This window comes from Thiohalomonas denitrificans (assembly GCF_900102855.1).
In the GTDB taxonomy this organism is placed as follows: domain Bacteria; phylum Pseudomonadota; class Gammaproteobacteria; order Thiohalomonadales; family Thiohalomonadaceae; genus Thiohalomonas; species Thiohalomonas denitrificans.
The window spans coordinates 1-54,417 of sequence record NZ_FMWD01000008.1; the positions used below are offsets into that span (position 1 = coordinate 1).

The 54,417-nt window shown below is 61.3% G+C and carries 60 protein-coding genes, 1 tRNA gene and 1 pseudogene (1 of these 62 only partly in view); 35 read left to right on the plus strand and 27 right to left on the minus strand.

From position 1 onward, the window contains the following. Positions 1-181: 181 nt before the first annotated feature. On the minus strand, positions 182-838 hold the full coding sequence (locus tag BLP65_RS12625; protein WP_092997824.1) for a DsbA family protein: 657 nt from the start codon (positions 836-838) through the stop codon (positions 182-184). Beyond that, positions 835-1,284: a disulfide bond formation protein B gene (locus tag BLP65_RS12630; protein ID WP_092997827.1), complete on the minus strand. Its 450-nt coding sequence runs from the start codon at positions 1,282-1,284 to the stop codon at positions 835-837. Before BLP65_RS12630 ends, BLP65_RS12625 begins: the two co-directional genes overlap by 4 nt. A gap of 261 nt (positions 1,285-1,545) precedes the next feature. Here BLP65_RS12630 and BLP65_RS17305 point away from each other — a divergent pair, with 261 nt between their 5' ends. Next, positions 1,546-1,674: a hypothetical protein gene (locus BLP65_RS17305; RefSeq protein ID WP_281180222.1), complete on the plus strand. Its 129-nt coding sequence runs from the start codon at positions 1,546-1,548 to the stop codon at positions 1,672-1,674. A gap of 144 nt (positions 1,675-1,818) precedes the next feature. Here the strand turns inward: BLP65_RS17305 and BLP65_RS12635 are convergent, their stop codons facing one another. Further along, positions 1,819-2,523 (minus strand): DUF72 domain-containing protein, encoded by a 705-nt coding sequence (locus BLP65_RS12635; protein WP_092997830.1) that lies wholly within the window; start codon positions 2,521-2,523, stop codon positions 1,819-1,821. A 141-nt stretch (positions 2,524-2,664) separates the two neighbouring features. Continuing rightward, positions 2,665-3,531: a peptidylprolyl isomerase gene (locus BLP65_RS12640; protein ID WP_092997833.1), complete on the minus strand. Its 867-nt coding sequence runs from the start codon at positions 3,529-3,531 to the stop codon at positions 2,665-2,667. Positions 3,532-4,180: 649 nt separating this feature from the next. Between BLP65_RS12640 and BLP65_RS12645 the strand changes: the two genes are divergently transcribed. After that, the gene (locus BLP65_RS12645; RefSeq protein WP_092997836.1) at positions 4,181-4,573 is read left to right on the plus strand and encodes an antitoxin Xre/MbcA/ParS toxin-binding domain-containing protein; all 393 of its coding nucleotides are present in this window, start codon (positions 4,181-4,183) and stop codon (positions 4,571-4,573) included. Positions 4,574-4,598: 25 nt separating this feature from the next. Here the strand turns inward: BLP65_RS12645 and BLP65_RS12650 are convergent, their stop codons facing one another. After that, positions 4,599-4,955, minus strand: coding sequence for a hypothetical protein (locus tag BLP65_RS12650; RefSeq protein WP_092997839.1), 357 nt, complete (start codon positions 4,953-4,955; stop codon positions 4,599-4,601). A gap of 126 nt (positions 4,956-5,081) precedes the next feature. Here BLP65_RS12650 and BLP65_RS12655 point away from each other — a divergent pair, with 126 nt between their 5' ends. Together BLP65_RS12655 and BLP65_RS12660 are read left to right on the plus strand one after the other, a co-directional pair. Next, a complete protein-coding gene (locus tag BLP65_RS12655) occupies positions 5,082-5,342 on the plus strand; it encodes a DUF5062 family protein (RefSeq protein ID WP_092997842.1) in 261 nt (86 codons plus the stop codon). Positions 5,343-5,374: 32 nt separating this feature from the next. Beyond that, the gene (locus BLP65_RS12660; RefSeq protein ID WP_092997845.1) at positions 5,375-6,193 is read left to right on the plus strand and encodes an LEA/WHy family protein; all 819 of its coding nucleotides are present in this window, start codon (positions 5,375-5,377) and stop codon (positions 6,191-6,193) included. A gap of 12 nt (positions 6,194-6,205) precedes the next feature. Here the strand turns inward: BLP65_RS12660 and BLP65_RS12665 are convergent, their stop codons facing one another. The 4 genes from BLP65_RS12665 to BLP65_RS12680 form a co-directional block, all read right to left on the minus strand. Then, positions 6,206-7,648 carry a sensor domain-containing diguanylate cyclase gene (locus BLP65_RS12665; protein WP_092997848.1) on the minus strand — a complete coding sequence of 481 codons (1,443 nt, stop codon included), beginning with the start codon at positions 7,646-7,648 and terminating at the stop codon, positions 6,206-6,208. 285 nt (positions 7,649-7,933) lie between these two features. Continuing rightward, positions 7,934-8,149 carry a hypothetical protein gene (locus BLP65_RS12670; RefSeq protein WP_092997851.1) on the minus strand — a complete coding sequence of 72 codons (216 nt, stop codon included), beginning with the start codon at positions 8,147-8,149 and terminating at the stop codon, positions 7,934-7,936. A 420-nt stretch (positions 8,150-8,569) separates the two neighbouring features. After that, the gene (locus tag BLP65_RS12675; RefSeq protein ID WP_092997852.1) at positions 8,570-8,827 is read right to left on the minus strand and encodes a hypothetical protein; all 258 of its coding nucleotides are present in this window, start codon (positions 8,825-8,827) and stop codon (positions 8,570-8,572) included. Between the two features lie 125 nt (positions 8,828-8,952). Beyond that, complete coding sequence (locus BLP65_RS12680) at positions 8,953-9,921, minus strand: phosphatase domain-containing protein (protein WP_092997855.1); 969 nt, start codon at positions 9,919-9,921, stop codon at positions 8,953-8,955. Between the two features lie 122 nt (positions 9,922-10,043). Between BLP65_RS12680 and BLP65_RS12685 the strand changes: the two genes are divergently transcribed. Continuing rightward, complete coding sequence (locus tag BLP65_RS12685; RefSeq protein ID WP_092997858.1) at positions 10,044-10,451, plus strand: DUF2267 domain-containing protein; 408 nt, start codon at positions 10,044-10,046, stop codon at positions 10,449-10,451. Positions 10,452-10,462: 11 nt separating this feature from the next. Here the strand turns inward: BLP65_RS12685 and BLP65_RS12690 are convergent, their stop codons facing one another. Further along, positions 10,463-10,753 (minus strand): hypothetical protein, encoded by a 291-nt coding sequence (locus tag BLP65_RS12690; RefSeq protein ID WP_092997861.1) that lies wholly within the window; start codon positions 10,751-10,753, stop codon positions 10,463-10,465. A gap of 403 nt (positions 10,754-11,156) precedes the next feature. Here BLP65_RS12690 and BLP65_RS12695 point away from each other — a divergent pair, with 403 nt between their 5' ends. The 3 genes from BLP65_RS12695 to BLP65_RS12705 all read left to right on the plus strand — a co-directional run bounded on the left by BLP65_RS12695 (position 11,157) and on the right by BLP65_RS12705 (position 14,229). Further along, on the plus strand, positions 11,157-12,188 hold the full coding sequence (locus BLP65_RS12695) for a DNA polymerase IV (RefSeq protein ID WP_092997864.1): 1,032 nt from the start codon (positions 11,157-11,159) through the stop codon (positions 12,186-12,188). A gap of 228 nt (positions 12,189-12,416) precedes the next feature. Then, positions 12,417-13,583: a hypothetical protein gene (locus BLP65_RS12700; protein WP_092997867.1), complete on the plus strand. Its 1,167-nt coding sequence runs from the start codon at positions 12,417-12,419 to the stop codon at positions 13,581-13,583. A 352-nt stretch (positions 13,584-13,935) separates the two neighbouring features. Further along, positions 13,936-14,229: a TusE/DsrC/DsvC family sulfur relay protein gene (locus BLP65_RS12705; RefSeq protein ID WP_092997870.1), complete on the plus strand. Its 294-nt coding sequence runs from the start codon at positions 13,936-13,938 to the stop codon at positions 14,227-14,229. Positions 14,230-14,354: 125 nt separating this feature from the next. On the opposite strand, the gene BLP65_RS16980 is transcribed toward BLP65_RS12705, so the two are convergent. Continuing rightward, on the minus strand, positions 14,355-14,528 hold the full coding sequence (locus BLP65_RS16980; protein ID WP_175452566.1) for a hypothetical protein: 174 nt from the start codon (positions 14,526-14,528) through the stop codon (positions 14,355-14,357). Positions 14,529-14,759: 231 nt separating this feature from the next. On the opposite strand from BLP65_RS16980, the gene BLP65_RS12710 reads away from it, so the two are divergent. Further along, complete coding sequence (locus BLP65_RS12710) at positions 14,760-15,140, plus strand: DUF2384 domain-containing protein (protein ID WP_092997873.1); 381 nt, start codon at positions 14,760-14,762, stop codon at positions 15,138-15,140. Between the two features lie 166 nt (positions 15,141-15,306). Here the strand turns inward: BLP65_RS12710 and BLP65_RS12715 are convergent, their stop codons facing one another. Together BLP65_RS12715 and BLP65_RS12720 are read right to left on the minus strand one after the other, a co-directional pair. Continuing rightward, positions 15,307-15,696 (minus strand): hypothetical protein, encoded by a 390-nt coding sequence (locus BLP65_RS12715; protein ID WP_092997875.1) that lies wholly within the window; start codon positions 15,694-15,696, stop codon positions 15,307-15,309. 385 nt (positions 15,697-16,081) lie between these two features. Beyond that, complete coding sequence (locus BLP65_RS12720) at positions 16,082-17,278, minus strand: SUMF1/EgtB/PvdO family nonheme iron enzyme (RefSeq protein ID WP_092997878.1); 1,197 nt, start codon at positions 17,276-17,278, stop codon at positions 16,082-16,084. A gap of 224 nt (positions 17,279-17,502) precedes the next feature. On the opposite strand from BLP65_RS12720, the gene BLP65_RS12725 reads away from it, so the two are divergent. The 7 genes and pseudogenes from BLP65_RS12725 to BLP65_RS12755 all read left to right on the plus strand — a co-directional run bounded on the left by BLP65_RS12725 (position 17,503) and on the right by BLP65_RS12755 (position 23,698). Then, complete coding sequence (locus BLP65_RS12725) at positions 17,503-18,297, plus strand: hypothetical protein (protein ID WP_092997881.1); 795 nt, start codon at positions 17,503-17,505, stop codon at positions 18,295-18,297. Positions 18,298-18,303: 6 nt separating this feature from the next. Then, positions 18,304-18,837, plus strand: coding sequence for a YaeQ family protein (locus BLP65_RS12730; RefSeq protein WP_281180226.1), 534 nt, complete (start codon positions 18,304-18,306; stop codon positions 18,835-18,837). Between the two features lie 50 nt (positions 18,838-18,887). Further along, entirely contained in the window at positions 18,888-21,281 is a 2,394-nt protein-coding gene (locus tag BLP65_RS12735; protein ID WP_092997887.1) for a putative bifunctional diguanylate cyclase/phosphodiesterase, read from the plus strand. 71 nt (positions 21,282-21,352) lie between these two features. Then, on the plus strand, positions 21,353-21,766 hold the full coding sequence (arfB, locus tag BLP65_RS12740; RefSeq protein ID WP_092997890.1) for an alternative ribosome rescue aminoacyl-tRNA hydrolase ArfB: 414 nt from the start codon (positions 21,353-21,355) through the stop codon (positions 21,764-21,766). 39 nt (positions 21,767-21,805) lie between these two features. After that, positions 21,806-22,642, plus strand: a pseudogene (locus BLP65_RS12745) (HAD-IIB family hydrolase); the annotation flags it as partial. A gap of 153 nt (positions 22,643-22,795) precedes the next feature. Next, positions 22,796-23,110 (plus strand): hypothetical protein, encoded by a 315-nt coding sequence (locus tag BLP65_RS12750; RefSeq protein ID WP_092997893.1) that lies wholly within the window; start codon positions 22,796-22,798, stop codon positions 23,108-23,110. 168 nt (positions 23,111-23,278) lie between these two features. Beyond that, on the plus strand, positions 23,279-23,698 hold the full coding sequence (locus BLP65_RS12755) for a hypothetical protein (RefSeq protein ID WP_092997896.1): 420 nt from the start codon (positions 23,279-23,281) through the stop codon (positions 23,696-23,698). Positions 23,699-23,716: 18 nt separating this feature from the next. Here BLP65_RS12755 and BLP65_RS12760 read toward each other — a convergent pair whose 3' ends face one another. Beyond that, positions 23,717-24,316 carry a hypothetical protein gene (locus BLP65_RS12760; protein ID WP_092997899.1) on the minus strand — a complete coding sequence of 200 codons (600 nt, stop codon included), beginning with the start codon at positions 24,314-24,316 and terminating at the stop codon, positions 23,717-23,719. A 170-nt stretch (positions 24,317-24,486) separates the two neighbouring features. Between BLP65_RS12760 and BLP65_RS12765 the strand changes: the two genes are divergently transcribed. After that, entirely contained in the window at positions 24,487-24,786 is a 300-nt protein-coding gene (locus tag BLP65_RS12765) for a hypothetical protein (RefSeq protein ID WP_092997902.1), read from the plus strand. 46 nt (positions 24,787-24,832) lie between these two features. On the opposite strand, the gene BLP65_RS12770 is transcribed toward BLP65_RS12765, so the two are convergent. After that, positions 24,833-25,720, minus strand: coding sequence for an ATP adenylyltransferase family protein (locus tag BLP65_RS12770; protein WP_175452567.1), 888 nt, complete (start codon positions 25,718-25,720; stop codon positions 24,833-24,835). Between the two features lie 87 nt (positions 25,721-25,807). On the opposite strand from BLP65_RS12770, the gene BLP65_RS12775 reads away from it, so the two are divergent. Then, complete coding sequence (locus BLP65_RS12775; RefSeq protein WP_245688327.1) at positions 25,808-28,105, plus strand: tRNA(Met) cytidine acetyltransferase TmcA; 2,298 nt, start codon at positions 25,808-25,810, stop codon at positions 28,103-28,105. Positions 28,106-28,279: 174 nt separating this feature from the next. Here the strand turns inward: BLP65_RS12775 and BLP65_RS12780 are convergent, their stop codons facing one another. Beyond that, the gene (locus tag BLP65_RS12780; RefSeq protein ID WP_092997908.1) at positions 28,280-29,995 is read right to left on the minus strand and encodes a B12-binding domain-containing radical SAM protein; all 1,716 of its coding nucleotides are present in this window, start codon (positions 29,993-29,995) and stop codon (positions 28,280-28,282) included. A 193-nt stretch (positions 29,996-30,188) separates the two neighbouring features. On the opposite strand from BLP65_RS12780, the gene BLP65_RS12785 reads away from it, so the two are divergent. The 3 genes from BLP65_RS12785 (at position 30,189) to cspE (ending at position 31,515) form a co-directional block, all read left to right on the plus strand. Further along, the gene (locus BLP65_RS12785) at positions 30,189-30,476 is read left to right on the plus strand and encodes a DUF4156 domain-containing protein (RefSeq protein WP_245688333.1); all 288 of its coding nucleotides are present in this window, start codon (positions 30,189-30,191) and stop codon (positions 30,474-30,476) included. Between the two features lie 45 nt (positions 30,477-30,521). Next, positions 30,522-30,908: a DUF3775 domain-containing protein gene (locus tag BLP65_RS12790; protein ID WP_092997914.1), complete on the plus strand. Its 387-nt coding sequence runs from the start codon at positions 30,522-30,524 to the stop codon at positions 30,906-30,908. A gap of 403 nt (positions 30,909-31,311) precedes the next feature. After that, a complete protein-coding gene (gene cspE / locus BLP65_RS12795; RefSeq protein ID WP_092997917.1) occupies positions 31,312-31,515 on the plus strand; it encodes a transcription antiterminator/RNA stability regulator CspE in 204 nt (67 codons plus the stop codon). Between the two features lie 69 nt (positions 31,516-31,584). Here the strand turns inward: cspE and BLP65_RS12800 are convergent, their stop codons facing one another. After that, on the minus strand, positions 31,585-31,869 hold the full coding sequence (locus tag BLP65_RS12800; RefSeq protein WP_092997920.1) for a hypothetical protein: 285 nt from the start codon (positions 31,867-31,869) through the stop codon (positions 31,585-31,587). Positions 31,870-32,176: 307 nt separating this feature from the next. Between BLP65_RS12800 and BLP65_RS12805 the strand changes: the two genes are divergently transcribed. Both BLP65_RS12805 and BLP65_RS12810 read left to right on the plus strand, forming a co-directional pair. Then, positions 32,177-32,494 (plus strand): DUF2288 domain-containing protein, encoded by a 318-nt coding sequence (locus BLP65_RS12805; RefSeq protein ID WP_092997923.1) that lies wholly within the window; start codon positions 32,177-32,179, stop codon positions 32,492-32,494. A gap of 94 nt (positions 32,495-32,588) precedes the next feature. Next, positions 32,589-33,941 carry a deoxyguanosinetriphosphate triphosphohydrolase gene (locus tag BLP65_RS12810; RefSeq protein WP_092997926.1) on the plus strand — a complete coding sequence of 451 codons (1,353 nt, stop codon included), beginning with the start codon at positions 32,589-32,591 and terminating at the stop codon, positions 33,939-33,941. Positions 33,942-34,024: 83 nt separating this feature from the next. Here BLP65_RS12810 and BLP65_RS12815 read toward each other — a convergent pair whose 3' ends face one another. Continuing rightward, a complete protein-coding gene (locus BLP65_RS12815; RefSeq protein WP_092997929.1) occupies positions 34,025-34,504 on the minus strand; it encodes an FKBP-type peptidyl-prolyl cis-trans isomerase in 480 nt (159 codons plus the stop codon). A gap of 572 nt (positions 34,505-35,076) precedes the next feature. Between BLP65_RS12815 and BLP65_RS12820 the strand changes: the two genes are divergently transcribed. Next, complete coding sequence (locus tag BLP65_RS12820) at positions 35,077-36,054, plus strand: Clp1/GlmU family protein (RefSeq protein WP_175452569.1); 978 nt, start codon at positions 35,077-35,079, stop codon at positions 36,052-36,054. Between the two features lie 30 nt (positions 36,055-36,084). Here BLP65_RS12820 and xth read toward each other — a convergent pair whose 3' ends face one another. Together xth and prlC are read right to left on the minus strand one after the other, a co-directional pair. Then, on the minus strand, positions 36,085-36,855 hold the full coding sequence (gene xth, locus BLP65_RS12825; RefSeq protein WP_092997935.1) for an exodeoxyribonuclease III: 771 nt from the start codon (positions 36,853-36,855) through the stop codon (positions 36,085-36,087). 98 nt (positions 36,856-36,953) lie between these two features. Further along, complete coding sequence (gene prlC / locus BLP65_RS12830) at positions 36,954-38,996, minus strand: oligopeptidase A (RefSeq protein WP_092997938.1); 2,043 nt, start codon at positions 38,994-38,996, stop codon at positions 36,954-36,956. Between the two features lie 137 nt (positions 38,997-39,133). On the opposite strand from prlC, the gene BLP65_RS12835 reads away from it, so the two are divergent. The 5 genes from BLP65_RS12835 (at position 39,134) to BLP65_RS12855 (ending at position 43,376) form a co-directional block, all read left to right on the plus strand. Further along, positions 39,134-40,114 carry a serine/threonine protein kinase gene (locus BLP65_RS12835; protein ID WP_092997941.1) on the plus strand — a complete coding sequence of 327 codons (981 nt, stop codon included), beginning with the start codon at positions 39,134-39,136 and terminating at the stop codon, positions 40,112-40,114. A 239-nt stretch (positions 40,115-40,353) separates the two neighbouring features. Further along, a complete protein-coding gene (gene gorA / locus BLP65_RS12840; protein ID WP_092997944.1) occupies positions 40,354-41,700 on the plus strand; it encodes a glutathione-disulfide reductase in 1,347 nt (448 codons plus the stop codon). Between the two features lie 114 nt (positions 41,701-41,814). Beyond that, on the plus strand, positions 41,815-42,336 hold the full coding sequence (locus tag BLP65_RS12845) for a gamma carbonic anhydrase family protein (protein ID WP_092997947.1): 522 nt from the start codon (positions 41,815-41,817) through the stop codon (positions 42,334-42,336). A gap of 104 nt (positions 42,337-42,440) precedes the next feature. After that, entirely contained in the window at positions 42,441-42,851 is a 411-nt protein-coding gene (locus tag BLP65_RS12850; RefSeq protein ID WP_092997950.1) for an RNA recognition motif domain-containing protein, read from the plus strand. Positions 42,852-42,854: 3 nt separating this feature from the next. Further along, on the plus strand, positions 42,855-43,376 hold the full coding sequence (locus BLP65_RS12855) for an RNA recognition motif domain-containing protein (RefSeq protein ID WP_092997953.1): 522 nt from the start codon (positions 42,855-42,857) through the stop codon (positions 43,374-43,376). A 230-nt stretch (positions 43,377-43,606) separates the two neighbouring features. On the opposite strand, the gene aroE is transcribed toward BLP65_RS12855, so the two are convergent. From aroE to BLP65_RS12880, 5 genes are all read right to left on the minus strand, one after another. Then, on the minus strand, positions 43,607-44,455 hold the full coding sequence (gene aroE, locus BLP65_RS12860) for a shikimate dehydrogenase (RefSeq protein ID WP_092997956.1): 849 nt from the start codon (positions 44,453-44,455) through the stop codon (positions 43,607-43,609). 79 nt (positions 44,456-44,534) lie between these two features. Next, positions 44,535-45,788, minus strand: a complete 1,254-nt coding sequence (locus BLP65_RS12865) for an inorganic phosphate transporter (protein ID WP_092997960.1) — start codon at positions 45,786-45,788, stop codon at positions 44,535-44,537. Between the two features lie 16 nt (positions 45,789-45,804). Next, positions 45,805-46,485, minus strand: coding sequence for a TIGR00153 family protein (locus BLP65_RS12870; RefSeq protein WP_092997963.1), 681 nt, complete (start codon positions 46,483-46,485; stop codon positions 45,805-45,807). Positions 46,486-46,551: 66 nt separating this feature from the next. Beyond that, entirely contained in the window at positions 46,552-47,241 is a 690-nt protein-coding gene (locus BLP65_RS12875) for a hypothetical protein (RefSeq protein ID WP_092997966.1), read from the minus strand. 176 nt (positions 47,242-47,417) lie between these two features. Next, positions 47,418-47,494: transfer RNA gene (locus BLP65_RS12880), tRNA-Asp, on the minus strand. Between the two features lie 154 nt (positions 47,495-47,648). Here BLP65_RS12880 and BLP65_RS12885 point away from each other — a divergent pair. Genes BLP65_RS12885 through BLP65_RS12895 form a run of 3 tightly spaced genes read left to right on the plus strand, consistent with a single transcriptional unit; the run spans position 47,649 to position 48,806 of the window. Further along, positions 47,649-47,999 carry a hypothetical protein gene (locus BLP65_RS12885; protein ID WP_092997969.1) on the plus strand — a complete coding sequence of 117 codons (351 nt, stop codon included), beginning with the start codon at positions 47,649-47,651 and terminating at the stop codon, positions 47,997-47,999. Positions 48,000-48,055: 56 nt separating this feature from the next. Beyond that, a complete protein-coding gene (locus BLP65_RS12890; RefSeq protein ID WP_092997972.1) occupies positions 48,056-48,514 on the plus strand; it encodes a CBS domain-containing protein in 459 nt (152 codons plus the stop codon). 19 nt (positions 48,515-48,533) lie between these two features. Next, positions 48,534-48,806: a hypothetical protein gene (locus BLP65_RS12895; protein WP_092997975.1), complete on the plus strand. Its 273-nt coding sequence runs from the start codon at positions 48,534-48,536 to the stop codon at positions 48,804-48,806. 4 nt (positions 48,807-48,810) lie between these two features. Here BLP65_RS12895 and BLP65_RS12900 read toward each other — a convergent pair whose 3' ends face one another. Continuing rightward, entirely contained in the window at positions 48,811-49,182 is a 372-nt protein-coding gene (locus BLP65_RS12900) for a DUF6763 family protein (RefSeq protein ID WP_092997978.1), read from the minus strand. A 169-nt stretch (positions 49,183-49,351) separates the two neighbouring features. Further along, positions 49,352-50,677: a single-stranded DNA-binding protein gene (locus BLP65_RS12905; protein WP_092997981.1), complete on the minus strand. Its 1,326-nt coding sequence runs from the start codon at positions 50,675-50,677 to the stop codon at positions 49,352-49,354. A gap of 376 nt (positions 50,678-51,053) precedes the next feature. Between BLP65_RS12905 and mnmG the strand changes: the two genes are divergently transcribed. From mnmG to BLP65_RS12920, 3 genes are all read left to right on the plus strand, one after another. Next, positions 51,054-52,952 (plus strand): tRNA uridine-5-carboxymethylaminomethyl(34) synthesis enzyme MnmG, encoded by a 1,899-nt coding sequence (gene mnmG / locus BLP65_RS12910; RefSeq protein WP_092997984.1) that lies wholly within the window; start codon positions 51,054-51,056, stop codon positions 52,950-52,952. Between the two features lie 178 nt (positions 52,953-53,130). Then, positions 53,131-53,766 carry a 16S rRNA (guanine(527)-N(7))-methyltransferase RsmG gene (rsmG, locus tag BLP65_RS12915; protein ID WP_317623060.1) on the plus strand — a complete coding sequence of 212 codons (636 nt, stop codon included), beginning with the start codon at positions 53,131-53,133 and terminating at the stop codon, positions 53,764-53,766. A gap of 21 nt (positions 53,767-53,787) precedes the next feature. After that, on the plus strand, positions 53,788-54,417 hold the 5' portion of the coding sequence (locus BLP65_RS12920; RefSeq protein WP_092997990.1) for a ParA family protein. Its footprint extends 171 nt past the window's final position; only the first 630 of its 801 coding nucleotides appear in the window; the start codon lies at positions 53,788-53,790; its stop codon lies beyond the right edge, outside the window.

A 54,417-nucleotide genomic window follows, 5' to 3' on the forward strand; every position in this document is an offset into this window, starting at 1 on the left:
ATCGCGCCGGGGGCGGCCCTCCTACCAGGATAGACGGAGCCATAGTCCCGGTAGGAGGCGCGCCCTCGCGGCGATTTCCGTTGCAGTGAGCATCGCGCCGGGCGCGGCCCTCCTACCGGGAGGGAAGCCCGGGCTAGCGGTGGTATTGATTCCCCCGAAGAGAGAGTTTTCGATGGAGCGGCTAGCGCGATCGCGCTTCGCTCAGGGCGTTATCCACCAGATCCTTCAGCTGCTGGTATCCGAAGCTTGGTAGTGGTTTGCCGTTGACGAAGAACTCGGGCGTCTTGGTGACGTTGAGGGTTTGGGCATCCTCCAGGTCCTGTGCGACGACGGCGGCGACTTCCGGCGAGGCCATGTCGGCCTGCAGCTTGTCGCGGTCCAGGCCGAGGCCTTCGACCAGTGGCCAGACTCGTGCGATTTGTGCGGTATGGTTTTGTACCCATTGGTTCTGGTTTGCCAGCAGGGTTTCCAGTACCGGCCAGAACTGGCCCTGCCTGCGGGCCGCTTCCATCAGCGCGACGACTTGGTCCGAACCCTGGTGGAAGGGGGCGTAGCGCAGTACCAGGCGGATCTGATCGGGATTGTCGGCCAGCATCTCCTTGACCGCGGGATAGAAGGTCCGGCAGGTCCCGCAGGCCGGGTCGAGGAATTCGACGATAACCACCGGTGCACCGGCCGGGCCGAGTGTGGGCGAGTGCATGCGGACCAGTGATGAAGGGTTGGCCTCGGCCCGTTGTGAGGACTCCTGGTTTTTCTCCGCGGTATAGATCAGTGCGCCGAAGACAAAGGCCAGCACCAGGCTCGCGAAGGCAATGATGAACAGGGTCTTTTGCTTCATTGGGAACCTCTGAAACGCGCCGCGACAAGTAGTACGGCGATGGTTGAAAAGGCCGCGATCGACATCATCGGGATGGTCAGGAAACCGAACCACTCGACAAAGGTTTCCGAGCAGGGCACGCCCTTGCTACAGGGCTGGATGCTCTCGGGGATTACCCCTTCGATCAGGAGTAGCTGGAAGCCGGCGAGCAATCCGCCGAGCAGGGGCAGCGGCAGTGTGTACCGGATGACCTTGAGGTCGAGCGGGAACAGCCCCAGGGGCAGAATCACCGCCAGCGGAAACATGAAGATGCGTTGGTACCAGCAGAGACTGCAGGTTGGTACCTCCATGACTTCGCCGAAAAACAGTGCGCCGAGGGTGGAGATAGCGGACAGCAGCCAGGCGGCGAAGATCAGCAGCCAGGCGGTGGATACATGGCCCGTGTCGGAGTTGGGCTTTGGATTCATCGGAAAGGGGTTTCCGTCCATTCAATGGCGCTTTGTGCCTGCGCCTTATCAGTCGGTAGGTCGGGAGTATACTCAGTAGACCCTGGCGGGAGCTACGGGTTCCGAGGCAAAACTGCTGGTACCGACATAGAGGCAAGGGCGTGCTTTGACATAAATGGAATTACAAACAATATTTAGACTCATTCGATTCCTGAATGGACACGGCAGACGGGACGCTCCATGTGAGGGTTCTCGGCCGTAGGCAACACAGGGAGGTGTGCCATGACGGAAATCATGATGATCAGCGGTATCATCGCGGCGATGCTCTTGCCGTTCATTCTGCTCATTGGCGGTCCGGCGGCGGCTGTCTGGCTGATTTGCAGAACGTGCGTCCGGAAAGAGGACATCTGAAGCCCAGGCCGCAACCTCTACTCCTCTGGGCTTCTGGCGAATTTCACCGTATAGCCCAACGGAGGGGCTGCTAAACGACAGCCCCTCGTTGGGCAGTTATCCCCTTCCCCGATACAAACCACCCATTCATCAGTTCGTACGACCCTATGTGGATCTTGCAACCTTTGACGCGATCTCTCGCCACTGTTGGGCCAGGCCGGGAGCGTCGGGGCTTTCGTGCTTAAAGAAGACGTAGGCGCTCTTCCACGGCTGGCCGAGCACTTGGCTCGCCATGGCAGTGAGATCTGCCGCGGTGTATTCGCCCCGGCGCAGCCGCAGGTATCCCCAGTCGGTGGTGGCGCGCAGGGTGGTCATGATTTCGTCATTGAACCCGAGGGCACATCCGTTATCGGCGAGTAGCCGGTAGATTTCGTCGCAGAGCCAGCTTGGGTGCCGGAATTCAAAGGCGACGCGCAGCTTCGGCGGCAGTTGTGCAATGAGGTCCTCCAGGCTGGCTCTGTCCAACTGAAAACGGGGTGGCAGCTGGAACAACAGCGGTCCCAGGCGTGGGCCGAGGGTAGTGATGGTATCGATTAGATAGTGGAGATCCTCATCCACATCGTACAGCCGTTTCGCGTGGGTGATGCGCTGGGGAACCTTGATGGAAAAACGAAAGCTCCCTGGGACCTGCGACGCCCAGGTGGCGAGGCCAGCGAGGGTGGGAAAGCGGTAGAAGGTGCTGTTGATCTCTACTGCATTGAATTGCCGGGCGTACCAACTCAACAGGTCACGCTCAGCGATCCCCTGCGGGTAAAAGGAACCCTTCCACCCCTTGTATGCGAAGCCGCTGGTGCCGATGTAGAGGCGCATGGCTGTTTTGTCGGGTACTTCGGAAAAGCTTAGCGTAGTTCCGGCGTGGCCTGCTCGTGCTATGGATGCAGCTTGGGGCTGCCAGAGGTTTAGAAGAGCGGAAGCCGCCCGACTTCCGCCCGGCGGCTTCGACGGTGGGGCTTACTCCGCCGTTAAGGGCGCGGTCTTTTCTTCGCCGGCTTCTCCATTGATGGAGATGTCGGCTTTTTCCCGCAGGGCGGCGATGTATTCGCTGACCCGGCGCTGCTGAGTCATCTGCGCCAGCTGTCCCTTGAGGTCCTCGAAGGCGGGTGGTTCGGACTGGCGGCTCTCATCCAGTTTGATGACGTGCCAACCGAAACGGGTGTTTACCGGTTCCTTCGAATAGCTGCCAGTCTCCATTTGCTGGAGCGCCTGGGAGAAAGGCGGCACCATCTGTTGCGGGTTGATCCAGCCTAGATCCCCGCCATTCTTGCCGGTGGGGCCGGTAGAGTGCTCGCCGGCCAGCTCGGCAAAATCCGCACCATCATCAAGCTGTGCAATCAGCTGCTCCGCCTGCTCCTTTTCCTCCACCAGGATGTGGCTGGCCTTGTATTCGGAGATCACCAGGCTGTCTTTGAGCTGGTCATACTCTGCGCGGAGTTGTTCGTCGGTGGCCGGGTTATCTTCCATGGCCTTGCGCACCATGGCGGAGACCAGAATGCGGGTGCGCAGTTGCTCGAGTTCCTGGAGGACCTTGGGGTCCTTGTCCAGGCCTCGCTGGAGCGCGTCCTCGTAGACGAGCTCCTGGGTGACCAGCTCGTTCAACAGCGCTTCTTCGTCTTGCGGCTGGGACGAATCGGCACGGGCGTCGCGGTATTTGTTCAGCTCACTTTCGGTGATCGACTTGCCGTTGAGGGTGGCAACGACCTTCCCCTGTGGTTCCCCGGCTGCTTCGGTGCTGCCTTGCTCACTGCAGCCCGCGATGCCGAGTGAAAGCCCGAAGACGGTTGCGAGAAAGAGAGGGGTTCTGCGGTTATATGACTCCATCGTTATTATTTTCGCTCCTGATTGGGAAAAAGGATTGCCAAAGGTTCCGCTCGAAATCAAACGTGAATCGCATCTGGCGTGGTGGCATCTGGGGTACCGTACACCATGCGCGACGTTCGGGCAGCCTCCCGCCCTGAGGCGCTGACGGCATTTGTCTACCGGAGTCTATCGCAGGGGTCCATGCGCTGAACGATTACTTCTTCGCAAATTTGGCCATATCTATGGATTTGCGGGCCACGGGGCGCCGGGGACAGGCTCGAGGGGCTCATTCGCCTATATTCATGCCATTGTCAGTGTACTGTTGCATGCTTGGCGGTGCTTTCAGCGAGCCGCTGGCCAGCCAGCTGCAAGGCGCGTTTTGCAGGGAATGGCGTGCCCTTTCCAAGAAACGCAACGCCGCAGATGGCCGGCCAGCGGCTCGCCCGAAGGGAGCCCTCCAAAAACGCCATGACGGCGTTGCGGACTCCATCCCTGGAGTCCACCCTTCGGGCCAGCCTGCGGCTGTCCGAATCCGCTCCCGGCGGATTCGTGCAGCGCTTGACAAGGGAATAACCATTGCCTGCACGCTGCGCCTTGTCCTGACGTTTTGGGGGGCTCTGAAAGTATCGCCAAGCATGCAACAGTACACTAGCACCTCAGGAGGAGGGCCATGGTCAAGACGTTTCTCCCCGAACTGCAGAGCGAGGAGAGTCGGCGTGCGGTGGCGGAGGCGAGTGTGGCGCTGCTGGATCGGTGGGGCCTCGATGAGGGTCAGGAGAAGCTTCTGCTTGGCATCGATGCCGTCGGGCCGTATCGCGAAGGCGAGCCTCTACCCGAGAAGCCCGATGTGCTGGCCCGGGCCGGGCAGCTGCTTGCCATCGATCGGGCCTTGAAACGGCGCTATGCGGACGACCCGATGATGCGGGACCATTGGGTCAAGTTCCCGAATCCGGCGCTTGGCAACTTCACGCCCCTGCTGGTCATGCTCGGCGGACGTGAGGGGCTGGAACGCGTCCGGGCTGCCGCAGAATCACCGTTCAGGGGCACCGATGCTGGGGGATAGACAGACAGGAGAGCGAAGCGGCTTTTTACGGCTCCGGTGAGAAATAGGCCACCGCCTGATCATCGCGCATGAGTATCGCGGTGCCGTCTCCTTCCAGGTTCAGACGGTAGTGCTCCTCGATGTCGGTGTCGAAGGCCGGCTTGCAGCTCATGGAAATCACCTGCTTGCTTTCACCGCTCCAGAAGCAGTGCCTGCCCGCCTTTTCCTCGCCGAATTCGAAGAGGTTGGCGCGTCCTTCGTAGGTGACCTCGAGTCGACTGAATTGGGAGTCTTCGGCTGTTGCGGTCCAGTTGCCGGCTGCCGGGTGTGGAGAACAGCCGGTGAGTGCCAGAAGGAGCGTCAGCGCGCCCAGGAGAGATAGAGTAGTTCGCGCACGATTCATGGTGCTTATTCCAGGAAGACCGAAAAGGGGAAACCTACGCCCATTCGGTACGATGGGCAAACCTGCCCACACGTGCTGTCCGGGGTTTCCGGTGTAGTATGGCCGCAATCCGAACGGGAAACTGCAATGAAAAAGCTGAAGCATGAGGCGGAGTTGGTGAAGGAGGCGATCCTTGCCGGTATGAAGTACGGCGAGGAGCGGGGGGTGGTCGAGTTCGAGGCGACCGATTCCGCGAGCGATAAGATTCAATACATTTACCGGTTGCTGGTGCACGACAAGAAAATCCAGCCGCTACCGGAGGAGCAGGTCTCTCAGCAGACGATGCGTCACAAGCTGGCGTTGTGGTATTCGAAGCAGTTGCCGAAGGGGCACCCGTTGCTCAAGTAAGGGGTCGGGGACAAACAGTGGCAGGAGAGACGATGGGACGACTGGGCTTGATGGGTTCGATGATGGCGGCACTTCTGAGCGGGTGCGCCGCGGTGCAAGAGCATGTAAAGCAGCCGCAGGTGGATCTGCGCGATGTGCAGGTGGTGGCCATGTCGCTGGCCGATGCGCAGCTCGCCTTCGATTTCGATGTCCGCAATCCCAATCCCATTGGTATCTCGATGCGGGACCTGAGCTATCGGCTCGAGCTTGCGGACAAGATCTTCACCAGCGGTAGCCTCGGTGAACGGTTGCGGATCGGTGCCAACCAGCAATCACGCCTGACTCTTCCTCTTACGCTGCGTTACAGCGATGTGCTCGACTCACTCGCGGAACTGGGCCGGAGTGATGCGCTGGAGTATCGGATCAGCGGCAAGGCCGATTTCGGTCTGTTTGCCATTCCCTACTCGCAATCGGGCAGCGTGCCGTTGCCCCGGCTCCCGGATGTTTCGGTACAGAGTTTGCGGGTCGAAAACCTCAGCCTTTCCGGTGCGCAGCTGAGGGTGGACCTCAGGATGATCAACACCAACCGCTTTCCGATTCGCTTTAATGGTCTCGACTACCAGGTCAAACTGGGCGACGCCTCGGTGTTGAATGGTGAGAGTGCCCAGCCGTTTTCGCTGGAGCCGAATCGGACCGGGACTCTGCCCTTGCGCCTCAAATTGGATTACGGCCAGATCGCAAACGTCACGCAGGCCATACGGGAGGGCCGCTCCCTGCCGGTGGCGTTCACCGGCAACCTGAAGGTCCCCGGGGCCAGCGGAGAGGTAACCCTTCCTTACCGGTGGAGCGGGGATGTGCCCCTGATGCGTTAACCCCGTGCCGGATCAGGCCAGGCTGACCTGGTCCCGGCCCCGGTTTTTGGAGGCGTAGAGTGCGGTATCCGCTCGTTTGAGCAGCTCGGTGAGTTCCTCGTGGGGCAGATGCCGGGCGATACCAATGCTGAGTGTCACCGGGATCTGTTTCGAACCGAACTGGAATGGATGATGACGTACGGCTTCCCGGATCCGTTCGGCGGCTTTTGTCGCACAGTCCAGATCGCAGTCACTCATGAGGATCAGGAACTCATCTCCGCCCCAGCGACAGAAGGTATCTGAGTCGCGGAAGTATTCACGAACGATTGCCGCGAATCCCGATAAAACCGCATCGCCGCCCGCATGTCCGTAGGTGTCGTTGATCTCCTTGAAGCGGTCGATGTCGACCGTGATGAGCGAGACGGAATCGCCGCGGCGCATGGCGGAAGCGGTATCATGTTTGAAGATCATCTCGAACACGTGCCGGTTGGCCGCGCCGGTCAATTTGTCGGTGGTGGCCATCTCTTCCAGCTTCTGCTGGTAACCCCTCACGGAGAACCAGGCGATGGCCAGAACCAGCGCAGTGATAACCAGAGCCACTCCGATGTTGATGAACAGCGTATTGAGAATGCGTGTATTACTGGCTGATTCGGCCTGCTCGACGATGAGATACCAGTCGAACTCCGGAACCAGGCGGCTGTTGACGTAGACCTTTTCGCCATCGGGTTTGGTATAGGTGAGGGAGGTGCTGGGGCTGGTCAGGATGTGCATGGACATCTTTTCGAGACCGGGACGATCCTGAATGCGGTTGGCGCCTGCGATGTCACTACCCCGAACTGTGATGCTTCCCTCCCGGTCCACGAAGTAAATCTGCCTTCCGTAGCGACTCTGATAGCTCTCGATGAGCTCGGCCACCGAGTTGACCGAAAGACCGATGCCGGTCACGCCTAGAAAGTTGCCCTCGTAGTCCACCACCCGGTAGTTGATAAAGATGCTCAGCCGGTCCCGGTCTGCCGTATCCCAATCAATATTGATTTCGTAATGATCGTTGATGTCGCGGACGCGAAAGTACCAGGCATCAGCGGGGGCCTCGGAATCCAGGGTCTTGACGATGCCGTCGGGGTGGTAATAGCGATACGTGCGGTCGGAGATGAAGAACGAGGTAGTGGTCCGGTATCTCTCCTGAATCTGCTCCAGGTAGCGGATGATCCGCTCCGGATTCTTTTCACCGTCGAGGCTCCAGTCACGGACGAAGGTGTCCTGCGCCATGAGTGAAGAGATGAGGATCGAACGTAACAGATCCCTCTCGATTTCGGAGTAGATGTTATCGCTGGTGAGGGGAAGTGCCTCTTCAGCGATACGATCGCTCAGAGAATCCTCGGTGACCAGATAGCTGACTACGCTGGTGGTGAGAAAACCGAGCACCAGCAGAGAGATGAGTCCCGCTATGAAATAGCTTTTTTTGGGGTACGGCACTGCTGGTTCCGTGATTATGGACCGGTTCAGTCGCGAAGCGCCTCTGAAAGCGGGCCAGAAGCATACACGAGGGGCTGTTTCGGTCCGAACGAGAGGCTCAATATCGGGGCGCCGACTGATGACGTCGTTGCACCAGTATCCCTTGTGAATCGTACCTCAAGCGGCTTTCCGCTGTCGACGCCAGGATGGCAGCCCCGGCAGGGCATCGTCTTTTGCGCACCCATGCCGGTCTGTTACCTGCTCAGTGTCTCACCGGGTAGCGTGTTTCCAATACCGCGATGCCCTTCAGCGGTTGCGGGAGGGGTCCTCTTCCGGCTCCTCGTCCTCGTAATCACTTTTCATGTCGATACCCAACTCCTTGCCGACTTCCACCCAGCGTTCCTCGGCTTCGCAGGGGCAGCAGTCGCACCAGTAGGCGATGCCTTCGTGCATGCTGAGGCTCTTTCGTTTCCGCGGTTTGGTCTGGCGCCCGTTGTCGCCGGACCCCTGTTCATCTGCCATGAAGCTCTCCTCCTGTCCCGCTTCGGCCGTTACCAACCAGTGTAGTGCGACACGGAGCGGCCCATGCAGGTCGGCCTTCAGTTGTCGCTTGCAGTTTTGACGGGCTAAAGCCCGACCTGCGGGGGGGCAGTTTGTGGGTCGGCCCTCAGGCCGACGTTTGCAGTGTGACGGGCTAAAGCCCGACCTGCAGGGGCGCGCAGTTTGTAGGTCGGCCTTCAGGCCGTCGTTTGCGTTGACGGGCTAAAGCCCGACCTACAGGGGCAGCAGTTTGTGGGTCGGCCTTCAGGCCGTCAGTTCGCGTTGACGGGCTAAAGCCCGACCTACAGTGGCCAGCGTGCAGGGTGTAAATGCAAGAAGGAACCGCCGGTTCGGCGGCTTATTCCTGGTGACGTAAAAAAAAGAGCGTCGGAAAAGGCCTGGCTATTTGCTTTTGCGGGCAGCGTAGGGGGAGCCTGCGCCTATTCCGCTGCGGGCGTTGAGGTCGCTGGCTACCTGTTCGGCATGTTCGGTGACTGCCTTGAGGGTCCCGGGCTTCTGGCCCGTTACGACCGAGGTGCCGCGTTCAATGATGTAGCAATGCCAGTTATTGCCTTCCATTCCTTCAGGTTTCTTTGCTTTCTTGACGCTGACTACGCGATACTGCGGACGTACTGTGGGTTTTTCTTCAACTGCAGACATGGCACTCGCTCCTTGTGATTGCCGTTTATGGAGGCTGAAACGCCGCGCCGACTAGGCGCCTGAGTTCGACAGGTGGCTAGCTTCGAACGCGCCAGTGTAGCATATCCCGTGCCACATCGCCATTTCTAGAAATAGCCCTCCTGCTCCGCCACGGCGGATAGCAGCGCCCGCCCGCCATCCAGGTTGTTCATGATGCCGTGGCGGTGGTCGATCCACCACTTGGCATCCACCTGCTCCTCCAGGTAGGCGATTGCCCGTTTGATCCCTTGGGTGACCGTGCTCCAGTGGTCCGGGTCCTCCGCTTCGGCCTCGGCACTGACCTGATCGGTCCACTTCAGTACCTTGTTGACGGCGCTAAAGGCCTTGATGCGAATGCCTTCGGCCCATTCCACCTGCTTTTCGGAACCCTCCAGGGGCGGCAGGCCCTGTTCACGGGCGGCGAGCCGGGCCTCATCCGCTTTCTGTTTGCGCTCCTTCGCCATCTCTTCGGCCTGGCAGAGCCGGCAGGGGGTGTCGGCCAGTTGGTGAACGCGCTCGTCCCAGGCGACGTCGTCGTCACCGTAGAAGGGGTGCAGCGCGATGTGTCCACAGGCGTGGTTCACCACCTTAAGCTCGAATACTTCGCGACTCTCGCCATTGCCCTGGTTGGGGCCGATCAGGGTGCAGGGAATGTCTTGCTGCGCGCACCAGCGGGCGACCTCCAGTTGCCGGGTGGATTCGTAGACGCGGCGAATCGTGGCACCGGTAAAGCTGCGCTCGATGACCGCGGCCTTGAACTTGCCAGCGGAGGTGAAATCGCCGGCCGGGCGCATCACCAGTCCGTCATAGCCGATATGCCACTGCCGGAGCCACTCGATGGTCTGTTCGCGCACCGCTGAACTGCGGCCGGTGACAATCATGACCGGTACTCCCTCTCCCCGCGCCTGGTTGAGGCGATCGATCAGGGGGAGATTCGGCATGTCATCCGTGCAGGCCTCAAGGAACCGGTCCCAGTCCTTGACCCCATCATCGTTGTAGAGGTGATGCAGGCGATGTTCGAGCAGGGCGATCACCCCGTCGAGGCCGCAAATCACGATTTCCTTCGGTTCAGGCATACCTTCCACTTTACCCGATTCCTGCTCCGCGAACTTCCGTCTGGCGGTGAATTCGCCGCGCCTTTGCTAATTTGTGAATAGATGGGCGCTTGCCCGGATTCGGACATGAGGTAGGAAAGGCGATGGAAACGGACCGGATGTTCTGGGAGCAGATGGAGAGGCGCTGGCTCCCCGAAAACGACGATCTGGAGCGTGACGCCGTCCAGAGCGTATTGATTCACCTGCGCAGGCGAATCTCCCAGGAAGAGGCCGAACACCTGTTCGCGCAGTTGCCGCCGCCGATCGGCTCGCTTTCGCTGGAGCCGTCGATTCTGCAGCAGGAAATCGAGGGGAAACGACCCGTGGATACCCTCGATGCGTCAGAGTTTATTCACGCCGTCGGCAGCGAGCTGGAGGTACCCGATGATGTTGCGGAGCAGGCCACCGAAGCCGTGTTCGGAGCGGTCAAACGGGTGCTCCCAATTGAGGAGACCAACCATATCGCCTGGTTGATGCCGACTGATTTACGGGAGGTTTGGCTGCGGGCCTGAACGACGCGACATCAGAGATGTTCGCCCGGCACGTTCTCTTCAATCACCCCTTGCGGAGTCACAATCCAGTGGCGCATCTGTGCCGTATCCCGGCAGGTCTGCGGGATGTGGGCATTGGTCAGCATCTCCGTCAGCGCCAGGGCATCCGATTGATCGATGACATTGTCGTCCACCATTACCCAACAGCTGCGCCCGTTGTTGTGGATACGGAACTCGTGGCCGCCCTCCAACTTTCGATGATATATATCCCGCTGGTCGGTGTGCGTCTGAAGATATTTTCGGATGGCATTGATCTTCTCCATGATCAGGCTCCCTGATTTGTTCCGCTTTGATCAACTCTAGCCCGGATTTCTCACCGGATGCGTGGCCTCTCCTTGCCCTCTGTTCCCACCGCGAATGTTCTTCGGTTGGAAATACACCCGCCCTCACCCATTATGCACCGACTTTCTACTTCCTGGAGACGGTGACGTTCACCAAAAACGGCGAATGGGAGACTGTGTCGGTTCAGTGCATTTGGGGCTTTCGTGCGCGGAGGCGATTACGGCAACTGTTACCGCTGAAGACCCGATTATCTTCTCGTCACGGACGCTTTCAAATGTCTGTTCAAGGCGTCCCGTCCCACCGGTCCACGGTATATCGGTGCAGGAAAACTTCGTTGATCGAATCGGCGCTCTAAACTGACGGCAGGTTGTCAGGAAACTGCCAATGCCCTGCATTCTGCATATCGATATGGATGCCTTCTTTGCCGCGGTGGAGCTTCTGCGGCATCCCGAGCTTCGCGGCGAACCGGTGGTGGTGGGCGGCCGGGGTGTACCTTTCGAACGAGGGGTGGTGTCGACGGCGTCCTACGAAGCCAGGCGCTTTGGTGTCCATTCGGGCATGCCTTTGCGCACCGCCTTTCGACTCTGTCCGTTCTGTCATTTTCTGCCGGTCGACGCCCCGGTCTATCTGAAGATTTCCGAGCACATCAAAGCCCTCCTCCAGACGTATTCGCCAACCGTGGAGGAGGGCGGTATCGATGAGGCATTTCTCGACCTGTCGGAGGTGGCTGATCCGGTAGGGATCGCCCGTATCATCAAAGAGCGCATCCGGGAAGAGACGGGGCTTACCGCCTCTGTGGGCATCGGCCCCAACAAGCTGCTGGCGAAGATGGCTTCCGACCTGGAGAAACCGGATGGGCTGGTGGCACTTCCCGGGGAGGATATCGAGCGCCGGATTTGGCCGCTGCCGGTGAGGCGCCTCTGGGGAGTGGGCCCAAGGACCGAAGCTCATCTGAAGAGCATGGGGGTGAAAACCATCGGCGAACTGGCCGGAATCCCGCCAGCCGTCCTCGTTGTGGAGTTCAAGCCCTCCCGTGGGCACTACCTCCACCGGGCCGCTCACGGTATCGACGACACTCCACTGACCGCACAGCGGGTGCCCAAATCCCTGGGCCACCAGGCAACCTTCCAGCGCGATACCGGAGACCCGGAAGCTATCGAAGCCGAGCTGAACGCCCTGACAGAGGGCTTGGTAATGCGCCTGCACAATATGCGTTTACTCGCCCGAAGCGTCAGCGTGAGGCTGCGCTATGCGGACTTTGAGAGTCATACCCATGCCTTGCACCTGCCAGAGCCGACGGATGACTTTGCCGTCCTCTTCGAGGCCGCCAGAAAGGATCTGCATCGATTCAATCGGGAGCGAGCGAGAAAAGTGCGGCTGGTGGGCGTGCGTTTCGGTGATCTGCATCCCGCTTGAAAGCTGAATTCACAGCCTTTTCCCTGAACTCGAAAGCCTCCCGGTTACACGTTGAAAGCAAGGTAAGTCCTTGAAAGCGGGCACGCCTTGAATACACCTGCAGGGATGCAGGAAGGGTTCCAGTTGCTACCGTTTCCCCGGGGATGGTGCTAAAGTGACTTTCGCAGCTAATTTGCTTGTCATTTCAATAGCTTATAAGCCCATAAGGAAAATCTCCGAGGTAGCCTCATGCAGTCCGGCCCACGACGAATCGTTACCCCTTTCCGCCCCATTCCGCTGGAAGTGCCCGAGGGCATCAAGCCCAACGAGTTCTTCAACAGCACTGAAAACCTGAATGACCTGGAGCACAACAACGGGCTGCTGAGCAATCCGGAGAATCTGCTGCTCTACCGCAAGGCTTTGGGACACAGCAACGAGTTTGATGCTTCGATTATCTACAACACCTCGAAGTGCATCCTCAATCCGCTGGGTCGGCCGGTGCGACGCACCCAGGTCCCGGAGGGGGTGAAACACGTCTGGAACCGGATGAACCAGGTCATCATCAACTACATGCTGGAGCGTTATCCGGACCCGGAGCAGCACCTGATTCTGGCGGGCGAGGCAAGCCTGGATGCCACCTGGCCCCTCACCTCACCCGGGGTGCCCAGCATTCGCATGCTGCACAACCACTTCATGGTGTTTGACAAGACGACGCTGCGCGACGCCGAGCTGGCCGACCTCAACGACCCCAACCTCACCGATGGCGGGCAGCACAGCCTGTTCGAGAAGTACATGCATGACGTCTACCGGGAGTTCATCTGCGAGGCACTCGACCTCTCCGTGCTCAAGCCGGTGAGCGACGAGGTGGCGCGGTTGGACCTGACCGGCTATCCGCAGGGGCTGCCGAGCTGGGAGATCCCCGGCGGCGGGGCCACTCTGGAGAACATCCGCTTCTGGCACGAATACGACGAGGTGCTGAAGGGCTTCCTGGATTTCTACCGCACCTTTTTCAGTCAGGTCTCCACCCGTAACGCGCCGATGCCGCCGGATCTCTACTTCCCCGATGCGGTCGAGCGGGTGCTGATGTTCAACAACGACTTCCTCACCACCGCCAAGAAGGTGCGCGACCGCTGCATCACCGACCCGGCCTACGCTAATGCCGTACGCTGGCAGCCCGCCTTCAAGCAGCTCATCTACCGCAATGACCAGGGCAAGCTGATCGTCACCATCAGCCAGAACTCCATAGGCAACGCCATTACCGAATTGCTCGGGGTGGCGGTCAAACGTGTGCCTGATGCCGAGGCCTACGAAAGAGCCGAGCCGGAATTGATTGAGCGCCTGCTCGAGGTCCGTCGCCGCCTCATCGAGGCCGATCTGGGCGAGGGCATCGAAACCAGGTACTGGCCCGCCCGCTGATAAGCACCACAGGGTCCACGCAGATGAGCCGTAGCGTATCCCCGGTGGGCTCTGTGGTATGTTTTCGACGAATAGCCGTACGAAGTTGGACTTTTCGGCGTTCCCCTGGCTTCTTTCCCCTAAATCACTACACTTACAGTGAGTGTGTGCTCACTCCCCTTTTAGTGCGGGTCTGCAGCCGTCTACCCCTGTTGGCGAAGAGGTATTGCCGCATCGCGGTGATCCGGTTTCGCGATTAATACTTGACAAGACGGGTGGGTATATATTTAAATCCATTCTAAATCTCTGGATATAAGCGGCTGACCGGCTGCATCCAGCAGATGAAAAACCCGAATTAATTGGAGGAGTAGCAATGGAGCTTCCTGAACGCGATGGTGACGGATACCTCACCGATATGAACGCATGGACCCCGGAAATCGGCGCAGCCATGGCTGAACAGGATGGTATCGAACTCGACGACACCCGGTGGGCTCACATCATGAAGGCCCGCGAATACTACGAGGAAAACTCTGTCGTACCTCCTATCCGGAAGTTCGCCAAGTTTGCGGGTGAAGATCAGAAAGAGATGTTCAAGCTCTGGCTGACCGGACCCATGAAGCCGATCACCAAATATGGTGGTCTGCCGAAGCCGACCGGCTGCGTCTGACGCGCTGTAGTACGGCTCGAAAACGCCTCCGGGTTTGCCGCCCGGGGGCGTTTTTTTTCGTCCCTGCGGCGGCAACGCATAAAAAAACCCGCCTGGTGGCGGGTTTTTACTGCCAGCGCAACGCCTTAATTGGCAGCGTTGCAGACCAGCTCTTCCATGATCTTGCCGCTTTCCACTTCCTTGATGATCTTTTCATACTCCGGGCTCAGCGGGCAGCCGCAGGAATGCTCCCGGGTGGCATGCAGGCGGGCCTGCTCCATGTGCCACTGGGCGACTTTCATGTGTTGATCTACGTTCATGATGGCTCCTTGTTCGTGAATGGCTAACCATAATTTAGACGAGTTCTAATATACTGGTACAAAGGGCAGGGTTCAAGTCCCGGGGCGGATACCCACGGCAATCGGGCGCTGAGTCGCCGGGCGATGACTATTCTTTGGAAAATGCATCATTGGGGAGCTCCCTCCGGGCGAGCCGCTGGCCGGCCAGCGGCTCGCTGAAAGCATCGTCAAGCATGTAACAGGACACTAGCCATGCACGATTCGTATCTGGGACAACTGCACCCATCCGGAGCAAGACAGGGGCTGGCGGCGGTTGTCGTGGCGCTGTTGCTCCGCTGGGGGCTTTCGCCGGACAAGCAGGCGGAACTGCTGGACGTGACCGATATAGGGCCGTTTCGTGATGGGGGACCACTGCCGGATGATCCGGACGTGCTGGAGCGCGCCGGACATCTGGTGGCCATCGAGCGGGCGCTACAGTGGCTGTATCCCGATGACCGGGTGATGCGGGATCACTGGATTTCGTTTCGAAACGAGGAACTCGGGGGTCTGTCGCCCCTGGCGGTCATGCTCCGGGATCACAAGGGCTTTGAAACCGTGCGGGCACTTCTGGACTCGCGGCGCAACCGTGCTTGAGGTAAGGAAACGGCGAGGTCGCATCGAACCCGGCCGCCGCTTTGCCGGGCCGTTGGCGGCTGTTGAAAACGCCCTCTCCCGAGGGAGAGGACCGGGTTTTTGTATCCCCTTGTCCTGACCTTCTCCCGCAGAGGAGGAGGGACAAAAAACCCGGTTCAACAGCCTGTCAGGGCATCTGCAGTCCGCCACCGGGGCCGCCCGTTCCTCCCATTCCGCCGCTCTGGCCGGGGGTGATGATGGAGGAGGCGGATTCGCGGCGCATCTCCTGGAGCTGCTCAAGGGTTTCCTCGATGCCCTTTTTGGCTGCTTCGGGGAACTGCTCCAGTGCCTCGTCCAGCGTCTCCACTTCCATCTCGAAGGAGACCGGCAGGGCACCCATCTGGGTCATCAGCTGCGTCTGGCCCAGAAAAAGGGTGGGACGGCTGTCATCGGCGCTGCCGTCGGAGTTTACCGGGGTCATGCGCCGCAGAATGCCCGCCTGGCGATCGGTGAAGGTATCCTCCCGATACAGATTGGCGGCATCCAGCTTGATTTCGGGCAGTTCGTCTTGATTCATGGTTCTCTCGTTCGGGTTTCTCGACAATGCCTCTAAGGATAACAACTCTGGCGCAGGGGGCGAAAAACACCAGAGGTGTAAGGTTGCTCGCCTCCTCGACCATAGCTGTTCCGAAATCGTGTCCAATACGCTCTTTTGGCGACATACCGGGATGTTGTAGGAGCGGCGGAAGCCGCGATTCGGCACATCGCGACTTCCGTCGCTCCTACATGCATGGACATCAATAGGAGCCTGTTGGGTGGGATGAGTTATGCGAACCCCAAGGCTGATTTTGTTGGGCTTCGTTCCTCAGCGCCAACCTACATTTTGGATCCCATTGCTATTCTCGGACATGCTCCTCGCCACTCGCCACTCGCCACTCGCCACTCGCCACTCGCGACTGCTCTTAATGCCAAGGCATATCCGAGCCCGGGAAGACCAGGCGAATGCCACTGAACTGAAACCGTTCATCCGGCGCGGCGTGGTGTCGGTAGCTGATGCGGCGGAGGACCAGCTGGCTGTGCAGGCAGCCCCCGCGCAAGGGATAGTGATCCGCCTCGAACGCGGTGGCGGCTTCGGGGTACTTCGATGCACTGTAGCCGGTGTAGGGCTCGAACGGGTTGGCGCACCACTCCCAGACTCGCCCGCGGTCGGTGATCGCCTGGCTGCGGACGGCCACTTCCCACTGGTATTCGTGCTGCAGTACGGCACCGGCGAGTCGTTCACCCTGAGAGGCGACCCACCTGGCATAGGCCTCGGCCTCATGGCGACTGACTCCCATCACCGGCTCTTCGGCTACCAAATCGAATGGGCCATTCAGGCCGACACCGTACCAGCGACCGGCCACATCCCGCCGCCAGTGGACCGGATGGTGTGAATGGGCCGCCCGCCAGCGGTTGCCCTCCTCGCTCCAGTAGGCGGGCTCGTCGTAGCCGCCGGCCTCCATGAAGCTGAGGAATGCGCCACTGGTCACCGGTAAGGAATCGATGCGAAAGGCGTCGAGCTGCACCACCTGGGTGGGCAGTTCGTTGTCGCGAGCAGCCGGATCATCTTTTGCACCCACCCGGAACATGCCCTTGTGTACATCTACGTGCTGTTCGGAGGGCGGGCACGGCTCCAGTGGCGTGCTCACCTGATACGGAAAGGATTCCTGCAGGCGCCGCGCGGTCAGCTGGGCCAGGGTCCTTTCGTAGAGCCGCCCGTACTCCTGGAGGATCAACAGCGGCAGGCGGTTGTCTTCGAGGGTGGGGTCGGCGGGCAGCAGGCGCTGTGGGTTGGCAAGCCGCATGAGATTCTCGTCCTGCAGCTCCAGTCCCCAGTTCAGCAGGTGTTCGCGAGGGGGGAGCTGTTGAATCACTGCCTCGTCGGGCTGTACCCCGGCAGCGAACAGCGGGCGCACCCGTGCGGTCATGTCCTCGTCGCCCTCCAGCACTTCACGTAGCCAGTAGGTCTCCACATATACGCCGCGGCCGAACAACCAGGCGAGTGGCGGGATACCGGTGGCAAAACTGCGGTAGGCGTCGGCTTCGGGTACCGACCCCAGGAGGTGGGCCATCATCTGATGCATCTGGCTCAGTTGGCCGAGGATTTCGTGCGTTTTCATCGTTCTCTCGTTGTGCGCGCGACAGGCGGTGATCGTAGCCGATGCCGACCGGAACCGAAACGGGGGGTGATGCGCCCCTGTTTGCAGTCCCGGCCTTGCAGATCCCGGCCCGCTGGGCAGCTGTCCATTGTTCGGTATTCGTCGGACAGGATGAACGCCGACGGTCAAACGTCTGGTGCATTCATGCGATACTGGCGGCCACGAACTCCTGATCGGGTGACGACATGTTTTCCCTGTTTCGTAGCGAACCCCTGCTCGACGAGGCCTCCATCTGGTGGCTTTTCGATGTGTATGCCTGGGCCCTGAAGAACTTTGGCAGTGACGTCTTTTACCAGGAGACGGTTCTGGTGGTGCCCACCAATGAGCACTTTCCGGGCCGTGAGCAGTCGGTCCACGGCATGGCGCAGCTGATTTTCGAACAGGTCCGGCAGCATGCGGGGCTAAGCCATTGGCCTGCACGACTGGTCGAACCGGAGCGGTTCGACCCGGACGCCAGGCCCAGGCTGGCTTTGCAGGGAGCGATTCGCGGTGGAAAGGGCATCTCCCCCGAGGTGAGTGAGGGGGAGAGCCTGGTCTTCACCTACGACCCGAACCTGATTGGCAACCCGCAAGCGCTGATTGCCACTTTCGTCCATAATTTCGCTCACTTCCTCGGTTCAATGGCGGACGAGGAACCGCCCGGCGGACGGGAGAACTGGCCGCACCTTACGGAGGTACTCGGGGTATTCATGGGTTTCGGCCTGATGCTGGCCAACAGCGCCTTCAAGGCGCCGGCGGGCGGCTGCGGCTCCTGTGCCGGCCCGGCCGCCGAGCGCACCAGTTTTCTGTCGCAATACGATATGACCTATGCGCTGGCGCTCTTCGCCGTGCTGAAGGGCATTCCCAACAAGGAGGTTTTGCGCCATTTGAAGAAGCCATTGCGTCCCTTTTTCAAGCGGGCAGTAAAGGACATCAAGGATCGAGCCGACGCCCTGGAGATGCTCCAGGGGATCGATCGGCGGTTGCCGGAGGTGGGATAAAAGGCCCTGACTGCAACCATCTACAAGGCCGAGCTGGCCATCGCCGACATGGACCGCGGCTATTATGCCACTCACCATCTGACGCTGGCCCGGCATCCCTCGGAGACCAGCGAACGTCTGATGGTGCGGCTGCTGGTATTTGCCCTGCACGCTGAAGAGCGGCTGGAGTTTACCAAGGGGCTCTGTGCCGATGACGAGCCGGCAATGTGGGCGAAGAGTCTGTCCGGCGAGATCGAAACCTGGATCGATGTGGGCCAGCCGGATGAACGACGCATCCGCAAGGGCTGCAACCGGGCCGGACAAGTGGTGATCTATGCCTATGGCGGGCATGCGGCCGAATTGTGGTGGGAGCGCACCCACAACCGAATCACGCGTTTTGACAATCTGCAGGTCTTCAGTCTGGCACCGTCCGTTACTGACGGTTTGGTCGCACTGGAGGAGAGAAGCATGCGCCTGCAGTGTACTGTTCAGGACGGCCAGATCTGGCTGGGGAACTTGGAGACCACCGTGCCGATCGAGCCGTTCAGGTGGTACGGTTAAGCAAATAATGATCGTTAGCACTTCGATCATTTTTTCCAGGAAAGGCCTCGATGGACGATACCGTCGTCAACCTGAAAAAAACCGTGCTGCTGCCGTTTGTCCTGGGAGGGCTGGTCCTTTTGGCGGTGCTGTTGTTCAGCATCTATCGCGAGGAGTCCTCCCATATCCAGCAGGATTTTGTCGATACACGCCAGACCCTCGGTAAGGTCTATCGCTCTTTCGTCGATGACCACGCTGGACAGTTGGCGGTAACACTCGACCTGGTGGCGGAGGATAAGGCGCTGGCACGGGCATTCGCTGCCCGTGATCGGGAACGTTTGCAGGAACTGGCCAGCCCCCTTTTCGATCGCCTGCGGGAGCGATACCGCATCACCCACTTCTATTTCCATGACGCGGATCGGGTGAATTTCCTGCGGGTCCATCGGCCCGGCCGCTTTGGTGATGTCATTGACCGCTTTACGGCCAAGTCGGCAGAGCAAAGCGGTGAACCCGCCTACGGACCGGAACTGGGGCCGCTGGGGACTTTCACCCTGCGGGGGGTTCTGCCCTGGCGTCATGACGGTGAGTTGTTGGGTTACCTCGAGGTGGGAAAGGAGATCGGGGGGCTGATCCCCCGGCTGAACCGGTTGTTCGATTTGGAGATCGGGGTACTTATCGAAAAGGGCTATCTTGCCCACGCCGACTGGGAGGACGGTCTGCAGATGCTGGACCGCAAGCCCCGGTGGGATCTTCTGGACGACGAGGTCCTGGTCTCCGAAACGGGTTTGATGCTGCCTCCGGCGGTGCTCCGCAACCTCACCGTCCGGCTTCGATCGCAGCCGGATTCGACCGAGCGTCTCTCCCTGAGCAACGGCCAATTCATTGCCGGGACGATACCGCTGCAGGATGCCGGCCGGCGCGAGGTGGGTCGGCTGCTGCTGGTGCGTGACATTACCGTCCGTGCAGCAAAGAGCTATGCCGTGTTCGGCTACATGGTCGCCGCATCGTTGTTGGTAGGCCCGATGCTGTTTGTCCTGTTTTTTATTTCGCTGGCCCGCGCCGAACGGCAGATGAAAGAGTGGCGCCAGCGTGTCACCGAGGAGAGTGGGGCCCGGATGCAACTGCATGAGGACCATCTCCGGGCGCTGGAGCGCTCCGCTTTTTATGACACCCTGACCGGGCTGCCCAACCGCAAGTCCCTCGATGAGCAACTCTCCCGCGCGGTCAATGTTGCCACCGGGGAGGGAAAGCGTTTCATACTGGCCTTGCTCAACATCCAGCGTGTCAATGAGATCAATGTGACCCTTGGCCACGAAACCGGCGATACCCTGCTCCGCCAGGTGGCGGAACGCCTTGAACAGGGCCTTCCGGATGCGCTGGTGGTGGCCCGTGCCGGCGGTGACGAGTTTGCAGTTGCCTTGCCGGCACCAGGGAGGACCGGTGCCGCGGATGTGGTGACGATGATTCGGCACACCCTTTCGCCGACGTTCTACGTCAATGACATTTCGCTGGATATGCTGGCCAACATCGGGATCGCTGCCTGTCCGGATGATGCAGGGGATGCGGTTACGCTGTTGCGTCGCGCCGACGTCGCCATGCGTCAGGCGAAACGCCGCCGGGAAAACTATGCCGTCTACGACAGCAGTCTGGACCCGCACAGCACGCGGCGGCTGACTCTGCTTGGCGATCTGCGCCAGGCCATCGAGGAGGACAGACTCGAACTGTACTATCAGCCGCAGGTGTCCATGAAGGAAAACCGGGTGGTCGCCGCCGAGGCCCTGGTGCGCTGGACCCATCCGCAGTGGGGTCCGATCTCGCCTGCCGAATTCATCCCCATTGCGGAGCAGACCGGTGTCGTCAAGGCATTGACTCGCTGGGTGCTGAAGCGGGCGCTCGCCCAGCAGGCCATCTGGTTCCGGCAGGGCTTCGACCTTGTGATGTGCGTCAATCTTTCCGCCCATGATCTGCAGGATGAGGCGCTACCCGATCACGTCGCGGAATTGATCGAGCAAACGACTCGTGCACCCGACCAATTGACCCTCGAGTTGACCGAAAGCGCTATCATGCACGATGCGGAGCAGGCGCTCGAGGTATTGAATCGGTTCGCGGTGATGGGATGTCCGCTTTCTGTTGACGACTTCGGAACCGGTTATTCCTCGCTGGATTATCTGAAGCGTTTGCCGGTGCGGGAACTCAAGGTGGATCGCAGCTTCGTGGCGGACATGTGCCGCAACGAGAATGATGCCAGCATCGTTGCCTCCACCATCGGCTTGGCCCATACCCTTGGGTTGGTGGTGGTTGCTGAGGGAGTGGAAGACGATGCTACCCGTGATGCCCTGGCGGAACTTGCCTGCGACCGGTTCCAGGGTTTTTACATCAGCCATCCGCTGTCGCCCGCGGCCTTTGATCGATGGCTGGCCAATGCCTCGAAGAAGGCTGGCCTGACTCCCGCTACACAGACCTGAACGGAGAGGGATATTCGGGCAATATGGCGGGTCAAAGCCGATGCTAAATTGTTCCAATTACCAGGATTCCAATGCTGCAGATATCCCGACAGATCGCCATTCCCGACGCCGAGATTGAGCTGAGCGCAATCCGCTCGCAGGGTGCGGGTGGGCAGAACGTCAACAAGGTATCCTCGGCCGTGCATCTGCGCTTCGATGTCCGGCTCTCCTCATTGCCGGAGGCCTGCAAGGAGCGATTGCTGGCACTGTCCGACCAGCGGATTACCCGGGACGGCATCATTGTCATCAAATCCCAGGAGCACCGCAGTCAGGACAAGAATCGCGAGGCGGCCCTGGAACGGTTGCGGATGCTGATCCAGAGCGCGGTAGCCACCCGGAAAAAGCGGCGGCCCACCAAACCGACCAAAGGCTCGCAGAGGCGGAGAATTGAAAGCAAGAAGAAGCACGGTCGCAACAAGGATCTGCGCAAGAATCCTCGCCTTTGATTGATTCTTACCAATTTTCTGCCATATACCCAATTACCTATGACCACCGCCATTCTTCTGTGCAGTGATCTGGATCGGACTCTTCTTCCCAACGGTGTCGCGCCGGAGTCGGCAGAGGCGCGGCCGCGGTTGAGGAGGCTGGCCGCCCGGCCAGAGCTGACGCTGGCCTACGTCAGCGGCCGTCACCATTCGCTGTTGCGACAGGCGATCGCCGATTACGTCATCCCCCCTCCCGATTTCGCCATCGGCGATGTCGGCACGACCCTGTACGAGATCCATGGTGACGAATGGCGGCCCTGGCGGGAATGGGCGGAGCACATCGCTCCGGACTGGGCCGGTGCCGGCCACGACGACCTGGCAGCCCTGTTTGCCGATCTTGATCTCCTGCGTCTGCAGGAGCCGGAAAAACAGAACACTTTCAAGCTCAGTTACTACACCCCATCCGGACTGGCACATGATGAGCTTCTGGCGGAAATGCAAAGTCGCCTGGCGGCAAAGGATGTGCGCGCCAGCCTGGTCTGGAGTGTCGACGAGGCGGCCGACGTCGGCCTGCTTGATGTCTTGCCGGCTTCCGCCACCAAACTGCACGCGGTGGAGTTTCTGATGGCCCGTCGCGGCTTCGACCCGACCCGAACCGTTTTTGCCGGTGATAGCGGCAACGATCTGCCGGTGGTCACCAGCGGCCGGCTACAGTCCGTTCTGGTTCGCAATGCCCACCCGGAAGTGGTGAGCGAGGCGAGTCGGGCCCTGCGAGCGCAGGGGCTCCAGGAGCGGCTCTACGTCGCCCGTGGCGGCTTCCATCAGATGAACGGCAACTACAGTGCGGGAGTACTGGAGGGAGTGGCGCACTTTCTGCCCGAAACCGAAGCCTGGATGTAGCCCTCGACTGTACCGGGTGTGGAGGTCTGGACTGGCTCGGCAGGGGTGCACGGATTCCCCTGAAGGTGCTAGTGTTCCCGGATTCCTCCCTTATGGGCCACTCGGGAATGGGCTTGCAGCCGGTTCCGGATACAGGAGATCTGCGGCCAGATGAACCGCTGTCACGTTGAAAAAAGGGTCTGGCACGACCCGGAAAAGCTTACCGACTACACCTGTCTTTACTACCAGCTCGAAGTGACCGAGGCGCCGGAACTCGGTGAGGAACTGATAGAGCGCCGCTGGTACTCGGGCCCCCTTACGTTCGTTGTCTGGAACCCCGAAGATGAGTCGTTCAAGTGCCGGGTGGATGACGAAACCCCCTGTACCGACGCCACCTACGACTATTCCCCCGAGTTTCTGGTTGAGAATGCGCTTCAGCAGGGCTGGCGCATCTGCGAACGCTCCGAGGTGGAGGTCGTTCACTAGAACAGGGTGCATCGTGACATTCTGACGCTTCAACGCAATTCGGGCAGGCTGGAATTGATGTTGATCATTGTCGGCAGGACGGGGTGAGAGCAGCCTTGGCGGTAGTACACCAGAACGCCGATCGGCGAGGGCCGATCAGCAAACCACATCAGCCAGCGGAGAGAGTGGATGGAGTTCATCGCCAGGGCGTCGACGCTCATGCGGGATGCCGATCTGCAACGCTACGTGTGCATCAACAACCTGCCGGACTGGTGCGCATCGATCGACAAGGTCATTGCGAGCCAGGGAGAAAAGGGGGAAATCTACAGCCTCTGGGGACAGTTCCGCATCCATCGTGAAATGATTCGCGACGGTGTGCGTTTCACGTTGCCTACCTGCCCCAATGCCTTGCAGTGGACCGTTACCGCCGGACCCAGCGGCAGCAAGGAGGTGGTGATTCACTGCACCATCAACCGTGAAGAACACGACCCCGATTTCATCGAGTCCATCGAACACTTCGTGGCCGACTGGAAGGCGGGGATCGAGGCGGGCAAGGGGCGTCCCCGTGCCGGCCAGACGCCGGGAAACTGTGAGCCCTGGTACGGGTAAGCCCGGGCAGGGGCCGCTCTACCCGGACTTTGCCAGCCAGAGCAGGGCGGGCTCGTCGTTCTTGCCCAGCTTTTCCTGCGGCATGACAACGATGCCACCTCCGGCCCGCCACTGATAGACGCCATCACCATCGGTTCGGGATGACATCATGGGTGCGCCCAGCATACCGTCCAGATGGGCCGTAATGGCGCCATGGTATGCACGCTGGTAGCCGATTTTCATGGCCTGTAGCCTTTCATCGGCGAAAAAGAAGGTTACGTAGCGAGAGGGGATCTTGTTAAAGGCTGCGATATCGGTGGCGCACAGGCGCGAGCCAAATGCGCTCGCCTGATCCTGGCATTGGAACTCCAGATCCGGCCAGACCTGACCCAGCTGGGCCTCGGTGACGGAGGGGTAGAGTTCATCGAAGTTGATACGTACCTCTTCGCGTCCGGTCAGCTTGAGAAGGAGCACGTCTCCAAAGCGCTGGCCCTCGTCGGTGAATACCAGCCAAAAAAACGGGAATAGAAACACCAGTGTCCAAAAGGCGCGTTTTGCGAGTTTCTTCAAGTCCATCAGGATGCCTTCATTGGCGATAATCGGCTGCTGCATGGTAAAACGGCAGACGGTGGTTGTCATGGAAAGCCTGAAATTCCTGTGAATGTGTGATGGATTGCCGGTCCTTTTAACCGGATTACGGCATCGTTCGGACCTGCCGGAGTTTGCGGTTGAAAGGGGGAAGCCTGGAGGAGCAGTGGGCACTGAAAAACCGAAAATGTTTAAATCGCCCCAAACCCGAGAGACGCACTATGGATTCTGAGTCGAACCCGTTGGATGAGGCCGCAAGCCAGGTTGTAGAACTTGGTAACCGGATAGCAAACGCGGACCGGGAGGCCGATTTGTGGGAGATCGCCGACGGCCTGCTGGCTGGCGTCGTCCACTACTGGCTTCACTCGCGTCAGCCGTGCGGTGATCCCCACTGCGAGGACTGCGCCTCTCTCAGTACCGCCGATGACCGCATGAAGGAACTCAAGCGACTGATTGAACGGTATGCGCAGGAGAGCGATTACTACCATTCGCCCCACGATACCAACGTCGGGCGGGCCTGATCAGCGCCCGTGCCGCAGCGCATCCCTGAAGAGCGGATTGGCCGGGCTAACCGGCTGCGGATTTTAGCAGTGTCATCGGTCCCGCCTCCCGGATCTTCTCCAACTCTGCCTGGTTCTGCACGAATAGCGAACCGGCGAATCCCAGCGCATTGATGGAGATGGCGTCCCAGTGTTCACAGCGGCGCGGTACCACCATCAGCCATTCGCGGGTCATTAGCAGGTTGTAGGGCCCGGACTGGAACTCCGTGCCTTCCCGGGTGAGGGGCGGCAAGCCAAGCTGTTCGAGCATTTCCCGATAAAGGCCGTAGGTGACAAGCGCCGCCCGGGAGGGTGACCGGAATTGTTCCGGATCGAGGCGTGCTGCACAGTGACGAAACGGCAGTCCCGACGCTATAGAAGGTTCGGCCGGCGACGATTCCAGCAGCGGGTCGACCGGAAGCGCCGGGGCCCCCTCGAATGCGGAAAGGGGGACGGCCTGCAAGTGCTTGTGGCGCTGGCTGGCACCGGCGATGGTGCCGCCGTTATAGAATCCCAGCGCCGGGTACTCCCGCATCGCCATCCACAATGCCTCGAAGTCCGCCCGGTTCAGCACCTGTTCCTGCTCCTCGAACTCACGGGTGACGATCAGCAGGTGATGTTCGACCACATTGAACTTGTTGAGTACGGCGCGATGGCTCGCAGAGATATCCCCCGCCGTCAATTCCGCTTCGGGCGGCAGGAAGGGGTCGGCGCGTTCGCGGGTTTCCCGGCCGGCCGTCTCCTCGGCCTTGCGCCGGAGGTTCTCGGCAATACGGATACTGAAGCGCATGCCGCCGTCCTCGATGCGAGTGCGCCGTGTCGCTATGGTGTGCAGTTTGCCGGCGGCGATCGCCGCCTCGCTGCGGTCAAGGATGCTCTCCCACAGGGTCCCGGGCTGGATAAGGGTGTCGCTCATGGGCCTTTGCCATTGTGAAGCTTTCTTTATGGTAAAAGTCTTGCCGCTTCCACGCGAACCCCGACTGGAGGACAATCTCGGATACAGGTGACTACCACCACGGATCCCCATTTTTCCGGGCAGGTCCACTCTGTGCTGGTGGTGACAACCATTGACGTCTTGCAGGAAACCATGAAATCACCCGATCCCGGCGCTGTCGCCGCACTGGCCAACCGTCTGCGGGAGGATGCCGAATCTTCCGGCCACCGGCGCGGTCTGGTGCTGGCCGGCGATCCCGACTGGAGCCGCGGCCGGGCGGAAGCCGTCATGGCCGACGATGCCGTGTTGTGGGTGGGCCAGGGGGCCCCGGCCGGTGTCGAAGCCGTGCCGTCGGACCGGGCGGGAAGCGTGCTCGGCCGCGAATTCACCCTGGTGGTGATGGATCTGTTCAGCGGCTTTGACGTGGATGCCCTCGGGGCCGCGTCGGGTACTCTCCGCGGCGGCGGGCTACTGGTGCTGCTGACTCCTCCGCTCGAGAAGTGGCCGCAGTTTCCCGATCCGGAACAGCGCCGCATCACCGTGTATCCTTTGGCGCCGGAAGCGGTGACCGGGCGGTTTGTGTCGCGCTTTGTCAGGATACTGGGAGAGGCGCCCGGGTTTAGCATCGTCGAGCAGGGAAAGCCGCTTCCGTTGCCACCGCCAGGCGAAGTGAGTGCTCCCACCGAAATGGCACCGGATGCCGTCTGCCGAACCGCCGATCAGGCCCGGGCGGTCGAAGCGGTGATTCGGGTAGTGACCGGGCATCGCCGGCGACCGGCAGTGCTGACCTCGGATCGGGGCCGGGGTAAATCGGCGGCACTGGGCATCGCGGCCGCCCGGCTGCTGGAGAGGGGCGTCGAGCGCATCGTCGTTACCGGTCCGCGGCTGGATTCGGTGGCACCGGTGTTCGAGCACGCCCGCCGGTTGTTGCCCGAAGCGCACTTCTCCCGCAGTCGGGTGGAGTACCAGGGAGCCTGCATCGAATTCGCCCCGCCCGATGAACTGACCCTGGCACCACGCCCTGCCAATCTGCTGCTGGTGGACGAAGCCGCAGCCATTCCGGCGCCGCTTCTCAAGCAGCTGCTCGAGCACTACTCCCGTATCGCCTTTGCCACCACGGTGCATGGTTACGAGGGCACCGGCCGTGGCTTTGCGGTGCGCTTCAATCGCGTGCTCGAACAAAAAACACCCCACTGGAAGGCGCTGCACCTGAGTCAGCCGATTCGTTGGGCCGAGGGCGACCCGATTGAGCGGTTTGTGTTTCGGGCGCTGTTACTGGATGCGGCTGCCGCCCCCGACAGCGTGGCGCGGGAGGCGCAACCGGACAGTTGCACCGTGGAATGGGTCGCGCGGGAGACCCTGCTGAATGACGAGGTGAGCCTGTCGGAGCTGTTCGGGCTGCTGGTCCTTGCTCACTACCGTACCCGCCCCCTCGACCTGCGCCACCTGCTGGACGGCCCCAACCTGACGGTGTGGGTTATGCGCCGGGAGGGGCACGTGGTGGCTACGGCCCTTGTGGCCGAAGAGGGGGGATTCGATGCCGATACAGCCCGGGGCGTCCGGGAGGGGCGCATCCGTCCCCATGGTCATTTGCTGCCGGAGTCGCTGGCCGCGCATCTGGGGCTCGAACAGGCCCCCCGGCTTCGTAGTGCCCGCATTATGCGTATTGCCGTCCATCCTGAGGCCCGGGGCCGTGGACTGGGGACGCGTCTGGTTGAAATCGTTCGAGAACAGGCGCGGGTAGAGTCCTGCGATTTCATCGGTTCAAGCTTCGGCGCCGGCGAGGAGCTGCTGCGGTTTTGGGAGCGGAGCGGTTTCCGGCCGGTACGCATCTCCCTCAAGCGCGGCGCCGCGAGCGGTGAACACTCGGCCCTGGTCCTGCATCCGTTGAGCGCCGAGGGCCAGGCGCTCACGGAGCTCGCCCGGACGCGATTCCAGCGGCAGCTGCCGCACCTGCTCGCCGATCCGGTGCGGGACCTTGAGCCGGAGCTGGCGGCGCAGCTGTTCCGCGCCGGAGAACCGCGCTCACCGGAACTGGACGAGGAAGACTGGCGCGATCTGATTGCGTGCACCTTTGGTCGGGGAGTGTTCGAGGAACGGATTGCCGCGGTCTGGTCGCTGCTGGTCACCGCACTGGCGGATCCTGCAGCTGCCGGACTGATGGGCGACACGGAACGTAACGTCCTTATCGCCAAGATCCTGCAAAAACGTCCCGATGGCGAGCTCGCCCGCCTCGGCAGGCTCACCGGCCGGAGCCAGGTTGTAGAGGTAATGCGAAGGGGCCTGCGTCCGCTGATCCGCTACTACGGCGCCGCCTGGGTGCAGCAGGAGGCCGATGCGCTGGCCGCCGTCTGGGCTAAGCGGTGAGTACGGGTGGCGGGGGCGGCACGGCCTGGCCGTTGAGGTGTCGTTAACCAGCCCGCGGTAACCCCTCCGGCACAGGCCCCGGGAGCTTGTCCGAGAACCATCGTTTTTTGTGGGTCGGGATGAGTTATAGGAACCCAACACTGATTTTGTCGGGCTTCGTTCCTCAGCGCCAACCTACATTTTGGAGCCCTTTGCTACTCTCGGACAGGTATCCTGGATGCGGATTCTGGTCGCCGGTCGTCCCTTGAGGTGTTTGCGGGGCCAGAGGGCATAACGGCCGCTGGCGAGTGGCTCCCGGCGCCGTTTGTTGACCACCTCGCAGGCACGCTCGCCGAGAGTGTAGACCGGCCGGTGTTTGCGGCGGCCGCCGACATCGACGGCGTGCCAGGTGATGGCTTCATGTACCACAGCGGGCGCCTGCCTGCCGGGCAGGGCAAAGTGGCCATAGTCCCAGGCAAAGAGTTGTCTCAGAACGGGGTCCTTGCCGGCGTGCGGTTCGAGGAGGGTGGCGACGGCGTTGAACATCCGGTGGGGCGGCGGACGGTGAGCCAGATCCGGGGCGATCTCCAGCAGGACATCCAATAGCCGGCTGACGCGGTGATGAAAGTGAGTGGGCACCCACCAGGTGAGCGTGTGGCGCAGCAGGCCCGAATTCCATAGCCGTTCAATCAGTTCCGCATAGTGCTTGAAGCGATTCAGCGCATCGGCGCCCAGGCTTCGGTGACTGTGTACCTCGTAGGGCGGATCCGGATCGAAGCGGTAATCGTACTGTGAGGCCTGGTGACGCAGGGCGGTGCCGGGCAGCAGTTTGAGGGTTCCCAGTTGCAGGTGATCAGCTCCCAGATTGAACACCCGGTCCATCGAAGTGCGGCACTGCTCGGCATCCTCATCCGGCAGGCCGACGATCAGGTCCAGGTGTACCGGATGGCGGTTCATGGCTACCAGCTGGCGGATGTTTTCCGTACCTTTGGGCACATCCATGCGCCGCTCGATCCGGTCGAGGACCCCGTCATCCAGCGTCTGCAGCCCGATCTCGAACTGGAATTTCCCCGGCGGGGCCGATTCGAACAGCGCCATGGCTTCGGGTGTAATCCGATCCGGGTTGAGCTCCAGGTGAAAGCGTAGCGAGTCGGGTGTGTCGAGAAACCGTTTCAGTAGCCGGAGCGTTCGCTTGGCCCCCAGATGAAAGCTGCGGTCCAGCAGCTTGACCGTCTTGTGCTCGAGACGGCCGAGCACCTCCAGTTCGGCCTCGATGCGGCTGTCGGGCAGGGTGCGAAGCTGATCGCCGGCACTGGTGCAGAAGCTGCAACGGAACGGGCAGCCCCTCGAGGTCTCCCAGTAAATGAGCGGCTTGTCGGCATCCAGCAGCCCTTCGGTATAGGGCGAGATCAGCTCTTCCGGGGGAACCGGGCGGATGGGGTTGCGCCGCATCCGGTTTTCTTCGCGCCATAGGAGCCCGGAGACGGCGTCGAGTCGCCCTTCGTTTCGTAGCAGGACCCGTGCGAGGTCCCGAAAGGCGAATTCCCCCTCCCCCTCAATGATAAAGTCCACCGCCGGCCGTGTTGCCAGCAGTTCCTCTCCGCGAGGACCCGCTTCGGGTCCTCCGAAGACGATGCTGGTATTCGGAGAACGGGCCTTGAGTGCTTCGGCCAGGGCGAGGCAGAGATCGATGTTCCACAGGTACGTGGAAAAGCCCGCCAGTCGGGGCGCCGATGCCGCAATCTCGTCGATGACCTGGTTCGGGTCGGCCTTGACAGTGGACTCGAACAGCCGAATATCCGTATAGAAGGGTTCATCCCGACAGCAGGCGGCGATGGAGCGCAGGGCAAGGGATGAGTGGTGAAACCCGGCGTGAAGGGTGATCAAGGCAATTGGCGGATTGGCGCTCATTTGCCGATCTTACTTTACTTTCTGTGGGCTTTAATCTCTGTGGCTTTAATTTACGGTGGTTGGACCTCTGCCGGTTTCGCCGGACGCTGAAAGCGGTTTCTTTGCGTCCTTTCGGTTTTGCGGTTAATAATCCGGGTTCATGCTTATGCACGGTGAGTTTCATGCTAGAGGTATCTCGATAGCCTTGGCCGTTGTGCTTCTGTCAGGGTGCAGTTGGGTATCCCTGACTCCCGAAGCGGAAGAGGTGCGGCTGCTTACTTCTGAAGCGGAAGCCCGGGATTGCGAAGCGGTGGGAAAAACCACCGTCTCCCTCATGGATCGGGTAGCGGGCATCAAGCGCAGTGCCGAAAAGGTCCGGAAAGAGTTAATCACCCTGGCCCGCAACAGCGCGGCACAGGATCTGGAGGCCAATGCCGTCATGCCGATCAGCGAGATTGAATCGGGCCGCCAGACGTTTGCGGTCTACCGCTGTCCCCGCTGATGGATCTGCAGTAGTCTGAACGCGTGCCCTTCGGAGGATGATGCCATGATCGAACTCAACCCCGATATCGTACGCGCGGTTATTGAGCGCGCACGGGAATTCCAGGCGCAGGACAGCGTCGTGTTCCCCGATGAACAGACGATCCCCTCGGATGACGCGGAATGGGCGATGCAGGTAGTCGCCGGCCACGACGAGGACACGGTGCTCGAAGAGGGGCGCACGCTAATCGACGATCTGGAGCCCGACCAGCAGGTTACGCTGATGGCACTCATGTGGGTCGGCCGGGGCGACTTCGCTCCGGAAGAGTGGGAAGAGGCCCTTGAGCAGGGCCGCGACCTCTACGCCGACAACACCGCGGATATCCTCTTTTCCACCCCCATGGTCTCCGACTACCTGGAAGAGGGGCTGGCTGCGCTCGGTTACCAGGAGTGACCCCGACTCCGGCACTCTGTCGGGTTCCGGGTCGGGTACCGGCGCCATCGACGCGGCAGCACGAAAGTGACCCGGGAACCTTCACCGGACTAACGGGTCTTTATACGTACCCGGCCGATTATGGTCGGAGATGAAGTTAGCATGCAGTAGCAGAGTCTGTTTTGGTGGCTGTCGAGGGTTGATTTGATGTCGTTTGAATCCGCCATGGCGGGGTGACAAAAAAATTGAGCCGACGACTGGCGAACCAAACAAACTGGGCGTATGCTTAGTTGTGTGTGTAGTCTCCTTCCTGTAGTCGTATTCGGTAGTCACTCCTGAACATTCAGTTGAAACTCCCGCATCGTTCTTCCAGGGGTGGCCGCACGCAGTAAAAAGTATTGTCAGTTTTAAGAGGTGGATTACCGTGATTACAGGAACGGTCAAGTGGTTCAATGAAAGTAAGGGCTTCGGTTTCATTACTCCGGAGGACGGCGGTAAAGACGTGTTTGTACACTTCTCCGCTATCCAGGGGGCGGGTTTCCGAACCCTGAACGAAGGCCAGAGGGTCACCTTCGAGGTGCAGGACACCCCGAAAGGTCCGGCCGCGGCCAACGTGAACGCGGCCTGAGCCACGACACGGACCCGAAAAAGGCCCCGCTTGCGGGGCCTTTTTCTTTGGGTAACCGATCGGTGGGCCTCAGGCCTGCATTTGCCGTGAAGTCCAACCTCCCGGTGCCGAGCCGTTGCGGGTATTGAGTTCCTCAGCGACTTGACGGGCGTGGGCCTGCACCTCTTCGCTGTTACCGGTACAGAAACCGGTGATCTCCGTGCATTCACTCACTAGTACGTAGCGGTGCCAGGGTCGGTTATTGTCGCCGTCCGGTGCATCCGCTTTCTCTACCCGATCCACGCTAAATCGATAACGTTTCGGCATCAATTGCCGGGGTTTCTCGTCGGGACCCGCCTTTCCACTCATGATCATAATCCCTCCTTGACGTCCGAAAGCGGGCGTCCATTTTCGTTACCAGACGACATCCACTGGATGTGGCACATTCGGCTGATGGTTACGTGCGTTTCCGAGATTCCAACAACGGTGGGTTCGGGCCATTTGTTCCGGCCCTCCCGGCGATCGTCTCGTGTTGGCCGACCGCTACTGCCACCAGCTGGTGCGCTTTGATAGTCCAATAAAGCTAGCATCGATCCCGGCTTTCTGCTGAAACCGATGCAGCCATCGCTTGGCCGGTGTGCGAAAATGGTGCTCGAACTCAACCTCCGAGTACGCATCCGATATGGAATCAGCCGAATCCCTCGATGAAACCCGTGCCAGGCTCAATGCCGAGACCGCCAGGATCGGATGGGCCGAGCTGGAGCGCCATTTTGCCCGTGGCGTGATGATCCGGGTCGATGCGGATCTCGACCTGGTGGAGGTCGCCGCTCGCATGGTCAGGGACGACAAGGTGGTCCTGGAAGAGTGGCTCGCCAGCGGTCGGGTGGCCCACCCATCGGGGGCGGAGGCCGCGGGCTGGTACGAACGCAGCGCCGAGTTTTGGGCGGTGGTCACCGCCCCCTGGGTGCTCGTCCAGGAGATCCCGCCTTCAGAAGATTGACCGTTGAGTGCACGGAGGAGGCGAGAGCCCTCTGTTCTCCGTGGCGATCATCGCAAGCCGATTACCCCCTCTGAAGCGATATGGATACTGCGCTATGAACAACTGCGAACAGTGGCTCCGCCTTCTCTCCAACCGGCGTCTGGGGGATGCCCGCACCGCCGAACCCGGGCGGATCCGTACCGATTTTCAGGTCGACCACGATCGCATTGTCTTCTCGTCGGCCTTTCGGCGTCTGCAGGACAAGACGCAAGTGTTTCCGCTGGCGGACAGCGATTATGTCCGCACCCGCTTGACGCACTCCATCGAGGTCTCCTGTATCGGCCGCAGCCTCGGTACGCAGGTGGGCGAAGTGATTACTGCCAAATACGGGATCGACACGGTTCAACCGGCTGACTTCGGCGCCATCGTGGCCGCCGCCTGTCTGGCCCACGACATCGGCAACCCACCTTTCGGTCACTCCGGCGAAGATGCTATCCGTCACTGGTTCGAGCAGGAGCCGCCGGGGCAGAGGCTGCTGGAGCCGTTGGGCGAACAGCAGCGTGCGGATCTGTTGCGATTCGAGGGCAATGCCCAGGGTTTCCGGATTCTCACCCGCCTGCAGAGTCCCGACAATCCGGGCCTGCGGCTTACCCATGCGGTACTGGCGGCGTTTACCAAATACCCGTGCCGCTCCGGGCTTGAGTCTCGTCAGGATGGAATTAGCGGCAAAAAGCACGGCTTCTTCCATGCCGAGGAGCCGTTCTTCGTCGAAGTTGCCGAAGCCACCGGTTTGCGGGAGCGGGTCCCGGGCGCCGCCTGGGATCGGCATCCGCTCGCCTTCCTCGTGGAGGCTGCCGATGACATCAGCTACCACATCATCGATTTCGAGGATGGTTTCCGGCAGGGCTGTATCGATTACAGCACCGCCATCGATCATCTCTCGGCCCTTGTCGATCGGGATCTGAGTGAACGCCTGAGCGGTATCGCGGAGCCGAAGCGGAGGGTCGAATACCTGCGTGCCGCCGGTATCGGTAGCCTGGTCAACGCGACCGCCCGGGCCTTCTTGGACCAGGAGGAGGCTATTCTCCGCGGCGAATTCGATCGGGAGCTGGTTGGTGAGATCCCCCAGGCCGATGCGCTGGAGTCGATCAAGCGTTTCGCCATCAGCCATATCTACACCGCGCGACCGGTGGTAGAGATCGAGGCTGCGGGGTTTGAGGTGCTGGGCGGGCTGCTCGATGTTTTCGCCGGTGCCGCCCACGAGGTGGCGACTCGCCCGAAGCCGTCGCGCCGGGCCCGGAAACTGCTGGAGCTGGTGCCGGCCCAGTTCCTGGGTGAAGGGGGTGAGCCGGCTGCCGATCCGTATCAGCGTCTGCTCGGAATCACGGATTTTATCGCCGGCATGACCGACACCTATGCCGTGGCGACCTTCAAGAAAGTGCGGGGCATTTCACTGCCGCACGCCTGACATGAAAAAGCCGCAGTCGCAGGATGAGCGTGGATCCTGCGAGCTGCGGCTGTATCCCGTCGGATTACGGGATCTGGGCGGGATCAGTGATCGTGACCGCCGGCTCCGTGCACGTGGCCGTGGGCCTGCTCTTCTTCAGTGGCGTCGCGAACCTCCACGACCTGCACGTCGAAGTTGAGGTTGACGCCGGCCAGCGGATGGTTGGCATCGATGGTGACCTGGTCACCTTCGGCCTTGACCACAGTGACAGTGATCGTCTGGCCGTCCGGAGTCTGCGCATTGAACTGCATGCCCGGCTGCGGCTCGTGCTCACCGAACATGTCGCGCGGCACCTGCTGCTGCAGGTTGTCGTCGCGGGGACCGTAACCCTGTTCCGGACTGACTTCGACCTTGACCGCATCACCGGCGCCCTTTCCTTCCAGGGCCTTTTCCAGACCCGGGATGATGTTGCGGGCACCATGAAGGTAGGCGAACTTGCCGCCTTCGGATTGGTCGATGACGGTGCCCTGATCGTCCGTCAGCGTGTAATCGATAGTGACGACCTTTTGCTCTGCAATCTGCATTAAACTTACCTTTGGGTCGGTGAATTGAGGCCAAACCCGGCCAATCTCGTGTGATCGTAACATAAGGGACCCTCACGGGCCTTGAGGGTTCCTCCCGAAAAGTCCGGTTTGATGCTTGACTTGTAAGGTCGGTCTTATACCTTGGGGATAAGGGCAGCGTCGGCGGGTCGAATCCGCGGCAGCGGCGACAGGGAAGTCGCCGAGTACCGGAAGGTAAGAGGATGAGGCCTTGCCGGGAAACGCAGGGAAGCTCGTGGAGCGAGGCCGGAAGTACCGCATCGCCACTGTGCAGCACGGCACTCACAAGTTACTGGAATGGCCGTGCTGTTCACCGCCCGCTGGCAGGGTGTATTGGCTGGGCGTCATCCGACATGGCGAACAGCAGGCGCCTCGCCTCGGAGGTGACTATGGGTGCGGTACCGTTGGTTTCCATGACCGGCCTTGCCATGCACCGGTCCGGGCCTTTACAGGCCCGGCCGGTGTACCAAAATGGCCGTGGGGCTCGTTTCCGTCGGCGCTGACCCGCGCCGGTGTCCACCACAGGGGCACCGGCGCACTAATACCCGTTCATCGTGCCGCTATCTCCTGACATCGATATCCCTGACGGCTGGTGCCAATCGGCGCGGCGGATTGCGCGCGCGGGATTCCGTCGCGTGCTGGTGCTGGGGGCGTCGGGTCGGGGAAAGAGCACCTATTGCAGCTGGTTGTGCCGGACGCTGGAGGGGCGGAGGGTGGCTTTCGTCGATGCCGATATCGGTCAGAAAGATGTCGGGCCGTCCGCCAGCGTGACGTTGGCCTATCCCCAACCGGGACAGGCTCTGGCGGACGCCACGCTCGCGGCCCTGCACTTCGTCGGTGCGGTGAACCCGATGGGCCACTTTCTCTCCCTGGTCACCGCGACTCGCGATTTGGCGGACCGTGCCGAGGCGGATGTGGTGGTCGTCGATACCACCGGCCTGGTGCAGGGCCCGGGACGCGCCCTCAAGGATCAGCTTATCCATGCGGTACGCCCTGATCTGCTAATCGCCCTGCAGCGGGAGGATGAACTGGAGCCTCTGCTACAGGGTAATCGCCACTTGCCGGTACTTCGACTTGCGGTCTCGCCGAAGGCGCGGTCGAGGTCCGATCGTGCCCGCCGGTGGGCGCGGGAGGAACGCTTTCGGGCGTATTTCAGGGGTGCGAAAAGTATCACTCTGGATCTCGAAAGGACGGTCCTGAGGGAAATGCCGCTGTTCGCCGGTCGGCAGGAGTGGTTTCCCGGCGCTGTCTGGGCGGAGCGGACAGCGGAAGGGCTGGTGGTGGTGGCACCTCCGGGGGTGGTGTTGCCCCGCAAGTCCCGGCGCCTGAATCCCGGCTTCGAGGTTGAGCGCCTGTGCGGGCTGGGCGATCAACGGGATGATACCCTCGGACTGGGGATTGTCGATGCCATCGATTTCGCGAGGCGCTCAGTTCGTGTCCGGACCCCGGTGTCTGCGGCCGATATCTGCACCCTGCGGTTCGGGGAGTTGCTGGTTCATAGGGATGCTCGGCACCAGCGCGTGCCCCTGTGAAACGGCTGCTGCATCCACCGCTCTGCCTTTTCAGACCCGGAATTCGGCAACCACCGGGGCATGGTCGGAGGGGCGTTCGAGACGCCGCGGCCCGGCGTCGATGCCGCTGGCGATGCAGCGTTCGCAGAGGGCGGGACTGGCCAGGATGTGGTCGATACGCAGCCCGCGGTTGCGGCGGAAGGCACCCATACGGTAGTCCCACCAGCTGAAGCTGCCCTCCTCCTGCTGAAACAGCCGGAAGGTATCGGCAAGGCCCAGTTGCAAAAGTCCCCGGAAGGCGGCCCGTTCGGGCTCCGAGAACAGCACGCGGCCCTCCCACAACTCGGGGTCGTACACGTCCCGCGGCTCCGGCGCGATGTTGAAATCGCCCACCACCACGACGTTTTCCCGGCGCCTCAACTCCTCCTTCAGCCAGGCCGTGAGGTGTTCCAGCCACTCGAGCTTGTAGCGGTATTTGTCGGAATTGACCTGCTGGCCGTTCGGCACGTAGAGATTGATGAGCCGCAGGGTGCTGTAGTCGGCGGCGAGCACCCGCCGGGCGGGGTCGTCAAAGCCCGGCAGGTCGCGGATGACCTCTCCCTCGGCGGCCTCACGGCTGAGAATGGCGACACCGTTGTAGCTCTTCTGGCCGGAGACGAGAGTGTGGTATCCCGCCGCACGCAGCGCGTCGATGGGGCATTCGTCGTCCATTGCCTTGATCTCCTGGAGGGCCAGGAAATCGGGCTGGTGCCGTTCCAGCCAGTCGAGCACATGCGGCAGCCGCACGCGCAGCGAATTGACATTCCAGCTGGCGATTTTCATCGGTGGTTCACGGAGGGCACACGGAGTGCCTTGCAAGTCGAATCATTGTAGTACGTTTCTCTGTGTGCTCAGTGGTTCAAGGCAGTGATAATGAACCATCAAGCGGCGATTCCGCTGTGTCGCAACAGTGCATCAATTTGCGGTTTGCGGCCACGGAATTCCATGAAAAGCTCCATCGGGTCACGGGCGCCCCCCTGCTCCAGGATGGCTTCGAGAAAGGCGGCTCCGGTCTCGCGGTTGAAGATTCCCTCTTCTTCGAAGCGTGAGAAGGCATCCGCCGACAGCACTTCGGCCCACTTGTAGCTGTAGTAACCGGCGGCGTATCCCCCGGAAAAGATATGTGCAAAGCCGTGCTGAAAGCGATTGTATTCGGGCGGGCGGACGACGGCCACCTCGGCCCGGACATCGTCGAGCACCTCCTGGATACGCCCACCCCGGGCAGGGTCATACTCCAGGTGCAGGCGGAAGTCGAACAGGCTGAATTCCAGTTGCCGTACCATGAACATCCCCACATTGAAGTTGCGCGACGCCTTCAGCTTATCGAACAGCGCCTCCGGCAACGGTTCCCCGGTGCGGTAATGGGCGGCGAATAGGTCTATCGCCTCCCGCTCCCAGCACCAGTTTTCCATGAACTGGCTGGGCAGTTCCACCGCGTCCCAGGGCACGCCGTTGATGCCGGAGACATCGGCGTAATCCACCCGCGTGAGCATGTGGTGCAGTCCGTGGCCGAACTCGTGGAACAGGGTGGTGAGCTCGTCGTGGGTGAGCAGTGCGGGGTCCTCGCCCACCGGCGGTGCGAAATTGCAGGTGAGAAAGGCGACCGGATTCTGGATGGTGCCGTCCTCGAGCCGGCGCCGGCTGATGCACTCGTCCATCCAGGCGCCGCCGCGTTTGTGGGGTCGGGCATAGAGATCCAGATAAAAGCCGCCGCGCGGTTGATCCTCGTTGTCCCGTATCTCGTAAAAGCGCACATCCTCATGCCAGACCGGTACGCCCTTCACCTCGCGGATGTCGATGCCGTAGAGGCGCTTCACCACTGAAAACATGCCGGGTACCACGCGTTCGGCGGGAAAGTAGGGCTTCAGCTCCTCCTGTGAGAAGTCGTAACGTGCCTGCCGCAGTTTTTCGGCGTAGTAACCGATATCCCAGGCCTGGAGCGACTCGAGTCCGTCGCGTTCACGGGCGAAGGTGGTGAGTTCGTCCAGTTCATGGCGGGCCAGGGCAACGGAACGGCTGGCCAGGTCACGGAGAAAATTCACCACCTGCCGGGGTGATTCGGCCATCTTGGTGGCCAGGGAACGTTCGGCATAGTTGGCAAAGCCGAGTAGTTCCGCCTGCTCGTGACGCAGACGCAGGATCTCCTCCATGATTTCGCTGTTGTCCCACTGGCCGGCCCGGGGGCCGCGATCCGAGGCGCGGGTGCTGAATGCCTGGTAGATCTCCTCCCGTAGTGGACGGTCGTCGGCGTGGGTCATGACGGCGAAATAGGAGGGGAACTCCAGGGTGACCAGCCAGCCTTCCAGTCCCTCGCGCTCGGCATACTGGCGCAGTAGCCCTTTGGCCGATTCGGGGAGTCCCGCCAGCCGCTCTTCATCGGCCAGGGATTTCTGCCAGCCGTGGGTGGCGTCCAGCAGGTTTTCATCAAAGCGCGAGGTCAGCCGCGAAAGCTCCTGGCTGACGGCCTTGAAACGCTCCTGCTTGTCTCCCGGCAGGTCGATACCGGTAAGGCGGAAGTCTCGCAGGGCATCATCGATGACCTTGCGCTGTGCGGTGTCCAGCTGCTGGTATTCCGGACCTTCGGCAATCGCTGTGAAGGCACGGAACAGCTCTGCATTCTGGCCAAGTTCGGTGTGATAGGTGCTGATCTTGCTGCGGCAGTTGTTGTAGGCCTCCCGCAGAGGCTCGGAATTGACCACCGCGTTCATGTGGCTGATGGGCGAAAATACCCGCCCCAGGCGATCTTCCATCGCCTCGAGCGGCTCGACCAGATTGTTCCAGCCGTAGGGGCCGCCGGAAGAGAGCAGGGACTCGAGGGTGGCGCGATTTTCGGTCAGAACCGTATCGACAGCGGGTTCGGCGTGTTCGGGACGGATGTCCTGAAAGGGCGGCAGACCGGTCATCTCCAGCAGCGGATTGGGCATGGTGCTCCTCGGTTAGCAGTGGCGGATTCGAAAAATGGACGAAAGGGCTACTCCATGCCCCGGTTACATGTCAGCATCGGGTGCAAGGCGTAGGCTTACAAGGAACCATTTTAACTCACTCACCCATAGGATGCGTTTTGTCCCATCCCTACGATTCACTGACTCCGGAAACGATTCTCGATGCAATCGAGGCCGTCGGTTATCTGCCTACGGGCGGGCTGCTGGCGCTCAACAGTTACGAAAACCGCGTCTACCAGATCGCCCTCGACGATGGCAGCTTCCTGGTGGCGAAGTTCTATCGCCCCGACCGCTGGTCGGATGCCGCCATTCTGGAAGAGCATGCCTTTACCCTCGAACTGGCGGAGCGGGAGATCCCGGTGGTGGCGCCGCTGGCCGGAGAGGAGGGTGAAACGCTGCATCGGCAGGGCGGGTTCCGGTATGCGCTGTTTCCCCGGCGCGGCGGCCGGGCACCGGAACTGGATGATGCCGAGGTGCGATTCCGGATCGGTCGTTTACTGGGCCGGATCCATGCCGTGGGGGCAACGCGAACCTTTCGGGAGCGACCCGGCATCGGGCCGGAATTGGGGCGATCGGCGGTGTCCTGGCTCCTGGAGAATGACTGGCTTCCGCCGGAGCACCGCAGTCAATACGAACAGCTGGCGAAGGAGCTACTGGAGAGCATCGAGGCGGCCTTCGCATCGATCTCCGACCTGGGTATTCAGCGTCTTCACGGCGACTGTCACCCCGGCAATATCCTCTGGACGGAAGCCGGCGCCCACTTCGTCGACCTGGACGATAGCCGTAATGGTCCGGCGATACAGGATCTGTGGATGCTGGTCTCGGGGGAGGGGATCGAGCTGCGCGAGCAGATGTTCGATGTCCTCGCCGGTTATGAGGAGTTCCATGACTTCGATTTTCGCGAGTTGCGGCTCATCGAACCCCTGCGGGCGCTTCGTATTCTCAACTATGCCGGCTGGCTGGCGCGTCGCTGGGACGATCCCGCCTTTCCGCGGGCGTTCCCCTGGTTCGAGTCGGGGACCTACTGGGATGAACACATCATGACGCTGCGGGAGCAGCTGCGCCGTATCGAAGTATCCGCGCAGGAAGACGACGTCTGAAAAGCGGTTTCGGATTTTGGGCAAAAAAAAGGGAAGGCGAGGGAGCCTTCCCAAATTGGGGGTGTAACTGCAGGGGGTCGATCAATATCTGAGTTACGTGCTCAGGTTAGAGTCGCGCACCGTTTTAGTCAAGTATTGCTTTGGCGGTGCCGAAGACTGATACCCTCCGCAAGCGCCGAATTGCTACAATTCGACCTGCCCAAGCCTTTAGAACTCAAGAAGAAAACGGGGAAAAGTCAATGCCCAAACACTACGACCTCATCGCCATCGGTGCCGGTTCCGGCGGGCTCTCCGCCGCTGAACGTGCCGCTCTCTACGGCAAAAAGGCCGCCGTAATCGAAAAGGCCCGGCTCGGGGGTACCTGCGTCAACGTCGGCTGTGTTCCCAAGAAAGTGATGTGGAGCGCCGCTGCCATCTCCCATGCCCTGGCGGATGCGCGCGGCTACGGCTTCGATGTGGTGGTCAACGACTTCGACTGGACGCAGCTGGTGGAGTCCCGGGACCGTTTCATCCAGGGGATCAACGACTGGTATACCACCTACCTGGCCGATTCCAATGTGGATGTCATCAGAGGCGAGGCGCGTTTCGTGGATGCCCATACGGTGGAGGTTAACGGCGAGCAGTACAGTGCTGACCACATCGTTGTTGCGCCGGGCGGCGAACCCATCGTGCCGCCCGTCCCGGGCGCCGAGCACGGTATTACTTCCGATGGTTTCTTCGCCCTCAAAGAGCAGCCCGGGCGGGTAGCGGTCGTGGGTGGCGGCTATATCGGCGTGGAAGTTGCCGGTCTGCTGCGCTCGCTGGGCAGCGAAGTCGATCTGCTGGTGCGATCCAGCGGTTTCCTGCGCGGTTTTGATGCAGTCGTGCGGGAGGGGCTGATGGAGGAGATGGTGAACGCCGGCGTGAACATCCTCTCCTACACCCAGGTGGAATCCATGGAGAAGGGCGAGGACGGCAAGTTGAATGTTCACTGCACTGGCGGACATGAGCTGACCGGCTTTGATGCCTTGATCTGGGCGGTCGGTCGCCGGCCTCTGACCGGCACTCTCAACCTGGAAGCCGCGGGGATCGAACTGGAGGATGGTTGTATCCCTACCGATGAGTTTCAGAACACCCGGGTGCCGGGAGTCTATGCGGTCGGTGACGCCACCGGCCGTGCCCAGCTCACCCCGGTAGCGATCGCTGCAGCACGTCGGTTGTGTGACCGGCTCTTCGGTGGGCAGAGCGAGCGCCGCCTGGATTACGAAAATATCCCCAGCGTGGTATTCAGCCATCCCCCCATCGGGACCGTGGGGCTGACCGAAACCGAGGCCCGGGAGATTCACGGGGAAGCGGTCAAGATTTATCAGACCCGCTTCACACCCATGTATCACGCTCTTACGGAGCACAAGACCCAGACCGCCATGAAGCTGGTCTGTGTCGGTGCGCAGGAAAAGGTCGTGGGTTGCCACATGATCGGGCATGGGGTCGACGAAATGCTCCAGGGCTTTGCCGTTGCGATTCGCATGGGCGCCACCAAGAAGGACTTTGATGACACCGTTGCCATTCATCCCACCAGTTCCGAAGAGCTGGTGACGATGCGCTGAGGATCACCGCAGGGGCGTGTGCAGCGTAATCTTTACCGCATGTGGTGAGCGGGGGAGCCTCTTTCGAGGCAAATTTCCGCGTCTTTCTGCTGAGCCATTCGGGGAGCGAAAGCCATGATTCGAGTGTTTCGCGACTTCACCCCGGCCATCGATGCCACGGCCTACGTGGATGAGGCGGCCGTCGTGATCGGTAATGTGACGATCGGACCGCAGAGCTCCATCTGGCCGGGTGTCGTGCTGCGGGGCGATGTCAATGCCATCCACGTAGGCGCCCGCACCAGTATTCAGGATGGTACGGTCCTGCATGTCACCCATGATCACGACCAGGCGCCCGGCGGGTTCCCCTGTCGCGTCGGGGATGAGGTGACCGTCGGCCATAATGTCACGCTGCATGGATGCACGGTCGAGGATCGCTGTCTCATCGGCATGGGCGCGATCGTCCTCGACGGTGCAGTCGTGCGTTCCGGTGCACTGCTGGCGGCGGGGAGTCTGGTCCCGCCCGGACGGGACCTCGAGGGTGGTTACCTCTGGCTGGGGAGTCCGGTTCGCCGGGGGCGGGTGCTTTCGACGGAAGAGCGTGAGCGGTTCACCTATCAGGCGGCGCAGTACGTGTCGCTTGCGGAAGCCTATCGCTGAACCCGAGTCCGTTCTATGCTTTCGACACGGGCTTGCACGGGCTTGCTTCTCGGCCTGTGCCCCACCAGGCAAAAACAGGGATTCGTGTCAAAGGGAGTGCGAGCATGGAGCTTTTTGTCGGTTACCTCCCCCCCGGTATCGATTCGGGCGGTTTGCGCACGGCATTCCGGCGCAGCGCCTTTCTTCCCCCTTGGATGATTCGTTCAGCCAGGATCGTCCAGCTTCAGGACCGTAACGGGTGTGTCGGTCGCTACGGACGCGTCGCGTTGACTTCCCGGCTCGCCGGCCACTATGCGAAGCGGTTCATGGCTAAACGGGGGTTGCACGGCTACCGGGTGAGTGTGCGGGAGTTCCATCACCGGGCCGCCGGTAATGAGCGGCGGGCGCTCAATTGGCGACTACGGTACTGGGGGGGCGTCGAACGTCGCCAGGGCGAGCGGCGGACCTTTTCCGAAACCGCCCTGGCGGGCATTTCCCTTCGTGCCGATCCGCGTCAAGAGCTGCAACTGGACTGATTCATGCAGATTTTCGTGGGCAATCTGCCCGATTCGATAACCGGTGACGATTTGCGCCGCTTTTTCCGAGGTTACGGGCGATGTTCAGGTTTTCTGATCATCAACAAGTTGGTAGAGGGCCGCATCAATCATTGCGCCTATGGTGTGATCGAGCCGGACCCGGAGGCGCGCCGCGCCATCCGTGAACTCCATCAGCGGGAGCTCAAGGGCCGGCCGGTGGAGGTCACCGAACATACGGAGCCCGAGCGTAGACGCCCCCGCAGGATGCCCTGGAGGGGTCCCGATCGGCGACGCCGGCGGCCATGGCTGGCACAACCGCTGATTGTGGACGACCGACGCAAGACCGAGAGACGTTCCGAGGAGCGGCGGGAGCAGGAGCGCAGGGCTGTGGATCGCCGTTCGCCGGTCCAGAGGCAGCCGCCCTCCAGCGCCGGAGAGACGCCCTTCATCGAGCAGCGGGTGGCTCAGCGCCGTGTCGCTGAGCGACGTCGCGGCGAACGGCGCCGGCAGGAGCGCCGGTCCTAGTGCCTCCTCACAGGTCGCTTTTGGGTTGATATCCAGCGCTCCTGAAGAACTTGACGAATCCCTTGAATTTCGAACCACGGGGAACACGGGGCGCACGGGGAGAAAATAATCCGAACAACTTGTTTTTACCCCGTGGTCCCCGTGTACCCCGTGGCTACCAGTTCTTCAGTACTTCAGTGATTCGGGCCTGTGCAGCAGGGGGGTACGGCTCGCAAAGAAAACCGGCGTCGTCAGCCCGCCAGCTCGCGACGAAGGGCCTCAATCACCGGTCCGGTCTCGGGCCGGACACCGCGCCAGATGAAGAAGGATTCCGCCGCCTGTGCGACCAGCATGCCGAGACCGTCGTGGGCTGCGGTCGCCCCGTGCCGGCGGGCCCATTGAATGAACGCGGTGGGCCGGGCGGCGTACATCATGTCGTAACAGGCCCCGTCTTTGCCCAGCACGGTGTCCGGCAGGGGAGGAACTTCGCCCTGCAGACTGGCGGCAGTGCCGTTGATGATGACATCGAATTGCCGGCCTTTCAGATCGTCGAATCCGCACCCGTTTACCGTTCCCATCGAGGCAAAGGCGCTCGCCAGCTCCTCGGCCCTGGCAACCGTACGGTTGGCAATCCACAGCTCGGCGGGCCCCTGATCGAGGAGCGGCTCAAGTACCCCCCGTACCGCACCACCGGCACCGAGGATCAGCACTCGGCACCCTGTCAGGGTGACTCCGAGGCGTGAGAGGTCGTTTACCAGTCCGATGCCATCCGTATTATCGCCAGACCGGCTCCCATCTTCATGAAGGGTTACGGTGTTAACCGCGCCGGCACGCTCCGCCCGCGGACTGCGTCGATCCACCAGCCGCCAGGCCTCCTGCTTGAACGGCACAGTGACATTTAGCCCCTTGCCACCGTTCGCCTGGAAGTTGCCCACCGCCTGATCGAATCCGCCGGGCTCCACCAGAATGGCGGTATAGGTCAGCCGTTGCCCCGTCTGTTCCGCGAACAGGGCATGGATGCGGGGCGATTTGCTGTGGGCGATGGGGTTGCCCATCACCGCATAGGCGTCCGGTTTGGCATCAAAATCGAGGAGAGACATGGGCTTGCGATGGTTGTGAACCGGTCCGCAGGGTAGCTTTTGCTGCGCCAGTCGGCAATTTTAATGTTGGTGTTCTGGCTTAGCCGAAGATCCCCTTGAGGATGTAGAAGAAGGTGATCGCGAGTATCGCCCCGGCCGGCAGGGTGATGATCCAGGAAAGAAAGATCGTCCGGACGACGTGTAGATCGAGGGCCGCAATGCAGCAGGAAAACCCGACCCCGAGTACGGCACCGACCAGTGTATGGGTGGTGGAGATGGGCAGGCCGGTTCCGGAGGCCACCACCACCGTAGTGGCGGCGGCGAGTTCGCAGGCAAAACCGCGGCTCGGCGTCAGTTCCGTAATCCCCCGCCCCACGGTAGCCATTACGCGGTGACCATAGGTGACCAGGCCGATCACGATGCCGACGCCGCCGAGCAGCAGGATCCACGTGGGCATTGCTATCTCTTGCGCCACTACGCCGCCGCTCTGGACGATGCCCACGACTGCGGCCAGCGGACCGACGGCATTGGCCACGTCGTTGGAACCATGGGCGAAGGCCATGGCACAGGCGGTGAAGAGCATCAGGACCGCGAAGACTTTCTCCACGTTGGCATAGTGGAACGTGCGATCGGCGGCCGGATCGAAACGCAGGCGTTCGATCATGATCTTGCCAAGCACCATCACGGCCAATCCGATCACCGCTGCTATCCCGTAGGCTTCGCCGGTGCTGAACTCCAGCCCGATATGTTTCAGGCCCTTGTAGAGGGTAACCAGCGTGAGCATGAAGCCGGTCAGAAAGATGTAGCCCGGTACGTAGCGCTTGGCATTCGCGAGCGGATCGTCGGTATCAAGAATCAGACGCTGCACACTGACAAACAGCCAGTAGGAGAGAATCCCCGCCACCGCCGGTGAAATGACCCAACTGATGACAATGGTCCCGATCTTGGGCCAGTGAACCGCCTCGACGCCGATCCCGACCGCCGCGAAGCCGACGATCGCGCCGACGATGGAGTGGGTGGTGGAGACCGGCCAGCCCATGCGGGAGGCTATCAGCAGCCAGATACCGGCTGCCAGCAGGGAGGCGAGCATTCCGTAGACAAGCAGCTCGGGGGTCCCGACCAACAGGTCCGAATCGATCATCCCCTTGCGGATGGTCTGGGTTACCTGTCCACCCGCCAGATAGGCGCCGGAGAATTCGAAGACGGCGGCGATCACGACCGCCTGCCGTACTGTCAGCGCCTTGGAGCCCACCGAGGTGCCCATGGCATTGGCGACGTCGTTCGCACCCACGCCCCAGGCCATGAACACACCAAAAATACAGGCCAATACAATAAAGGTGATTGCGTATTCCATCCTCGCCTCCGACCGTTCAGCGCGCCAGCATCAGTTCGAGGCGACTGCCTACGCGCTGAGCCAGATCGGCGAGGTCGCCAATCCATTCGATGATGCGGTACATGAACATGACGTCGACCGGCGGCAACTCCTTCTCCTGCTTGAACAGCAGGGCCCGGATCTCCACCTGCATGGCGTCGGTGTCGGATTCGATCCTGTCCAGTTCGGTGATCATCGACTGAACCAGCTCCACTTCGTGGCCCCGAAAGCCGGTTTCCACCAACTCGTCCAGTTCATCGATCACGGAACGGGCCTGCCCACTGGCATCCACACAGCGGCGTACGAAATTCAGGATCGGTGGTCCGATTGGGTCGGGGAAGGTCATTCGGCGCCCCAGGATCAGCCCGGCAATGTCCTTGGCCTTGTTGGCGATACGGTCCTGGACAGTGAGCACTTCCAGCAGATCCCGTCGGGACATGGCCATCAACCAGCCGCTCGGGAGGTGCAGCCGCAGGTCGTGCTTGAGGTCGTCGGCCGCATCTTCCAGTTCGGCGATTCGCTGCTGTTCGGCCGCGGCGCGCTCCCAGTCACCTGCGAGTACCGCCTCGAAAAAGGGGATCAGTTCCGAAATGCACGCCTGCACTTCTTCCATGTGCTTTTGTAGCGGGGCGACGGGCGAGGTCCCGAACAGGCTGGAGATATAGTTTCTGGGGGCCATTGGGTTCACTGGTGTTTAAAACTTGCGCGGATTATACCCGTGAGACCGCTGCGACCACAAAAGCCTCTACTTCGCCAGATGGTCCCGCTGCATTGTGGCCAGTCCCTCCCGGTAGTGATCGAACATCACCGCGAGTCGCATGAACACATCATCCAGGCCGAATCCGCGTGCCAGTTGGTGTCGGGATGCCCGTTCGAAAGAGGATTGGCCGAATTCGGCATAATAACCGGGCGAGACCGGACGGCGACCGAAATGGTAGCGCTGCTCGAGCCACTGCATCTGCAATCCGGTCAGCCAAAGGGCATAATTGCCGACATGGGCGTAGGTGACAAAAGCGCGTCTGGGGTCCGCTTCATCGGCTTCGGCAATGAGTTCGACCACATAGTGGTGTGGCTCCCGATCCCCCGGCTCGACCCGGAAGACCCGGTCGGTCCGAACGAATAGCGCCAGCAGATTGGCCAGGTAGTTCAGCACCCGGCGGTCCAGCATGGTCCGCGGTCGGCCCAGCGATCGGCGTAGCAATACGCTGAATAGCAGAAAAGGAGAGATACCGAGCATCAACTGCCGCCGATCGTGGATCAGTTGATAGATGTAGTCGCTGGTCAGCATCGATTCGATCGTGGAGGGGAGCGTCTCCAGCACCCGCGCAATGGCCTCGTAGTTGTCGCCGGGCTGGGGCATGTTTTCGATCAGAAGGCGAAGATCGCCTGAGGTCAGGGTGCCAAGGTCGGTGTGAGCAAAATCCGGTCTGCTCATGGCGCAAGCTCCAGTTTCGCCGCTGTATACCTCAACTAAAAGCACTCCCGCACGCCCCGTCAAGGGCAAACAGGCTGGAGGTTCATCGCAAGAGGCGATCAAGGCGTGGCATGGACCACCAGGTACCAAACCGGGGCTGGAACGAAAAAGGCCGTCCCGAAGGGACGGCCTTTGTTTGGCGGAGCGGACGGGACTCGAACCCGCGACCCCCGGCGTGACAGGCCGGTATTCTAACCAGCTGAACTACCGCTCCAGAGCCGCGGCATTCTACGGCATTGGACGCCTGCGTCAACTCTTTTTGACGCAGGGTTGCGCCTGCCCGGAGAGCGCGTCCGGATGCAAGGATTCTCAGCCGTCGCCAGGTTTGCTAATCTGTTATTCCATAACAAATTCGTAGGGAATTAACTGTGAGTGCACCCGTCATCAAGACAGCGATTCCCAAGCGGCGTTATCAGCTCGGCGAATTCCTGGTTACGGTACTGGGCGAGGTCGAGAGTGGGGATGGCGTCGACTATCGCTACATCATGGCCGTTGTTCAGGAGGCCAATCCAAAGCCGAATCTGTTTCTGTCCATCGAGCCTAACAGTGGCGAGATTGGCGAAGGACGCTGGGCATTGCGGGTCTCGATGCCCGACGGGTCCCAGGTGATCGGTGCCTCCGACAAGTGGGGCGATCTCGATACCTTCACCCGCGAAGGACTCAGCATGGTCCAGAAGATACTCGCTCTGGAGGATGAGATGGCCTATCAGCTGGCTTGACCGCACTCCCCGGTCTATGGTTTTCGGCAGTGCAGTCGTCTGCTGTGAGGCCGAACATGAATGTCACCGACGTGATGCAGCGCAGTGTCAGGATCTGCGACACGAACACAACCCTGGAAAAGGCCGGCTTGTCGATGTGGGATGGCGACTGCGGTGCCCTGCCCGTGGTGGATGAATCGGGTCGGGCGGTGGGGATTGTTACCGATCGGGATATCGCCATGACGGCCGCCCTGAACCACAAACCGCTTTGGGAGATGAAGTGCGGTGAACTCGTGGGTTCCCGGCCGCTTTACACCTGCCAGGCCGACGACGACGTCAAGCAGGCCGTCAAGACGATGTGGGCGCAGAGGGTCAGGCGGTTGCCCGTCATTGACGGGGAGGGGGAGCTGGTGGGCATCCTGTCGATGGATGATATCGTCGCCAGTGCGGAACGCGGAAGCCGCGGGCGACTAACGCCGGACCTTTCCTATGATGACGCCATGAATGCCCTCAAGGCCGTAGTCCACCACCATTAATTAAGGGTTGGGCGCGGGAATGGCTTCGGCTTCTGCGGAACGGATACAGGCCCGCGAGGCGGCAGCGGGCGTGCTGAAAGACCTGAAACTGGAGGCGTTTCTGTTCGAAGTGGAGGCCGAGGGCGGGGAGTGGAGCATCGAAGTGGGCTGTGAATCCCACCTGGGGTGGACCACCATCCAACTGTCCGCATCCAAAGAGCGGCTGCTTGCCAGTCAATTTAGTCGAACAGTACGGCGCCGGATGGCTGGTGAATGGCTAAATCGGCTCGGCGTCTGCCGCCGGCACCGGTAATTAGTCACTCTTCCTCCTTGCCAAGGTCCTTGTCGGCCCATTCGTCACCTCGGTACTCCTCGTCGGGGCCACGGGTACGTTCATGGGCCTCCTGATACGGCTCTTCCCACTCCTCGGGCTTCATGTCCGAATCCATGTAGACCAGGTCGCCCCGGGTCTCTTCGTCCATGGGCCCGGTCCAGTCCTCGGGGGGCTCGATGGACTCCAAATCCATCAGGTACCACTCTTCCAGATCCCACTCCTCGACATTGCCGTCGAAGTGCTGGATCTCGACCGTGCCGGCATCCTCCTCCAGTGAAACCACCTCGAAGCGCTGGCTTTTTTCGACCTTGTCGCGGTACCAGTTACCCACTATCGGATCCAAATCGCTCGGCATGATTCACCTCCGTATGAGATTGCCCAAAGTCTAGGAGCCTGTCCGAGAATAGCGATCGGAAACAGACGTTCTGATCCCTGATTTTATTTCGGTCTTGGCGAGAGCCTGTCCCAAGAGCCATTGTTCATTACATCCGGTGTTCTCTGTGTTCTCTGTGGTAAAAAATCTGTTAGCTGGCGAAGCGCTCCTCCCACTCTTCGTTTTCCCGCAGGGTGGTCTGCAGCAGACGCCGGATCTGGGCGGTGGTGTTCTTCTTGACCTGTCGTAGCGGGATACCGGTGGTTGCCACCAGGTTCAGGATGCTCGGATCGGCGGCCCGGGAGCGCAGCGTCAGGATCAAATCCGCCTGTTCGGGACTGCGTACCGTACGGGCATCGAGACGCATGTCACGAATCACCCGCTCCACCGAATCGCGGGAGAGGGCGTGGGCATGAATGCGAAGAGGGTGGGCGGGTTCCTCCATCGGCTGCGGCTGCCTGCATTCGGGTACGACTGCGGGCGCCGGCCGCGGCGTCTCGCTGTCCCCGGCGATGGTTCCGAAACGAACTCCGTGAGGGGCTCTGCCCATCAACAGCTGGTCGACTGCAGTGGCGCTGTCGGGATGAACGGTGAAGGTCTCCCGATCGGTCAGCTCGATCACCACCTCGAAGGTGGGCGAGCTCTTGCGTTCGTTGACGCTCTTGCGGCTGCGGCGAAAACGCGCTTCTTCATCACTCAGTGTGACGGTCTGTACGCCGCCCACCAGGTCGGCGAGGGTGGGGTTTCTCACCAGATTGTCGAGGCTGTTGCCGTGTGCGGTGGCGATCAACTGGACGCCGCGCTCGGCAATGGTGCGGGCGGCGAGGGTCTCTTCAGCGGTACCAATCTCGTCGACGATAATCGCCTCCGGCATGTGATTCTCCACCGCCTCGATCATGACTGCATGCTGCCGGTTCGGATGCGGTACCTGCATGCGCCGGGCGCGCCCGATGGCCGGGTGGGGAACATCCCCATCGCCGGCGATCTCGTTGGAGGTATCCACCACCACCACGCGCCGATCGAACTCATCGGCCAGCACCCGGGCGATCTCCCGCAGTTTCGTGGTCTTGCCGACTCCGGGCCGGCCCAGCAGCAGCAGGCTCTTGCCGCCCTCGACATACTCCCGAATCAGATCGATGGTGCCTTGCATCGCGCGCCCCACGCGCAGGGTCAGGCCGACGATCTCGCCGCGACGGTTGCGCAGTGCGGAAATGCGGTGCAGCGTGCCCTCGATCCCGGCACGGTTGTCGGCGCCGAAATCACCCAGACCCGAAACGACTTCGGTCAGCAGTTCGCGCGAAATGGGCCGGTCCGAAAGCTCCACGGCTCCGCGCGCCAGTCGGGCCTGGGGAGTCCGCCCGAGGTCCAGAATGATCTCCAGCAGCTGATCGGCAGGCAGTGCCTCCACGGCCGCCCGCAAGGGGCCTGGCAGTGTCGCGGTCAACAGGCGCAGATCATCGGTAATGGTCTGTTTCATGGCCTTCTCTTCACTAACAAAACGGTATGTCTATTGGGTCTTTTGGGCGGGCGTAAGTTCCCGGAGTGTTTAACCGCAAAGGACGCAAAGGGCGCAAAGAAAAGCAAATCGGGTTGCACCGCAGAGACGCGGAGTACGCGGAGGTCCCCGGAGTATAATTTTTGGGGTAGGAGCGGCGCCTCGCCGCGATAGGCGACGGAAAGAGCGTCCCAACGGTGGGCCTCGTTGTTTTTGCGGGATTACCTCTGCAAATCCCTGCGTACTCTGCGCCTCTGCGGTGCGTTCTTTTCCGTGTCTTCTTCGCGCTCTTTGCGTCTTTGCGGTTAACGCCGTGTCGGCTGCGGGCTACAATAGCGCCTCTGTTACGGAGCCTGATATGGATTACCCCCACTCTTTCGATGTCATCGTGGTCGGCGGCGGGCACGCCGGGACCGAGGCGGCGCTGGCTGCCGCCCGCATGGGTATGCGTACCCTGCTGCTGACGCAGAACATCGAAACCCTCGGACAGATGTCCTGCAACCCGGCCATCGGCGGGATCGGCAAGGGGCATCTGGTCAAGGAGGTGGATGCGCTGGGTGGACTGATGGCGCGGGCCATCGACCGTGCCGGCATCCAGTTTCGTATCCTCAATGCCAGCAAGGGGCCGGCGGTCCGCGCCACCCGGGCCCAGGCCGATCGGCAGCTCTATCGGCAGGCGGTACGCCACGCGCTGGAAAATCAGGAAAACCTCACGCTTTTCCAGCAGGGGGTGGAGGACCTTATCGTCGAGGGGGAGCGGGTGGCGGGAGTGGTGACCCAGATGGGGCTGCGATTCCAGGCCCCGACTGTCGTGCTCACGGTGGGTACCTTCCTGGGCGGTGTGATCCACATCGGCCAGGTGAACTATCAGGGCGGCCGTGCCGGGGACCCGCCCGCCAATGCCCTGGCCCACCGGCTGCGGGAGATGCCCTTTCGGGTGGCGCGCCTGAAGACCGGAACACCGCCGCGCATCGACGGACGCAGTATCGATTACAGCCGGCTCGAGCCGCAGCCGGGGGATGATCCCGCCCCTGTCTTCTCCTTTCTCGGCCATACCGAAGAGCACCCGCGGCAGGTCCCCTGCCATATCACCTACACCAACTCCCGCACCCACGACATCATTCGCGGCGGTCTGGATCGCTCGCCCATGTACGGCGGGATCATCGAAGGGGTGGGGCCGCGCTACTGCCCATCCATTGAGGACAAGGTGGTGCGCTTTGCCGGGCGCGATTCACACCAGATCTTCGTGGAGCCGGAGGGGCTGGATACCCACGAGGTCTATCCCAACGGCATCTCCACCTCGCTGCCGTTCGACGTGCAGATTGAGCTGGTACGTTCCATGACCGGCTTCGAGAATGCCCACATTACACGTCCGGGCTACGCCATCGAGTATGACTTTTTCGACCCGCGGGACCTGAAGCCCTCGCTGGAGACCCGCTTTGTCGAGGGCCTGTTTTTCGCCGGCCAGATCAACGGCACCACCGGGTACGAGGAGGCCGCGGCCCAGGGACTGCTGGCCGCCGTGAACGCTGCACGCCGGGTTCGCGAACAGGAGGCGTGGTCACCTCGTCGTGACGAGGCCTATCTGGGTGTGCTTGCGGATGACCTGATCACCCGCGGTACCAGCGAGCCCTACCGCATGTTCACCAGCCGTGCCGAATACCGGTTGCTGCTGCGCGAGGACAATGCCGATTTGCGCCTGACGCCGATCGGTCGGGAGCTGGGTCTGGTCGACGATGTTCGCTGGGCAGCTTTCGAGGCCAAGCGCGAGGCCATCGAAAGAGAGCAGGCGCGGCTGGAGTCAACGGTTTTGCGCCCCCGGGATATCGACGCGGCGGACGCGCAGCGGGTCTTCGGGCAGCCGCTGACACGCGAATACCGGCTTTCGGAGCTCATGCGCCGTCCCGATGTGCGTTATGACTCACTGATGGCCCTGGCCGTAGCCGGACCGGGTCTGCAGGCTCCGGCGGCCGCCGAACAGGTGGCTATCCAGGCCAAATACGCAGGTTATATCGATCGCCAGCGCGAGGAGATCGAACGCGCGCGCCGCCACGAAGACACTCCCCTGCCCGAGGGGATGGACTATACCGCGGTGCGCGGCCTCTCCGCCGAGGTGCAGGAAAAACTCAATCGCCACGCCCCGGTCACTCTCGGCCAGGCCGCCCGCATCCCCGGTATCACCCCCGCCGCTGTCTCTCTGCTGCTGGTCTTCCTGAAAAAGAGCTCGGGGCAACCGATCTCAACGCAAAAACGCTAAGGCGCAAAAACGCAAAGGTTGATCTGATGGAATCCAGAATTTTGGATGCGGAACAGGGGATTGGGGGTATATATAGGCTCGGGCCGGGATGCAATTCGGCCGGGAATAGCGCTTTTCTCTTCTTTGCGCCCTTGGCGTCTTTGCGTCTTTGCGTTGAAGGTGTTTTCCAATGACCCTCCTGCGCCAGAGCCTCGACGCCGGCCTGGAAGCGACGGGGCTGGCGTTGTCGGAGGCGCAGCGGGAGCTGTTGATCGCCTACGTCGACCTGTTGGCGAAATGGAACCGGGCCTATAACCTGACTGCGGTCCGGGAGCCGCACAGCATGGTGGTACGGCATCTGCTGGATTCGCTGGCGGTGGCTCCGTATCTGACGCACGGGTGCCACCCGGATGATGCACTGCGCGTTATCGACGTGGGCACCGGGCCGGGATTGCCGGGGATCCCGCTGGCGGTGGCCTTCCCCGGGAGCAGCTTTTTCCTACTCGATACCAATGGCAAAAAGACACGCTTTCTCACACAAGCCAAGGCTGAATTGGGGCTTGGGAATGTGACTGTGGTACATTCCCGCGTGGAGACGTACCGCCCCGATGCACCCTTTGATGTGGTGATCGCCCGCGCTTTTGCCTCCCTTTCCGAGATCGTCTCCGGATGCAGTCACTTGCTGGCGCCCCGGGGCCGGGTATTGGCCATGAAGGGAGCGCGGCCGGAAGCGGAGCTTGCAGCGCTGCCCGCGGGCCTGTCGGCGCAGGCGATACGGCTAAGGGTTCCGGGGCTTGAGCAGGAACAGCGGCACCTGATCGTCATCAGTAGCTAGTCAATCAGACAGGGCAGGGGTATGGGCAGGATTATCGCGGTGGCAAACCAGAAGGGCGGGGTCGCCAAGACCACCACCTGTATCAATCTGGGGGCCTCCCTTGCCGCCACCCGGCGGCGGGTGTTGTTGGTCGACCTCGACCCGCAGGCGAACGCCACTGTGGGCAGTGGCGTGGACCGGGACGATCTCGAAAAGAGCTCCTACGATGTCCTCCTCGAGGGCGCTGCTCCCATCGAGGTGATTGTCCGTGCCGAAGAGGCCGGTTACGACGTATTGCCGACCACCTCCGATCTCACTGCAGCGGAAGTGGAACTGATGGGGGTCGAGAGGCGGGAGCGGCGGCTTCGCAGCGCTCTGCGTCCCATGGCCGCGGAGTACGATTTCATTCTGATCGACTGTCCCCCCTCCCTGAACATGCTCACCCTGAATGCGCTGGTGGCGGCCGACTCGGTGCTGATCCCCATGCAGTGTGAGTACTATGCCCTGGAGGGGCTCAGCGCGCTGCTCGATACCGTCGAGCAGATCCGCGGCTCGGTGAATCCCGCCCTGGAGGTGGAAGGTCTGCTGCGGACCATGTATGACCCGCGCAACAATCTCGCAGTCGATGTGTCGCGCCAGCTGATCACCCATTTCGGGGACAAGGTCTACCGC

Excerpts from the sequence above, each read along its gene's own strand:
- BLP65_RS12625 (WP_092997824.1), bottom strand. The coding sequence starts at position 838 with ATGAAGCAAAAGACCCTGTTCATCATTGCCTTCGCGAGCCTGGTGCTG.
- BLP65_RS12630 (WP_092997827.1), bottom strand. The coding sequence starts at position 1,284 with ATGAATCCAAAGCCCAACTCCGACACGGGCCATGTATCCACCGCCTGG.
- BLP65_RS17305 (WP_281180222.1), top strand. The coding sequence starts at position 1,546 with ATGACGGAAATCATGATGATCAGCGGTATCATCGCGGCGATGCTCTTG.
- BLP65_RS12635 (WP_092997830.1), bottom strand. The coding sequence starts at position 2,523 with ATGCGCCTCTACATCGGCACCAGCGGCTTCGCATACAAGGGGTGGAAG.
- BLP65_RS12640 (WP_092997833.1), bottom strand. The coding sequence starts at position 3,531 with ATGGAGTCATATAACCGCAGAACCCCTCTCTTTCTCGCAACCGTCTTC.
- BLP65_RS12645 (WP_092997836.1), top strand. The coding sequence starts at position 4,181 with ATGGTCAAGACGTTTCTCCCCGAACTGCAGAGCGAGGAGAGTCGGCGT.
- BLP65_RS12650 (WP_092997839.1), bottom strand. The coding sequence starts at position 4,955 with ATGAATCGTGCGCGAACTACTCTATCTCTCCTGGGCGCGCTGACGCTC.
- BLP65_RS12655 (WP_092997842.1), top strand. The coding sequence starts at position 5,082 with ATGAAAAAGCTGAAGCATGAGGCGGAGTTGGTGAAGGAGGCGATCCTT.
- BLP65_RS12660 (WP_092997845.1), top strand. The coding sequence starts at position 5,375 with ATGGGACGACTGGGCTTGATGGGTTCGATGATGGCGGCACTTCTGAGC.
- BLP65_RS12670 (WP_092997851.1), bottom strand. The coding sequence starts at position 8,149 with ATGGCAGATGAACAGGGGTCCGGCGACAACGGGCGCCAGACCAAACCG.
- BLP65_RS12675 (WP_092997852.1), bottom strand. The coding sequence starts at position 8,827 with ATGTCTGCAGTTGAAGAAAAACCCACAGTACGTCCGCAGTATCGCGTA.
- BLP65_RS12680 (WP_092997855.1), bottom strand. The coding sequence starts at position 9,921 with ATGCCTGAACCGAAGGAAATCGTGATTTGCGGCCTCGACGGGGTGATC.
- BLP65_RS12685 (WP_092997858.1), top strand. The coding sequence starts at position 10,044 with ATGGAAACGGACCGGATGTTCTGGGAGCAGATGGAGAGGCGCTGGCTC.
- BLP65_RS12690 (WP_092997861.1), bottom strand. The coding sequence starts at position 10,753 with ATGGAGAAGATCAATGCCATCCGAAAATATCTTCAGACGCACACCGAC.
- BLP65_RS12695 (WP_092997864.1), top strand. The coding sequence starts at position 11,157 with ATGCCCTGCATTCTGCATATCGATATGGATGCCTTCTTTGCCGCGGTG.
- BLP65_RS12700 (WP_092997867.1), top strand. The coding sequence starts at position 12,417 with ATGCAGTCCGGCCCACGACGAATCGTTACCCCTTTCCGCCCCATTCCG.
- BLP65_RS12705 (WP_092997870.1), top strand. The coding sequence starts at position 13,936 with ATGGAGCTTCCTGAACGCGATGGTGACGGATACCTCACCGATATGAAC.
- BLP65_RS16980 (WP_175452566.1), bottom strand. The coding sequence starts at position 14,528 with ATGAACGTAGATCAACACATGAAAGTCGCCCAGTGGCACATGGAGCAG.
- BLP65_RS12710 (WP_092997873.1), top strand. The coding sequence starts at position 14,760 with ATGCACGATTCGTATCTGGGACAACTGCACCCATCCGGAGCAAGACAG.
- BLP65_RS12715 (WP_092997875.1), bottom strand. The coding sequence starts at position 15,696 with ATGAATCAAGACGAACTGCCCGAAATCAAGCTGGATGCCGCCAATCTG.
- BLP65_RS12720 (WP_092997878.1), bottom strand. The coding sequence starts at position 17,278 with ATGAAAACGCACGAAATCCTCGGCCAACTGAGCCAGATGCATCAGATG.
- BLP65_RS12725 (WP_092997881.1), top strand. The coding sequence starts at position 17,503 with ATGTTTTCCCTGTTTCGTAGCGAACCCCTGCTCGACGAGGCCTCCATC.
- BLP65_RS12735 (WP_092997887.1), top strand. The coding sequence starts at position 18,888 with ATGGACGATACCGTCGTCAACCTGAAAAAAACCGTGCTGCTGCCGTTT.
- arfB (WP_092997890.1), top strand. The coding sequence starts at position 21,353 with ATGCTGCAGATATCCCGACAGATCGCCATTCCCGACGCCGAGATTGAG.
- BLP65_RS12750 (WP_092997893.1), top strand. The coding sequence starts at position 22,796 with ATGAACCGCTGTCACGTTGAAAAAAGGGTCTGGCACGACCCGGAAAAG.
- BLP65_RS12755 (WP_092997896.1), top strand. The coding sequence starts at position 23,279 with ATGGAGTTCATCGCCAGGGCGTCGACGCTCATGCGGGATGCCGATCTG.
- BLP65_RS12760 (WP_092997899.1), bottom strand. The coding sequence starts at position 24,316 with ATGACAACCACCGTCTGCCGTTTTACCATGCAGCAGCCGATTATCGCC.
- BLP65_RS12765 (WP_092997902.1), top strand. The coding sequence starts at position 24,487 with ATGGATTCTGAGTCGAACCCGTTGGATGAGGCCGCAAGCCAGGTTGTA.
- BLP65_RS12770 (WP_175452567.1), bottom strand. The coding sequence starts at position 25,720 with ATGAGCGACACCCTTATCCAGCCCGGGACCCTGTGGGAGAGCATCCTT.
- BLP65_RS12780 (WP_092997908.1), bottom strand. The coding sequence starts at position 29,995 with ATGAGCGCCAATCCGCCAATTGCCTTGATCACCCTTCACGCCGGGTTT.
- BLP65_RS12790 (WP_092997914.1), top strand. The coding sequence starts at position 30,522 with ATGATCGAACTCAACCCCGATATCGTACGCGCGGTTATTGAGCGCGCA.
- BLP65_RS12800 (WP_092997920.1), bottom strand. The coding sequence starts at position 31,869 with ATGATCATGAGTGGAAAGGCGGGTCCCGACGAGAAACCCCGGCAATTG.
- BLP65_RS12805 (WP_092997923.1), top strand. The coding sequence starts at position 32,177 with ATGGAATCAGCCGAATCCCTCGATGAAACCCGTGCCAGGCTCAATGCC.
- BLP65_RS12810 (WP_092997926.1), top strand. The coding sequence starts at position 32,589 with ATGAACAACTGCGAACAGTGGCTCCGCCTTCTCTCCAACCGGCGTCTG.
- BLP65_RS12815 (WP_092997929.1), bottom strand. The coding sequence starts at position 34,504 with ATGCAGATTGCAGAGCAAAAGGTCGTCACTATCGATTACACGCTGACG.
- xth (WP_092997935.1), bottom strand. The coding sequence starts at position 36,855 with ATGAAAATCGCCAGCTGGAATGTCAATTCGCTGCGCGTGCGGCTGCCG.
- prlC (WP_092997938.1), bottom strand. The coding sequence starts at position 38,996 with ATGCCCAATCCGCTGCTGGAGATGACCGGTCTGCCGCCCTTTCAGGAC.
- gorA (WP_092997944.1), top strand. The coding sequence starts at position 40,354 with ATGCCCAAACACTACGACCTCATCGCCATCGGTGCCGGTTCCGGCGGG.
- BLP65_RS12845 (WP_092997947.1), top strand. The coding sequence starts at position 41,815 with ATGATTCGAGTGTTTCGCGACTTCACCCCGGCCATCGATGCCACGGCC.
- BLP65_RS12850 (WP_092997950.1), top strand. The coding sequence starts at position 42,441 with ATGGAGCTTTTTGTCGGTTACCTCCCCCCCGGTATCGATTCGGGCGGT.
- BLP65_RS12855 (WP_092997953.1), top strand. The coding sequence starts at position 42,855 with ATGCAGATTTTCGTGGGCAATCTGCCCGATTCGATAACCGGTGACGAT.
- aroE (WP_092997956.1), bottom strand. The coding sequence starts at position 44,455 with ATGTCTCTCCTCGATTTTGATGCCAAACCGGACGCCTATGCGGTGATG.
- BLP65_RS12865 (WP_092997960.1), bottom strand. The coding sequence starts at position 45,788 with ATGGAATACGCAATCACCTTTATTGTATTGGCCTGTATTTTTGGTGTG.
- BLP65_RS12870 (WP_092997963.1), bottom strand. The coding sequence starts at position 46,485 with ATGGCCCCCAGAAACTATATCTCCAGCCTGTTCGGGACCTCGCCCGTC.
- BLP65_RS12875 (WP_092997966.1), bottom strand. The coding sequence starts at position 47,241 with ATGAGCAGACCGGATTTTGCTCACACCGACCTTGGCACCCTGACCTCA.
- BLP65_RS12890 (WP_092997972.1), top strand. The coding sequence starts at position 48,056 with ATGAATGTCACCGACGTGATGCAGCGCAGTGTCAGGATCTGCGACACG.
- BLP65_RS12895 (WP_092997975.1), top strand. The coding sequence starts at position 48,534 with ATGGCTTCGGCTTCTGCGGAACGGATACAGGCCCGCGAGGCGGCAGCG.
- BLP65_RS12900 (WP_092997978.1), bottom strand. The coding sequence starts at position 49,182 with ATGCCGAGCGATTTGGATCCGATAGTGGGTAACTGGTACCGCGACAAG.
- BLP65_RS12905 (WP_092997981.1), bottom strand. The coding sequence starts at position 50,677 with ATGAAACAGACCATTACCGATGATCTGCGCCTGTTGACCGCGACACTG.
- mnmG (WP_092997984.1), top strand. The coding sequence starts at position 51,054 with ATGGATTACCCCCACTCTTTCGATGTCATCGTGGTCGGCGGCGGGCAC.